Here is a 57,671-nt window from a genome sequence, read left to right on the forward strand (position 1 = left end):
ACGGGCTCGCCTCGGTGCGGCTGGTGAACCAGACCTCCTATCTCTAGCCTTTTCAGCTGGAATGCAGGTGCAGCCGTTCACCGTGGACATCGAAGATCATGATGGCCTCGACCGGTCCGTCGACGGTGCCGAACCAATGCGGCGTCCATGTTGAAAATTCCACAGCCTCACCGGGTTTGATGATGAAATCGCGTTCTCCCAGGACCAGGCGCAGCTGCCCGGAGAGCACGTACATCCATTCCTGACCCTCGTGGACGGGAAGTTCGGCGGGCGGCGTGTTGCGTTTGGTGCTGACCCGCACCTTGAACGTGTGCCGTCCGCCGGTGGGGCCCTGGCGGGTCAGCGGCCAATAGGTCACGCCGTTGCGGGTGTGCGAGCTGCCGCGGACACGTGGGTCCTCGGACTCCGGCTCGCGCAGCAATTCGTCGGTGCTGACCGACAGCGCGAGGGCCAGCCGGGGCAGGTGATCCAGGGCCAGCCGGCGCTTACCGGATTCCAACCGGCTCAGCGTCGACACGTCGATGCTGGCGCGGGCGGCCACATCTTGCAGCGTCAGACCTTGCTGGGTGCGCAGATCCCGCAGCCGCTTGCGGACGGTGTCATCGACACTCTTTGCCTCCATGGCAAACGAGCTTGGCATTTTGTCCGGCGATCGGCAAGCTCGATGACATGGACAACCAATGGGACTGCATCATTGTCGGTGGCGGCGCGGCCGGTCTGAGCGCGGCGCTGGTACTCGGCCGCGCCCGGCGGCGCACCCTGATCCTGGACGACGGTGAGCAGAGCAATCTGGCTGCCCACGGTATCGGCGGGCTGCTGGGGCACGACGGCAGGCCGCCCGCCCAGCTGTACGAGGCGGGCCGCGCGGAGCTCACGGAATACCCGAACGTCACCTTTCGGTCGGCGCGGGTGACCGCCGCCAAAGCGGACGGGCCGGACTTCGTCGTCGAACTCGCCGACGGGGGCCACGAACACGCGCGCCGGATCCTGCTGGCGACCGGTATGCAGTACCGGCCGCCGCAGCTCCCCGGTCTGGAGGCACTGTGGGGCGGTTCGGCTTTCCACTGCCCGTTCTGCCATGGCTGGGAGGTTCGTGACCAGCCGCTGGCCGTGCTCGCCGACGGGGATCGGGCTGTGCACATGGCGTTGATGCTCAAGGGCTGGACCGACGATGTCGTCGTGCTCAGCAACGGCGCCGGCCTGGAGAGCGACCTGCTGGCGGCCGCCGGCATTGCGGTGGACGACCGCCAGGTCAGCGAATTCCATTCCGAGAGCGGTGTATTGACCGAAGTGCGGTTCACCGAGGGTGCACCGCTGCCGCGACGCGGTGTACTGGTCGCAGCGGTGCTGCATCAGCGTTCACACCTGGCCGCCCATCTCGGCGTGACATTCGCGCCGGCGAGTCCCGTTGCGGCAGATGCCATCGTCGTCGACCAGTTCCAGCGCACCACGGTGCCGGGAGTATTCGCGGCCGGTGACGTCAGTGTGCAGATGCCCCAGGTGGCGGCCGCGGTGGCCAGTGGGTCGCTCGCGGCGGCTGCCGTGGTGCAGAGCCTGCTGGCCGATGACGTCGGCCTGCCCGTCCCGCCGTGGCCGGCACCCGATGTCCAACAGCACTGGAACGAGCATTACGGGCAGCGCGATCGGGTGTGGAGCGGACGGGTGAACCTGCGGTTGTCCGAGGTTGCGGAGTCGCTGCCGGCCGGGCGTGCTCTCGACCTGGGATGCGGTGAGGGCGCAGACGCCGTCTGGCTGGCGTCACGGGGATGGTCGGTGGTCGCCACCGATGTCTCACAAGTGGCTCTGGACCGCGCCGCGGTCGACGCGGGGGAGTTGTTGAGCAAGATTGACTTTCAGCACCACGATCTTGAGGTGAGTTTCCCGGACGGCGAATTCGATCTGGTGTCCGCGCAGTTCCTGCATTCGAAAATTCCGCTGGACCGGGCGCGGGTGCTGAAGCGGGCGGCGGCCGCGGTGGCGCCCGGGGGGCTGCTGGTGATCGTGGACCACGGTGAGGCGCCACCCTGGTCGAACCACCGGCACGTCGAATTCCCCGGCGCGGAGGAAGTCGTCGGATCGCTCGACCTCGACGACAGCTGGGAACGCGTGCGGGTGGGCCCGGTCGAGCGCGAGGCCACCGGACCCGATGGGCAGCCGGGGCATCTGATCGACAACGTGATGGTGTTGCGGCGGAAGTGAAGTGACCCCGGACGGTCAGAACGTGTTGTCGGCCGTCCGGGGGTCGTCGAACGGAGGGTTGTTGCGGGCTCTCGGCTCCGGTGCGTGCAGGGCTGGTGAGATCTATCCACAGGTCGCGAAAACTATCTTCGACTCGTGTCACAGGCGCGGCGTAGTATCGCACATATGTTCGAAGTCTTGGATCGGGTCGCACTCGCCGGGTTGAGCGATGAGGCGCTCATCTCGGCGGTCACGGCCATGACCCAGACCGAGTCGATGGCTGCCGCGCAGCGTTTGGTTTTGATCGGTGAGGTGGTGGCCCGCCAGTGTGATGACGAGGACGACACGGTTGCTCATCAGGTGATTGATGGTTGGGCGTGGGCCCAGGCCGCGGTCGCGGCGGCCTGCAATGTGAATCCGTATGCGGCGTCCAAGCAGATGCGCATCGCCCAAGCCTTGCGTGACCGGCTACCCAGCACCGCGGCCTTGTTCGCCAAGGGTGCGGTGTCGGCGACGGTGATCGATGCGATCACCTGGCGCACGCATCTGGTCGTCGACGAGGACGCGATCGCCCTGATCGATGCGGCGATTTCCGGCGAAGCGGGCGCGTATGGGGCGCATTCGGAGAAACAGCTGATCGGCGCGGTTGATCTGTGGGTGGAGAAATTCGACCCCGACGCCGTGGTGCGGTCCCGGCGGGCCGCGAAGGACCTCTATGTGGAGTTCGACGACAAGGACGACCCCAACGGGGTGGCCTCCTTCTGGGGGCGCCTGCGGATTACCGACAAGAAGATCCTCGAACAACGGCTCGACGCCCTGGCCGACACCGTCTGCCCGAATGATCCGCGTAAGCGTGGGGAACTGCGTGCCGCGGCCCTGGCCGCCTTGGGTGCGGTCGGACCTGCCCTGGAACGGTTGGCCTGTGAGTGCGGGGACGTGAACTGTGCGGGCAGCGGGAAAGATCCGCGTGCGGGCGCGATCACCATCTATGCGCTCACCGACCAGGTGCCCGCCGCCGGTGAGGACATTCCGCCGCAGAGCGCCCCGGGTACTGCGGGCACCCCGGAGACCGAGCCAACCGCGACCGAGGCTGCGCCAGACAAAGAGGAGCAGACACCGGCCGCGTCGGGTGATGAAAAGGCGCCCGCGGCCTGCAACCCGAGCCCCGGGGTGATGCTCGATGGCGCCATCATCCCCGCCGCCATGCTCGCCGAACTCGTCGCCGCCGGCGCCACCGTCAAGCCGCTATCGGAGATCGCCGCCCTGCCCGCTGAACGCCAATACCGGCCCTCCACAGCCCTAACCGCGTTCGTCCGCATGCGCGCCTGACCTGCAGCTTCCCCGGCTGCAACCGGGCCGCCCACCGCTGCGACCTCGATCATCTGACCCCATGGCCGGCCGCGGCCACCCATCCGGGCAACCTGGCCCCGCTGTGCCGTCTGCATCATCTGCTCAAAACTTTCAGCGGCTGGACACCCAGCGCGAAACCTGATGGTCGAATCCAGTGGAATGCCCCTACCGGCCACAGCTACGAAAAGGCTCCGGGGGCGGCAATCCTGTTCCCGCACTGGAACATTGAAGCCCCCATCCCCCGAAAACGCGCGATCAGCCTCATCAACGACACCGACCGCGACACCACCGCGCCCCGCCGACAAGCGATGCCGGTCCGACAACGCACCCGCGCACAAGACCGCGCCCAACGCATCAACACCGAACGCGCCCGCAACCGAATAGAACTCGCCCTCGAACGCGCGGCCAGCGACAGCGATCCGCCACCGTTCTAAAGGGGTTGACGATCTAAAGGGGTGACTGCGATCAGCGATTGTCGGGCTGTCGTTACCTGCTCAGGGCGCCTAAGGGTACGGTGATCGGCGCGGACGAGTTGGCCGGGCGACCGCGGAGTTCAGGTTTCCACCTGGGCGTCGAGGAAAGTCCGGACTTCACAGAGCAGGGTGATTGTTAACGGCAATCCGGGGAAACCCGCGGGAAAGTGCCACAGAAAGTAGACCGCCTCCGCTGTCCTCGTGACAGCGAAGGTAAGGGTGAAACGGTGCGGTAAGAGCGCACCAGCATCCCGGGTGACCGGGGTGGCTAGGTAAACCCCACCCGAAGCAAGGCCAAGAAGGCCACAACCTGGTTGTGGCTGCGCAAGCGTCCGAGGGCTGCTCGCCCGAGCTTGCGGGTAGGCCGCTTGAGGCACCCGGCGACGGTGTGTCCAGATGGATGGTCGCCGCCTCGCCGGACACTCCGGAGAGGAACAGAATCCGGCTTACAGGCCAGCTCGTCCGCCCCCTACTTCTTGACGGCCTTCTTCAGGGCCTTCAGGGCGCCGTCGATCCCGTCCTCGGCCTGCAGCGCCACCTCGGCCTCCTTCTCGTAGAGCAGTCCGTAGGTGAAGGTGTCCTCACCGGCGGCGTGCGCGGCGTCGGCCTCCTCGAGCAGGTGTGTCCGGCTGACCACGCTGTCCTGGTGATCGCCGAGCAGGCTCTGGATGGTCTTGGCGCCATCGGCCACCGCGGAATCCCCGGTCGCCGCGGCGGTGTAGCGAAGGCGCTTGGCGCGCTTGCGGATTCGGTGCAGGGACTCGTCGGTGCCGTCCTCTTCGGCCTTCTTTGCGGCCTTGTGGACCTTCTTGTAGGCCGCGGCCACACTCGCCGCAGCGGATTCCTCGCCGGATTTCTCCGCAGTCGCCGACGGTGCGGCCACCAGCTCATCCAGGGCGTCGAGCAACCGGAAGTAGCGCTCCGAGCGCATCGCCAGCAGCGATCGTCGCCACCCGCCGGCATAGCGCTGCTTGGCGCCCTCGACCAGCCGCTCGCGTACCGGGCCGCGCACCAACTCCGGCGCCAGCCCGTCCAGTGCTTCCTCGTACTTCTCGGCCAGCACCTCGGCATCGCGGGCCACCCCGAGAATGCCGGCCAGCAGCTTCAGTTCATCGAGCACCCAGGCGTCATCGGCGAGACCGAACGACTCGTCGGCGATGAGACTGCGGATCTTGCGGGTGGTGACCCGCATCTGGTGCACGGAATCGTAGACATCGGCGCGCACGGCCCGATCCCACGCGACCAGTTCCTCGACGTTTGCCGCGACGGCCCGCCGCACCGGGTCGGCTGATTCGACCGTCGGTGCCTCCGGCTCGGCGGTGGCGAGCACCCTGGCCAGTTTGGAGCCGTGCCCGGCCGGTACCGCGCCCGCGTCGAGCAGCCGGTTCGACAGCCGGTCCAGGATGTCGGTGGAGCCGGCGCCCTCGGCCAGTTCCAGCTCCCATTCCCGCCAGGCCTGCGGTTCGCTGTCCGGGCGCAGCGCGGCCGCGGTTACCTGGTCATCGCAGAACTCCGCGATCGGGGCGTCGTCGGCACCGAACAGCAATGACACGGCGCGCTGCGTGGTGATGCGGGCGACGGCACCCAGCGGCCGGTCCCGCACGATCGCCGCCACCACATCCCGGATCTCCTCGGGAACCGAGTCGGCCAGCGGTGCGCGCACCTCGGTGCGGGCGTCCGGGCCCGCGGGCAGCTTCACGTGCCAGCCGGCGTCGCCCCCTCCGGTACGCCTGCGCAGGGTGATGCGCTTGGCGGCCAGGTCGTAGTTGGGTGTGTCGAAGTACACCGCTTCCAGCGTCTGGGTGGGTGCGTGTTGCACCCTCGACACCACGGCCAGGCCGTCGAAAGACGGCGAGACGGTGGTCTCGACCACGTCAAACTTCCGCTCAACCTCGGTGTGGCGCGACGCTTTTGGCTTATCAGCAGGCATGTTCACCCTTGTTCGGTACCGCATCTGTCAGACGTTGTGAACAGCGTGCCACATCCAGGTGAACAACCTCCGGGCGTAGCAGGCGCCCGAATCCGGGGGCGCGTGTTACACACGATGGCCCTGCCGTAATACGGTGAGCGCCATGACCGCATTCGAGACGCTGAAGTTCACCCGGGCCGGATCCGTCGTCAACATCGTCCTGGACCGGCCCGACGCCGCCAACGGGATGAACGCGGCGATGACGCGCGACCTCGCCGACGCGGCAACCTTGTGCGACACAGCGGAGACGAAGGTGGTCACCCTGACCGGAGCGGGCCGGTTCTTCTGCGCGGGCGGTGACCTCAAGGCGATGGCCGCGGCCGATGACCCGGGCGTCTTCGTCAAGGGCATCGCCACCGATCTGCACCGCGCCATGTCGACCTTCGCCCGGATGGACGCCGTCCTGATCACCGCGGTCAACGGTGTGGCCGCCGGCGCGGGATTCTCCCTCGGCGTCTCGGGTGACCTGGTGCTCGCCGCGGAGTCGGCGTCGTTCACGATGGCGTACACCAAGGCGGGCCTGAGCCCCGACGGCGGCGCCTCCTATGTGCTGCCGCGGCTGGTGGGCCTGCGGCGCACCCAGGAACTGATGATCACCAACCGGGTGCTCAAGGCCCCGCAGGCACTGGAATGGGGCCTGGTGACCATCGTGGTTCCCGACGCCGACCTGCCTGCCAAGCTCGAGGAGCTCGCGGCCGAGGTCGCTGCCGGCGCAAAGGGTTCCAACTCGGCGGTCAAGCAGCTGCTGCTGAACACCTACGGCGCCGACTACGAAGCGCAGCTCGAACTGGAAGGCCGGTTCATCGCCCGCAACGCCGCCGGCGCCGACGGCAAGGAAGGCATCGCCGCATTCCTGGGCAAGCGCGCCCCGGAGTTCGGTTAGATCCGACGGGCAGGAGCGAAGCGACCCGGGGAGAGGGTCAGTAGGAGTGCTCCTCGGCGGGGAAGACCCCGCTGGCCACCTCATCGGCGTACTGCGCTGCGGCGCGCCGCAACTCGGCGCCGACATCGGCGAACCGCTTCACGAACTTCGCGGTCTTGCCCGATGTCAGCCCGGCCATGTCCTGCCACACCAGCACCTGGGCATCGCAGTTCGGGCCGGCGCCGATACCGACGGTCGGGATGGTCAGCTTGCCGGTGATTTGGGTGGCCAGCTCGGCGGGGACCATCTCCAGCACGACGGCGACCGCGCCCGCCTCGGCCACCGCGATGGCATCGTGGATGGTCTGATCGCCGGCGTCGCCACGTCCCTGCACCCGGAATCCACCGAGGCCGTTCACGCTCTGCGGGGTGAAGCCGATGTGCGCGATCACCGGGATACCGGCCTGGGTCAGCGCCGCGATCTGGGCGGCCACCCGCTCGCCGCCCTCCAGCTTGACCGCGTGCGCGCCGGTCTCCTTCATGAAGCGCGTGGCGGTCTCCAGCGCCTGGTCGGCGCTGCGCTCGTAGCTGCCGAACGGCAGATCGGCGACCACCAGGGCGTGCTCGGCGCCGCGGACGACGGCCCGGACCAGCGGGATGAGTTCGTCGACGGTGACCTGCACGGTGGTGTCGTAGCCATACACGACGTTGGCGGCGGAATCGCCGACCAACAGCACCGGGATGCCGGCGTCATCGAAAATTCGGGCGGTGGAGAAGTCGTATGCGGTGAGCATCGACCACTTGTGGCCTTCGGACTTCCACTTCTGCAGGTGGTGGGTGCGGACCTTCACGGGCGCTTTGGTGGCACCATAAACGGACTGCTCAGACATCATTGTCCCTCGATGTGTGGTTGTCGGGTTGATCCTCGTGGCCCATCCGGGTCCCCGGGTCATCTGACGACGTCCAGTGTGCCACCCCTGGGCGTGAAGGTGAACGACCGGTTAAGTGGATTTCCTCACATCGACACCGCGCGGTCCTACCATCGGCACCATGCAACGTCTGAGCGGGCTCGACGCCAGCTTCCTGTATCTCGAAACCGCGGCCCAGCCCCTGCACGTCTGCTCGATCCTGGAGTTGGACACCTCGACGATGCCCGGCGGCTACACCTTCGACCGGCTGCGTGACGAACTGACCATGCGGATCAAGGCGATGCCGGAATTCCGGGAGAAGCTCGCCGACAGCCGACTGAACCTGGATCACCCGGTCTGGGTGGAGGACACCGACTTCGACGTACAGCGCCATCTGCACCGCATCGGGCTGCCGTCGCCGGGCGGGCGCACCGAACTGTCCGAGATCTGCGGGCACATCGCATCGCTGCCGCTGGACCGCAGCCGGCCGCTGTGGGAGATGTGGGTCATCGAGAACGTCGCGGGCACCGACGCACACGCCGGCGGGCGGCTGGCGTTGCTGACGAAGGTGCACCACGCGGCCGTCGACGGCGTCACCGGCGCCAACCTGATGTCCACACTGTGCACCACCGAGCCCGACGCCCCGCCCCCGACGCCGTCGACGGCGTCGGGGAGCGTCCGAACTGGAGATCGCCGTGGGCGGCGCGGTCAAGTTCGTCACCCGGCCGCTGAAGCTGGTCAACATGCTGCCCGCGACGGTGTCCACGGTCGTCGACACGGCGCGCCGGGCCACCAAGGGCCTGACCATGGCGGCGCCCTTCGCCGCACCCAAGACGGCGTTCAACGCCAACGTCACCGGGCACCGCAACATCTCCTTCGCCGAGCTCGACCTGGCCGACATCAAGACGGTGAAGGACCACTTCGGGGTCAAGGTCAACGATGTCGTGCTGGCCCTCGTCTCCGGAGTGCTGCGGCGTTTCCTGCTCGACCGCGACGAGCTGCCGGAATCGTCTCTGGTGGCCATGATCCCGGTCTCGGTGCACGACAAGTCCGATCGGCCCGGACGCAACCAGGTGTCGGGCATGTTCTCCGCACTGCACACCAACATCGAAGACCCCGCCGAACGGTTGATGGCCATAGCGTCGGCCAACTCGGTTGCCAAACAACATAGTTCGGCGATCGGCGCGACCCTGCTGCAGGATTGGACCCAGTTCGCCGCGCCCGCGGTGTTCGGGGTCGCCATGCGGGTCTATGCCCGCAGCAAGCTCTCGGCGGCCGCGCCGGTGCACAACCTGGTGGTCTCCAATGTGCCGGGCCCGCAGGTGCCGCTGTACCTGCTCGGGTGTGAGGTCAGGGCCATGTATCCGCTGGGCCCGATCTTCCACGGCTCCGGGCTCAACATCACCGTCATGTCGCTGACGGGCAAGCTCGACGTCGGGCTCATCTCCTGCCCCGAACTGCTGCCTGACCTGTGGGAGATGGCCGATGACTTCGCCGTCGAACTGGCCGAGCTGGTGGCGGTCAGCGGCTAGCCTCACCTGCTCCGATGTCGGCACATGGCAGCATGGTCAGCCATGAACCTCACGCGCGGGGTCCCCGCGGCCGCCATGGTGCTGCTTCTGGTCGCCGGATGCAGCAACGCAGTCGACGGCCGCGCCGTGATTTCGGCCCCCCGGCCGGGCACCCCGGTGCAGTGGGCGCCGTGTGAGGCCGCGTCGGGGGAGTCGCGGATTCCCTCCGGCGCGGAATGCGGGTTGCTGTCGGTGCCGGTCAACTACGACAACCCCGACGGGGACGTGGCGCAGATCGCGATGATCCGGATCAAGGCGACCGGCGAGAAGATCGGCTCGCTGTTCGTCAACCCCGGCGGTCCCGGCGAATCGGGTGTGGAGGCCGCGGTCAACATCGTCGGCACCATGCCGCAGTCGGTGCGGGCACGATTCGACCTGGTCGGTTTCGATCCGCGCGGGGTCGGCCTGTCCAAACCCGCGCTGTGGTGCAACTCGGACGAGGACAACGACAGGTTGCGTGCGGATCCGACGGTGGAATACACCGACGAAGGCGTCGACCACATCGAGACCCAGACCAAGGAGTTCATCGACCGCTGCGTCGAGAAGATGGGCGAGGAGTTCCTCGCCAATGTCGGAACCCAAAGCGTGGCAAAAGATCTCGATGCCATGCGGGAGGCTGTCGGTGACGAGAAGCTGACCTACCTCGGCTACTCCTACGGCACCCGGATCGGCGCCACCTACGCCGAGCTCTTCGGTGACAAGGTGCGCGCGATGATCCTCGACGGGGCGGTGGATCCCAATGCCGACCCGGTGGAGGCCGATATCCGGCAGGCCGAGGCCTTCCAGACCGCCTTCAACGACTACGCCGCGGACTGCGCGCAGGATCCGAACTGCCCGCTGGGCACCGACCCCGCGAAGGCCACCGAGGTGTATCACGACCTGGTCTACCCGCTGGTCGACGACCCGGCGCCGACCAGCGATCCGCGCGGCCTCGGCTACAGCGATGCGATCGTCGGCACCATCCTGCCGCTGTACTCACCCAACCTGTGGCGCCACCTCACCGACGGCCTGACCGAGCTGCGCGACGGCCGCGGCGACACCATGCTGGCGCTGGCCGATCTGTACATGGGCCGGGATGCCAACGGGCACTACAACAATTCGACCGATGTGCGGGTCGCCGTCAACTGTGTCGACGAGCCACCCATCACCGACCGGGAGACCGTCATCGAACAGGACCGGAGGGCCCGCGAAGTGGCCCCGTTCCTGAGCTACGGCGAGTTCACCGGCAACGCCCCGATGGGCACCTGCTCGTTCTGGCCGGTGCCGCCCACCTCGGAACCACACGAACTGAACGTGCCCGGGCTGCCGCCGACCCTGGTGGTGTCCACCACGAACGACCCGGCCACCCCGTATCAGGCGGGTGTCGACCTGGCCGAACAACTCGGCGGCACGTTGCTGACGTTCGAGGGCACCCAGCACACCGTGGTGTTCCAGGGCAACGCCTGCGTGGACGACATCTCGGCGAAGTACGTCATCGACGGAGTCGTTCCCCCCGAGGGCACCCGCTGCAGATAACGGCGCTGTCACCGTCTGGTTCCCGGGTGGTCTCTGCCTGGATCCGCCGGCGATGTCGCCCCGTCCCGCGTGCAAACATGAGGGCCATGTGGCTGGCGGGCAGGATCTTCGCGGTGCTGCTGGCCCTGCTCACCACGGCCGGCATGCTGTCCGCACCGGTGCAGGCAGCACCGCCGTCCTGGGGTGGCTGCGCGCAATTCCTCGGCGACGCCCCGGTCATCACCACCGCGCAGTGCACCACCATCGCGGTTCCGGTCGACCGGGCCAATCCCGAAGGCGCACAGGCGCAACTGGCCGTCATCCGGATTCCCGCAGCGGGCAACCGGATCGGCACGCTGATGGTCAACCCCGGCGGCCCGGGTGCGTCGGCGGTGGACACCGTCGCCTCGATGGGCACCGCCCTGGCCGCCTCCCCGATCGGGCAGCAGTTCGACCTGGTGGGCTTCGATCCGCGCGGTGTCGGCTACTCGACCCCGCAGCTGCGCTGCCGCACCGACGCCGAATTCGACTCCTACCGCAGCGATCCGATGGCCGACTACAGCCCGGCCGGAGTGGCCCATATCGAAGGCAGGTACCGGTCGTTCGCGCAATCCTGCCTGGACAACGTGGGGCGGGAGTTCCTGGCCAGTGTCGGCACCGACTCGGCCGCTCAGGACATGGACGCGGTACGCGCGGCCCTCGGTGAGGAACAGCTGAGCTATCTCGGGTTCTCCTACGGCACCGAACTCGGCACGGCCTACGCACACCGCTACCCGGAGCGGGTCCGGGCCATGGTGCTCGACGGTGCGCTGGATCCCGGCTCGGATCCGATCAGCGAGAGCGTCTGGCAGCTGACCGGCTTCCAGCGAGCGTTCGACGACTACGCCGCGGACTGTGCGCAATCGGCCGACTGCCCGCTGGGCACCGACCCCGCCCAGGCCGTCGCGCGGTACCACCAACTCGTCGACCCGTTGGTGCAGCGGCCCGCGGCGACCCCGGGTCCGCGCGGACTCGGCTACGCCGACGCCATCACCGGAACCGCCAACGCGCTCTACAGCAAGCGCTACTGGCCGTACCTGACCAGCGGGCTGCTCGGCCTGCAGCGCGGGACCGATCCCAGCGACCTGCTGCAGCTCGCCGACGACTACTGGCGTCGCGATGCGTCGGGGCACTACCGCACCCAGCAGGACGCGTTCACCGCGATCCGCTGCGTCGACGCGCCGTACCCGACGGACCCGGCGGCCTGGGTGGATGCCGACCGGCGCACCCGCGCGGCCGCGCCGTTCATGGAGTACGGCACCTTCACCGGCTATGCGCCGCGCGACACCTGCGCGCTGTGGCCGGTGCCGTCCACGTCGGCACCGGCGGCCGCGACCTCGCCCGGCCCGGGGAAGGTGATCGTGGTGTCGACCACGCGCGATCCCGCCACACCGTACGAGGCCGGCGTGGAACTGGCCCGCCAGCTCGACGCGCCGCTGGTGACCTTTGAGGGCACCCAGCACACCGTGGTGTTCAACGGTGACGAGTGCGTGGACACCACGGTGCTGGCGTTCCTGCAGGACCTGGTTCAGCCGCCGCCCGGGCTGCGCTGCTGAGCCTTCTTCTGGGCCTATTTCCCGGGTCGCTGCGCTCTCCCCCGCAAGCGGGAGGTACCCCCAGCCCTCCGGAACGGGATCATCTCGCGGGACAGCAACGCCCGCACCCGGGGATCGCGGCTGCAGGCCACCGCGAACACCGTCAGCAACACCCAGCTGCTCAGCGCGCTGGCGAGCACCAGCCCGAAGGCGGCCCAATCGCCGCCGACGAGTTCGCGGGCCGCGTACTGCCGGGACCAGAGCCGCCAGTAGATCATCAGGTTGACCGTCAGCCCGACCCCGTAGGACAGCGCGAACGAGAACAGGAAAGGCTTCCAGGTGCCGTCGTGCAGGCGCGCCGAAACCGGTTCGTGGCGAAGCGGATACAGCACCGACAGCACGTTCGCCACGCCCAGCCAGATGAACACCATCGTCACCAGCTGGTCGATCATTGCGACGGGATTACCGTCCCCGATCGCGGTGAGGGCGCCGATCACCGGCAGGCCCGCCCCGATCACCAGCACCGCGATGGTGATGTTCTTGACCACCAGAATGCGCCAGATGCGCTCGCCGGCGGCCAGCGCCTGGCGCACCCGTTCGGCCTCGAAACACAGCGCGTTGGTGCAGATCACGCTGCCCACGATCGCCGCGAACAGGTAGAGGGTCAGTCGGCCGGCGTCATAGCGGACCAGGCCGGAGAAGTGATAGAAGCCGACCAGTGACAGCGCGATGCCCAGGGTGATGGCGGTGCGGACCAGGATCGCCCGCGGTCTGTGGAACAGGACGTGGCGCAGTTCGGCGCCGACCCGGCGTGTCAGACCGGGCAGCAGCGGCCGGACACCGCGCATCACCGCGGCCCGGGTCGGCTCGGGTGCCACCTGCCGGGCCAGGGCGACCTGGGTGACCGCCTCGGCGACCGCCGCCCGGGCCAGGCCCACCGCCACCACCACGTTGGCCGCGGCCTGCTGCGGGGTCTGCGGCAGCAGATCCCGGGTCGAGTCCACCGCGTCGGCGTGCCCGGTCGCGCGGGCCAGCCACTGTTCGGACGCCCCGGCCGCCCCGACATCCGCGCCGACGACACGCCCGAGCTCGACGCGGGCTCGCCGGGCCTCCTCGGCGAGGGCGGCGTCGTCACCCCATTCGGCGGCCGCGGCCGCCGCTTCGGCGGCCCGCAAGGCGCCGGTCAGGGCGCGTAATTCCTGGATGGCCGCGAGCGACTGGGACTCCCGGTCGGCATCTTCGATCACCGCAACACTGAATCACGTCGAGGTCGCCGGAACCGCGACGCGTGTGTAACACAGATTTAACAGCCGGTACCTAGGCTTCCAGCATGGACCGCCAGAAGGAATTTGTGCTGCGCACGCTGGAGGAACGCGATATCCGCTTCGTCCGGTTGTGGTTCACCGACGTGCTCGGATACCTGAAGTCGGTGGCTATCGCACCCGCCGAACTCGAAGGCGCCTTCGAGGAGGGCATCGGCTTCGATGGTTCCTCCATCGAGGGTTTCGCCCGGGTCTCGGAGGCGGATATGGTCGCCCGACCCGATCCGTCCACCTTCCAGGTGCTGCCGTGGTCGGACAGTGCCGGCAAGCACCACTCCGCGCGGATGTTCTGCGATATCACCATGCCTGACGGCTCCCCGTCCTGGGCGGACTCCCGCCATGTGCTGCGCCGCCAGCTCGCCAAGGCCAGCGACCTCGGGTTCTCCTGCTACGTGCACCCGGAGATCGAGTTCTTCCTGCTCAAGCCGGGTGGTGAAGGGGACATGCCGGTGCCCGCGGACAACGGCGGTTATTTCGACCAGGCCGTCCACGACTCGGCGCCCAACTTCCGCCGCCATGCCATCGATGCGCTGGAGCAGATGGGCATCTCGGTGGAGTTCAGCCACCACGAGGGCGCGCCCGGCCAGCAGGAGATCGACCTGCGCTACGCCGATGCGCTGTCGATGGCCGACAACGTGATGACCTTCCGCTACCTCGTCAAGGAGGTCGCGCTGGCCGACGGCGTGCGGGCCTCGTTCATGCCCAAGCCCTTCGGTGAGTACCCGGGCTCGGCCATGCACACCCACATGAGCCTGTTCGAGGGCGACACCAATGCCTTCCACAGCGCCGATGACCCACTGCAGCTCTCGGATGTGGCCAAGTCGTTCATCGCGGGCATTCTCGAGCACGCCAGCGAGATCAGCGCCGTCACCAACCAGTGGGTGAACTCCTACAAGCGGCTGGTGCACGGCGGCGAAGCGCCGACCGCGGCTTCCTGGGGTGCGGCCAACCGCTCGGCCCTGGTCCGGGTGCCGATGTACACCCCGCGCAAGGCCTCCTCGCGCCGCATCGAGGTGCGCAGCCCGGACTCGGCGTGCAACCCGTACCTGACCTACGCGGTGCTGCTGGCCGCCGGTCTGCGCGGTGTCGAGAAGAACTACGTGCTGGGCCCGCAGGCCGAGGACAACGTGTGGAGCCTGACCTCCGAGGAGCGTCGCGCGATGGGCTACAAGGAGCTGCCGGGCAGCCTCGGGGTGGCGCTGACCGAGATGGAGACCTCCGAACTCGTCGCGGAAGCGTTGGGGGAGCACGTGTTCGACTACTTCCTGCGCAACAAGCGCACGGAGTGGGAGAGCTACCGCAGCACGGTCACCCCGTTCGAGTTGAAGAACTACCTGTCGCTGTAGTTTGGGTGGGTGGCCAAACCCGCGACGCAGCGCCCCAAACTGCCCGGTGTGGGCCGGCTCGGACTTGTTGAGCTCACCGCGCGGGAGGACCTGAACCGGCTCGGCTGGACCACCGATGACCACGTCGAATTGCTGTGGTCACTGTCCAGGGCGCCCGACGCCGATGTGGCATTGCGGGCCATGGTGCGCCTCGCCGACGCGCTGGAGTCCGACTGGACGGAACTCAACCAGGCGCTGCTGAAGGACAAGGCACTGCGCGGACGGCTGTTCTCGATCCTGGGCGGGTCGCTGGCCCTCGGCGATCACCTGATCGCCCGGCCGCAGTCCTGGCATCTGCTGGCGGGTGCGGTCACGCTGCCGCCCGTCGAGGACTTGCGGCAGGCGTTCGTCGCCGAAGCGGAGAGCATCGCCGACCCGCGCACGGCGAGCCTGCCGCTGCAGACCCTCTACCGGGACCGGCTGTTGGTGCTCGCCGCGCTCGATATGGCGCCGACGGTCGAGAACGAACCGGTGCTGCAGTTCAGCACCGTCGGCGAACACCTCTCGGATCTGGCCGATGCCGCGCTGGCCGCGGCGCTGACCATCGCCGTCAAGACGGTGTGCGGCGACGCTCCCGCGCCGGCGATCTCGGTGATCGCGATGGGCAAATGCGGTGCCCGCGAGCTGAATTACGTCAGCGACGTGGACATCATCTTCGTGGTGGAGAAAGCGGATGCGATCACCACCCGGGTGGCGGGCGAGATGATGCGCTTCGCCGGCGACACCTTCTTCGAGGTGGATGCGGCACTGCGGCCCGAGGGCAAACAGGGCCAGTTGGTGCGCACCCTGGAATCACATATCGCCTACTACGAGCGGTGGGCCAAGACCTGGGAGTTCCAGGCGTTGCTGAAGGCACGACCGGCCGCCGGCGACCCCGAACTCGGTGCCCGCTATATCGAGGCGCTCATGCCGATGGTGTGGACCGCCTGCGAGCGCGAGGATTTCGTGGTCGAGGTGCAGGCGATGCGCCGCCGCGTCGAGGAACTGGTCCCCGCCGGGGTGCGGGCGCGCGAGCTCAAACTGGGCACCGGTGGTCTGCGCGATGTCGAATTCGCGGTTCAACTCCTGCAATTGGTGCACGGCCGCAATGACGACGCGCTGCACGTGGCCTCGACGGTGGACGCGCTGGCCGCCCTGAGCGCGGGCGGTTACGTCGGCCGTGACGATGCCGCCAACCTCACCGCGTCCTACGAGTTCCTGCGGCTGCTCGAACACCGGTTGCAGCTGCAGCGTCTCAAGCGCACCCACATGTTGCCCGAGTCCGATGACGAGGAGGGGATGCGCTGGTTGGCGCGCGCCGCGCACATGCGCCCCGATGGTCAGCACGACGCGCTCGGGGTGCTGCGCCAGGAACTCAAACGGCAGAGCATGCGGGTATCGCGCCTGCACGCCAAGTTGTTCTACCAGCCGCTGCTGGAATCGGTGGGCAAACCCGGCTTCGCGGAGGGGATGTCGACCGAGGCCGCCGAGCGCCAGCTTGCCGCGCTCGGCTATGAGGGGCCGCAGAGCGCGCTGACCCACCTGGCCGCGCTGGCCGGCGAGGGCGGCAGGCGTGGCCGGGTGCAGCAGGTACTGCTACCCACGCTGCTGGACTGGTTGTCCGACACCCCCGACCCGGACGCCGGACTGCTGTCCTACCGGCGGATCAGCGAGGAACTGGGGGACCTGCGCTGGTATCTGGCCACGCTGCGCGACGAGGGTGCGGTCGCCAAACGACTGATGCGGGTGCTCGGCATCTCGGCCTACGTGCCGGATCTGCTGATGAAGGCCCCCGAGGTCATCCAGCTCTACGCCGACGGCCCGCAGGGGCCCAAGCTGCTCGACGTCGACCCCGACACCGTGGGCCGGGCCCTGGTCGCATCGGCGGGGCGCCACCAGGATCCGGCGCGGGCGATCGCGGCGGCGCGCACCCTGCGGCGTCAGGAACTGGCCCGCGTCGCCTCGGCGGATCTGCTCGGCATGCTCGAGGTCTCCGATGTGTGCCGCGCCCTGACATCCATCTGGGTCGCGGTGTTGCAGGCCGCGCTGGAGGTGGTGGTCCGGGACAGGTCACCGGAGAGCGGCCCACCGGCGCGCATCGCGGTGATCGGGATGGGCCGGCTCGGCGGCCGTGAACTGGGGTACGGATCCGACGCCGATGTGATGTTCGTCTGCGAGCCCGCCGACGGAGTCGAGGAAGCCGTGGCGGTGAAGTGGTCGGTGACCGTCGCCGAACAGGTGCGGGCACTGCTCGGAACCCCCAGCGCCGACCCGCCTCTGGAGGTGGACATCGGCCTGCGCCCGGAGGGCCGCAACGGCCCGCTGGTGCGGACGCTGTCCTCGTATGAGGCCTATTACGCGCAGTGGGCACAGCCCTGGGAGATCCAGGCCCTGCTGCGGGCGCACCGGGTGGCCGGCGATGCCGACCTGGGCGAGCGGTTCCTGTTGATGGTCGACAAGACCCGCTATCCGGCGGGCGGGGTGTCGGCCGAGACCGTGCAGGAGATCCGTCGGGTCAAGGCCCGGGTGGACGCCGAGCGACTGCCCCGCGGTGCGGACCCGAACACCCACACCAAGCTGGGCCGCGGCGGCCTCGCCGATATCGAGTGGACGGTGCAGCTGCTGCAACTGCGCTACGGGCACAAGATCCCGGCGCTGCACAACACCTCGACGCTGGAGACGCTGGACGCCATCGGTGCCGCGGAACTGGTCGCCGAGGGCGACGTCGCGCTGCTGCGCGAGGCCTGGCTCACCGCGACCAGGGCCCGCAATGCGCTGGTACTGGTGCGCGGCAAGCCCACCGACCAGCTGCCCGGCCCGGGACGCCAGCTCAATGCCGTTGCGGCCGCAGCCGGTTGGGCAGGTGGTGACGGCGGGGAGTTCCTGGACAACTACCTGCGGGTGACACGGCGCGCGAAGGCCGTGGTGCTCAATGTCTTTGGGGGCTGAACCGGTCAGGTTAGCCGGTCGGCGACGATCCCCACGGAGTCGAAGGCCGTCTTGATGGCCTCGATCTGAGCGGCGCCGAAACCCTCGGCGCGTGCCGACGCGATGATCGCGTAGCGGGCGTCGACGAACTTCGCCGTCGAGGGCAGCCGGTACAGCGAGTCGTAGAACACCCGCGCCCACTGTTCGCCGGACACCTGATTCTTGGTGGCTTCCATCATCTTGTAGGCGGCGAAGTTCATGATGCCGCTGTTGCTGTGCACATAGTCGAAATCGTCGTCGGCGGTGCAGCCACACGGGTCGACAAGGCGGCCGCCGTAATGCTCGGGCTGCCGGTAGTCCGACGGATCGGCCATGTCGCGGTACGGGTAGCCCGCGGCATCCTCGGCGAAAAGCCAACGGGCAGAACCGGTCTTGTTCTCGATGAGAGCGCCCATGATGTCGGCATAGGACTCGTTCATGGCGCCCGACTCGCCCAGGTAGGCCAGCCCGTTGATGTACTGGATGACCGCGTGGGTGTATTCGTGGGCCACCAGATCCAGGGCCGCCTGGGTGTTGCCGGCATCCCCGAACACCATCACCGATCCGGTCCAGGCGGCATTGCGCCAGCCGCTCGCCGCCACGCCGCCGGGGTTGTAGTCGATGCTCATCATCAGCGCTGCGCCGTTGTCGTCGAACGAATCCCGGCCCAGCACGTCGGTGTAGTAGTCGAAGACCCGAATCATGTTCGCCTGTGCCGACACCGCGGACCGCAGCCAGCTCGTCGTATACCCCACCACCTCGCCGGGGATGCTGGGCAACCCCGACCACGTGCTCTGGTACCTGGTCGCGTAGGTGGTGATGTTGCGGCCGATATCGGTCAGCACGATCGAGGACCCGGTGTTGGCGGCGGTCACCGTGCGCACCTTGCCCAGCTGATCGGTGCCCGAGGAGCGCACCGGGGCCACAGCGTGCTGAGCGGTGGAGAATTCGGAGATGATGGCGCCGGGTTTGGCCCCGTTCGCGGCGATGATGTAGCGGGTGCCGATCGAGGGGTATCGGCTGTCGGCCGCGGAGGTCACGTCGACCCGCCAGGCCAGCCTGGGCTCGTTGTTCAGATCCTCGTGGTAGATCACCAATTCGGTGTCGTAGTGCAGTGTCGCGAAGAAGGCATCCCTGGTGGCCTGGCTGGGAGCGCCGCCGAGATCGGAGACCAGGTCGGTCTTGATCAGCTCGATGACCTTGGACGCCCGGTCCACCGTGCCGATCGGGACGGTGCTGACCCCGGTGATGTCCGTGTCGTAGTTGCTGATCAGGCTCGTCACCGTGCCGGTGCCGTCGGTGGTGAGCACCAGTTCGCCGCCCAGCACCCGCAGCCCGTTCACCGTCGGGTTCAGCCGGTAGGACTTCGTGCCGAAGTCGTTGGTGGCCATGGTGATCTCACCGGCCTTGGCGAACCCGGTGGGCACGCCGAGCAGGATGGAGATCCGGTTCAGCAGGGCCGCAGCCGACACCGCATCGGTGACGGTGTCGACGGTGAAGGTGCCGTCGATGCTGCGTACCTTGCCCGCCGCGTTCCGGCCGACATCCAGGTAGCCGGTCGCCGCCAGGTTCCGCAGCTCGGCAAGTGTGAGCGTGCCGTCGACATCGGGGTGCACCGCCGCGATCGGGATGTTGAGGTCGACCGGTATCCCGTGCGCGCCGTCGAGCGCCGACACGGTGACGTTCAGTGCATCGGGACCGGGTGTGAACCAGGCGCGGTAGCGCGCAACGGTATTCGGCGTGAAGGTGAATGCGCCCGTGTTCTGGTTGATGGTCAGCGTGCCGTCGGTGGGCGTCGCCGAGGCGAGCAGGTAGCTCAACGGGGACGAGTCGGTCACCTGGATCTGACCGCTCACCGCGCCGGTCACCGCGTTCACCGTGTACACGACGGTGCCCGCCACCGGCAGGTCGTTGCCGGGTGTCGATCCCGCCACGGTGACCGACACCGTGAGTGTCTGTGTCGCACCGTGTCCGTCATCGACCCGCACGGTGAACGAATCGGTGCTGTTGCCGGCGGCGCGGGCGGCGGTGGTGGGGGTGTACCCGAAGCTGCCGTCGGCGTTGACGACGACGGTGCCGCGCGCCGGAACGGTGGGCACCACGAACGTCAGCGGATCGTGGTCGGCATCGGTGACGCCGATCTTTCCGGTGACCCGCCCGGTCGCCGGGTCGGCGGACAGCCCGCTGATCGACGCGGCGGTCGGTGCGGTGTTGCGGGGACTGATGGTCACGGTCACCGGCACCGTCAGGAGACCGCCGTGCCCGTCATCGACGGTGACGGTGAAGGTCTCGGTTTTCGCCGACGGGTCCGCGGTGGCCGCGGCATGCCGGGCGGTGACGGTCGGGGTGTAGGTGAACTTGCCGTCGGCGGCGACGACCAGGGTGCCCTTCAGCGTGGCGGTGGTGCCGTCGTAGTAGATGCGGTCGCGATTGGCGTCAGTTCCCTTCACGGTGCCGGTGATCACGCCGGTCGTCGAATTGGGCTTGCCCACTGTCACTTTCACCACGGGGGCGGTGTTCGCCGGGACCACCGCGACGGTGATGGTCTGCTGGACCACCCCGCGCCGTCCGTCGTCGACGGTGATGGTGATCGTGTCGGTCAGTGCGGACAGTGGCGCGGTGTCGGCGGCCGCGGCATGCCGGGCGCTCGCGGTGGGGGTATAGGTGAAGGTGCCGTCGGCGCCGAACGTGATGGTGCCCTTGGTGGGTTTGGCCAGGACGGTGATCGTCAGGGCATCGCCGTCACCGTCGGTGACACCGGTCGTACCGATCACCTGACCGGTGACCGCATTGCCGGTGCCGGTCGCCGCCGCCACCGTGGGCCGCTGATTGGCGGGCACCAGCGAGACCACCCGCAGGGCACCGGCGGCGGTATCGGTCAGGTACAGCTGCATACCGTCCGGGCTTGCGGCCAGGCCACCGATGCCGATGCCGGTGTCCACGGTGGTCTGCAGGGTCCGGCTCGTGGTGTCGTAGACCGCCACGTCGCCGTCGGCGGCGGCCAGGAACAACAGTGATCCGTCCTTGCCGACGGTGGCGCTCAGGGTGGGCTTGGCGGCGGTGAACTCGCCGAGGACGCCGAAGTTGGCCGCGCTGAGCACCCTGATGGTGGTGCCGCCGGTCACCGTGTAGAGGGCCGTGGAATCTCGGCCCACCGCGAGCACCGTGGAATCGACCGTCCCGGCAAGCAGTTTCGCCGAGTTCGACCACGACGAGGTGCTGTAGGCGGCGATGCCCGCAGGTGTGGTCGCGTACACCCGCTTGCCGTCGGGGCTGACCACCAGCGCCGTGGCACCGGTGGTGTTGCCGATCCAGGCGGAGATGCGATTTGTCGACGTGCTGAGTTTGGCCATCTTGCCGGTGGCATTGCCGATGTACACCGCGCCACCGGACGGGCTGATCGCCAGCGTCGTGGGGGTGAAGCGCAGCGCGATCTGGCGCCTCACGGTGTTGGTGGCGGTGTCGATCACCGCGATCGAGCGGCCGGCGGCGTCGGCCACATAGACCGCCTTGCCGTCGGCCTTGACCACGATCGAGACGGGATCGGTGCCAACCGGGATCGTCGAGATCACGGCGCCGTTGAGGGTGTCGACCACCGTCACGGTGCCGGTGCTCGCATCGACCAGGTAGGCGCGGGTGTCGGTGGCCGCCACCGCGCCCGGGCGGCCGGTGGTGGGCACCGGGTCGAGCACGTGGATCGGGACCGGATCGATCGGGACGGCGGCCGCCAGGGCTGCCGGGGCGGAAGCCGCCGCGGCGGTGGGGGTGACACCGAGTTGGCGGCGTGCCGCGGCCAGCAGCACCCACAGGCCGGGAAACTCGACCGTCGGGCCGGGCCGGCTGCCCTGGAACGGTGCCGCCAGCGCGGACAGCAGGGTGTTGATCACCTTCGCCGGTGTCGGCAATGTCGGCTTCGGAACGGACTGGGGGACAGTGCTACTCGCGATGGCGGCGGCGATCACCGGGGTCGCGGCGGCGACCGGTTCTGGGGTCACGGGGTGCGCCAGGGCCGGTGCCGCAGGCTCGATGGTCTGCCGCGGCGCCGGTGCCGCCGCGGTCTTGGTGGTGCGCCGCTGCGTGAGGGCGGTGCGGGGTTTCTTCTTCGGCGACGCCGTCCGGAGCGAGGGACGCTCGGATGCGGTGGCCGCCGGTCCGGGTTCGGCGCTGAGCTGCGCGGTGCCGGTCTCCGACCCGGCGGTCTCCGGTGTCGTCTCGGGCGCTGTCGGGTCGGTCGATGTCGGTTCGGACGCGGAGGTCGCGCTGTCGGACTGGCTGGTCTCCGAGCCGCCGGTGCCGGGATCGGCCCAGGCCGGTGCCGGGACCGCGATCGCGCTACCGATTCCCAAGGCCACCGCGAGCGCGCCGACGCGGCCCACGTGACGGGCACAACCCGCTGCCGTCGAGTCCCTCACGATCACGCCCCCGCCTTGTGGCCGAACAATTGACGGCAACGACAACACTGCCTGGAAGTAGACCACAAAAACGCCCCGACCGGAGACGATGGCGCGTTTGAGTGCCGGCCCGGCTACTGATAGACCGGCTAATGATAGAACCATCTGATGAGCCAGCCGTTTTCCGAGATCAGCGCCGATGAGCACGACCGCCAGCAGGCGCTACACGGGCCGCTGGCCGCCGCGGTGCGCAGGCTGGTGGCGGCCGGCATCACCACCGGGGCCGACAGCGAGACGATCCGCCGGGCGCAGGTCACCCTGGACGCTGTCGCCGACACCTTGGAGCAGCAGCGCCACGACGGTCCGCGGACCATGCTGCATGCCGATACCGGCAGGCCCATCACCTGGGCCGACCCGGTGATCGGTCTGCGCAATGCGATTGCGCCGCCGCTGCTCATCGAGCACACCGAATCAGGGCGCTGCTGGGCCGAATTCGAGCTCGGGGCGCCCTACGAGGGCCCGCCGGGGCGGGTGCACGGCGGCATCTGCGCGCTGGTGCTCGACCACATTCTCGGGGAGGTGGCCAGCGAGGGTCTGCGCAAGCCGCGCTTCACCGGCACGCTGACGCTGAGGTATGTGCGCGGCACCCCGCTCGGGCCATTGCGTGCCGAGGCCTGGGTGGATCGGACCGAGGGGATCAAAGCCTTTGCGCGCGGGCAGATCCTGGACGCCGAGGGCGTGACGGTCGAGGCCGAGGGCATCTTCATCATGCCCGCGTGGGCGCGCGAAGCGGTTTAGCGCTTCCTTCGGATGAAGGTGTCCAGGGCGATCGAACCGCCGCCGAGGAACACCAGCAGCAGGAACCCGAAGCAGAACAGCACCGCGGGTTCGCCGCCATTGTCGATGGGCCAGAACGCCGTCGGCAGGTGCGCGCTGAAGTACGCGTAGGCCATCTCGCCGGAGGCGATGAACGCCGCGATGCGGGTGAACAGTCCCGTCAGGATGAGCAGGCCGAGCACGAGTTCCAGGACCCCGGCGTACCAGTACGGCCAGGTGCCCATCGGGACGGTGCCGGTTTCCATCGCGGTCGGGAATCCCAGCAGCTTCTGGGTGCCGTGCAGCGTGAAGAGCAATCCGAACACGATCCGGAAGATCGAGAGGACCACGGGCGCGAACTGCGTCAGCTTGGTGTCGATAGTGGGCGAGGCCATGCGCCAATAATAGGACTACGGTCCGCTTATTTCCTAGTGCTCGGGTGTCCGGGTCCGCAACCTGTCCACGGAATACGGGCCCGGGCCGGTGAACACCAGCAGAAAGAAGACGAAACAGAACAGGATCGGGGACAGGCCGCCGTTTCCGCCGTACTCCGGCGGGACGATCGGCCAGAGGCCCATCGGCTGATGCTGCCAGAAGTAGGCCACGGCCATGGTGCCGGAGGCGACGAACGCCGCGGCGCGGGTGAACAGGCCGAACATGATGAGCAGCCCGGCGACCAGTTCGATCAGCCCCGCGTACCAGCCGGGCCAGGACCCCGTCGGCATCGTCATCGCTATGGGCCAACCGAACATCTTGGAGGTGCCGAACGCGGTGAACAGGAATCCGAAGACGATCCGGACGAGACTCAGTATCGACGGTGCCAGCGCGTCCAGTCGGGCGGACAGATTGATCATGTATTCGGACACTACCCATTGCGGGCGAGAGGTTCAGGGGCACAGACGAAACCACCCGCCCCACGATCGGTTGGCGATCGCGGCGCGGGTGGCGTCGTCTGGTGCAGCTCCCGGTGGGATTTACACGTCGTAGTACAGCGAGAACTCGTACGGGTGCGGGCGGATCTGGATCGGCATGATCTCGTTCTCCCGCTTGTAGGAGATCCAGGTCTCGATCAGGTCGTCGGTGAACACGCCACCCTCGGTGAGATATTCGTGATCCTCTTCGAGCCTGTCGATCACCGCAGCCAGTGACGTCGGGGCCTGCGGGATGTTGGCGGCCTCGTCCGGCGGCAGCTCGTAGAGATCCTTGTCGACCGGTGCGAGCGGCTCGATCTTCTTCTTGATGCCGTCGATACCGGCCATCAGCATGGCCGCGAACGCCAGGTACGGGTTGCCCGAGCTGTCCGGGCAACGGAATTCGAGGCGCTTGGCCTTCGGGTTGTTGCCGGTGATCGGGATGCGGACACAGGCCGAGCGGTTGCGCTGGCTGTACACCAGGTTGATCGGCGCCTCGTAACCCGGCACCAGACGCTTGTAGGAGTTCACCGTGGGGTTGGTGAACGCCAGCAGCGACGGTGCGTGGTGCAAGATGCCGCCGATGTAGTGGCGCGCCATGTCCGACAGACCCGCGTAACCCGACTCGTCGTGGAACAGCGGCTTGCCGTCCTTCCACAGCGACTGGTGGGCGTGCATACCCGAGCCGTTGTCACCGAACAGCGGCTTGGGCATGAAGGTGACGGTCTTGCCGTTCTGCCACGCGGTGTTCTTGATGATGTACTTGAACAGCAGCACATCGTCGGCCGCGGCCAGCAGCGTGTCGAACTTGTAGTTGATCTCGGCCTGGCCGGCGGTGCCGACCTCGTGGTGGCCGCGCTCCAGGGTGAAGCCCGCGTTCTGCAGGTTGGTGGCCATCTCGTCGCGCAGGTCCACATAGTGGTCGTACGGAGCGACGGGGAAGTAGCCACCCTTGGGGCGCACCTTGTAACCGCGGTTGGGGGATCCGTCGGCCTCATAGGGTTCGCCGCTGTTCCACCAGCCCGACTCGGAGTCGACCTCGTAGAAGGTGCCGTTGATCTTCGAGTCGAAGCTCACCGAGTCGAAGATGTAGAACTCGGCCTCGGCACCGAAGTAGCAGGTGTCGGCGATGCCGGTGCTGGTGAGGTAGTTCTCCGCCTTGCGGGCGACGTTGCGCGGGTCGCGCGAGTACGCCTCACGGGTGAAGGGATCGTGCACGAAGAAGCTGAGGTTCAGCGTCTTGGCCGCCCGGAACGGGTCGATGCGTGCCGTGTTGGGATCGGGCAGCAACATCATGTCGGACTCGTGGATCGACTGGAAGCCACGCACCGAGGAGCCGTCGAAGGCCAGCCCGTCCTCGAACACGCTCTCGTCGAATGCCGCTGCCGGGATCGAGAAGTGCTGGACGACACCGGGCAGATCGCAGAACCGAATGTCGACGTACTCGACATTCTCGTCCTTGATCAGCTTGAAGATGTCATCGGAGGTCTTTTCTGCCACTACAAGTTCTCCTTTTCTGGTGACCCGCGCGTTGACGCTAAGGACACGATGTTGCACGGTCATCAACCATATGTTGCGTGGACGTTACGCAATGCCTTCCGCTCTATGCTTGGTCGTATGGCCCGTGAGCTCTCATCCTGGTTGTCCGGACCGGAACCTTCAAGGTCGGGCAACCCCGCCGACGGGCCCGACGAGTACCCCGGGCACCGGCTGGGCCTGCCGCAGCACGGGTCGGGGTCGATCGCCGGATTCGGGCGACGCACCGCGGCGCTGCTGGTCGACTGGATGATCGCGTACGGCCTGGCGGCGCTGGCGATGAGTCTGGGGCTGCTGTCGCTGCAGACGTTGTCCACCGCGGTCCTGGTCATCTGGCTGCTGCTGGGCGCGGCATCGGTGCGGCTGTTCGGTTTCACTCCGGGCCAGATGGCCCTCGGGTTGATGGTGGTGTCGGTGGACAATCGCCAACATGTCGGGATCGGTCGTGCGCTGGCCCGCGGTGTGCTGGTGGCGCTGGTGATCCCGCCGCTGTTCACCGACAGCGACCAGCGCAGCCTGTCCGATCTGGCCACCAAGACCGCCGTGGTCAGGCGCTGACCGTTCATACCTCGTGGCGGACCTTGCCGTCCATCATCGTCATGGTGATGGTGGTGCCGTGGATGTCGTGGGGGTCGATCTCCAGGATGTTGCGGTCCAGCACGATCAGGTCGGCGCGCTTACCCGCCTCCAGCGAGCCCACCTTGTCCTCCAGCCGGATCTGATACGCCGCGCCCAGCGTGTTGGCGTGCACCGCCTGCTGCACGCTCAGGCGTTGATCGGCCGGCGCGAGCACCTCGGCGCCCGGATCGCCGATCAGCTGGCGGGTCACCCCGATCTGGATCGAGTCCAGCGGTTTGTACGTGGAGAAGTACCCGGCGGCCGGCCAATCGGTGCCCAGCGACACCCGCCCGCCGGATCGCAGTACATCCTGGATCCGGTAGAAGTTGTCCTTGCGCGGCGCCCCGTAGCGCGCGGCCATGTTCAGCACGGTGTCCGGGTCCGCTGAGCACCAGTTCGCCGAGAACTGCGCGAGGATTCCGGTCGTGCCGAACCGGGCGCTGTCGGGGTCTTCGACGTACACCAGGTGTGCGACGGTGTGGCGGCGGTCGCGCGGCGGGTTGGCGGCGATGGCCTGCTCCAGGGCGTCCAGCGCCACCCGGGCGGTCCGTTCACCGCAGGCGTGCACATGCACGTCGATCCCGGCGGCGTCGATCCGGCCGATCATCTGGTGCCACTGGTCCTCGGTGAACGGCGACCCGCCGGTCGAATCCGGTTTGTCCGCATAGGGTTCCAGCAGCCAGGCGGTGTACCCGCCCTGGGTGCCGTCACCGACGATCTTGACGAAGCCGACGCTGACCAGATCGGTGCCGATGCGCTGCCGGAGCGAGTTGAACTGTGTGACGGCGTCGTCGAACGGCGGCGATTTGACGCTGTAGGACGCGACCACGCGCAACGGCAGCGCGCCGCTGTCCTCGATGGCGGCGTACAACTCGATGATGGCCGCCTGATCCCCGCCGACCGGGGGTACGCCGGCGTCGAACACCGAGGTGATGCCCGCGGCGGAGGCCTTGGGTAGCCACTCCACGAGCATGCTCTGCATACCCTCGGGTGAGATCGGGTCGATGGCGTCGACCAGGCTGAGCACCGCATCCACTTCGAGCACATAGCCGGTGGGGTCACCGTCGGCATCCCGCTGGTAGTAGCTGAAGCCGGGCACCGGGTCGGGGGAGTCGCGGTTCACCCCGGCGAGCTCGAGGGCCTTGCTGTTGGCCCACATGCTGTGTGCGTCGATGGCGAAGAAGAAGCCCGCGCGGTCGGGTAGTACCTCGTCGAGTTCGGCGCGGGTCGGGCCGTCGGGGCCGAACATGTCCACCCGCCAACCGAATCCGCGCACGGGGCCGTCCGGATTGTCCTGGGCGTACTGCGCGATCGCGGCCAGCGCGTCGTCCTTGGTGGGGACCTGCAGGTCGACGCCGTGACTGAGGAAGGCGCCCAGGAACGGGTGGATGTGGCCCTCGACGAACCCGGGCATCAGCAGCTTGCCGCCGAGATCCACGACGCGGGTGGCCGGGCCCGCCAGCGCCATCGCGCCGGCTTCGTCACCCACATAGGAGATGCTGTTGCCGGTGACGGCCAAACCCTGCGCCCAGGGGTCGGTGCCGGCGACGGTGTAGATCGGGCCGTTGCGGAACACGAAGTCCGCGCCCGGATCGGCGCCGGGCGCGGGTGTCGTCGCGGGGACAGGTGCCGAACCGTCGGCGCACGCCGCGATCGTGCCGACGGTCGTCGCCGCCATCACCACGGTGGCGGCGCGTAGCACCGTCCGGCGGCTCGAAGTCAGGTTCAGTGCGGCGAAATGCGGTGCCCAGTCACATGCGGTGCACATGCACCCGCCCAGATGTCATGCGAGACATCTAAGCAATCCGGCGACGCCCGTGACGGGGACTCGCCGAATATTTGCGTGTGCGACTATTTGCGGCGCACGGTGCGCTGCACACCGCGCATCTTGGCATTGCCGGGCATCGGGCCCTTCGGCATGGCGGCCGGGCCGATCTTGGAACCCAGTGCGACCAGACGGGACTCCAGCGAATCCATCTGCTTGACGGTGATGTTGGCCGGCAGCTTGTTCAGGTGACGCTCCAGCTTGGCCAGCGGGATCTCGCCCTCGCCGTTGCCGACGACGATGTCATAGATCGGGACATCGCCGACCAGCCGGGCGGTGCGCTTCTTCTCCTGGGCCAGTAGCGGTTTCACACGGGAGGCCGCGCCTTCGCCGACGAGCAGCACCCCGGGGCGGCCGATCACCCGGTGCACCGCGTCGAAGTGCCCGGTCGCCGCGACTCCGGGCGTGACCCGCCACTTGCCGCGCAGGTTGTCCAGCGCCCAGGCCGCCGCGCCGGTCTGGCCCTCGGCCTTCTTGTACACCGACTTCTGCGCGCGACGGCCGAAGATGATGAACGCGACCAGTGCGCCGAGGATCACGCCGAGCGGGATCAGCATGTAGGTGGTGAAGCCACCGGCGACGATGCCCAACGCGACCGACGCCGCGACGATGACGACGAAAGCACCCACCATGTACGGCAGCAGGCGCTTGTCCTCTTTGCGCTGGATCTGGAATGCCTGCCAGAGCTGACTGCGCCGCTGCTTCGAGGCCGCCTTGCGGGCGGCCTTCGCCTCAGCCTTGGCGGCCTTGGTCTGGGCGGGGTTACGCGATTTCGCCATTGGATCAGGATACGGGTGGTGTGGCGGATGCCCGAACCCGTGCCGCCTGCTCGTAGAGCCGGCCGGCGCGGTAGGACGACCGGACCAGCGGACCGGCCAGCACGCCGGCGAATCCGACGCCCTCGGCGAACGCGGTGAAATCGACGAACTCGTCGGGATGCACCCACCGGTCCACCGGGTGGTGCCGCGGCGACGGGCGCAGGTACTGGGTGATGGTGACGATGTCGCAGCCGGCCTCGTGCAGGTCGACCAGCGCGGTGCGCACCTCATCGGGGGTCTCGCCCATCCCCAGGATGAGGTTGCTCTTGGTGACCAGACCGAAGTCGCGGGCGGCGGTGATGACATCGAGGCTGCGCTGGTAGCGGAAGGCGGGCCGGATCCGCTTGAAGATGCGCGGCACCGTTTCGACGTTGTGCGCGAACACCTCCGGACGCGACTCGAAGACCTCTTCGAGCAACGCGGGCACCCCGTTGAAGTCCGGGGCCAGCAACTCGACACCGGTGTTCGGGTTCAGGGCGTGGATCTGGCGCACCGTCTCGGCGTAGAGCCAGGCGCCGCCGTCGGGCAGGTCGTCGCGGGCCACACCCGTGACCGTCGAGTAGCGCAGCCCCATGGCCTGCACGCTCTCGGCGACGCGGCGCGGTTCGTCGCGGTCCAGTTCGGCGGGCTTGCCGGTGTCGATCTGGCAGAAGTCGCAGCGCCGTGTGCACTGCTCGCCGCCGATGAGGAAGGTGGCCTCGCGGTCTTCCCAACATTCGTAGATGTTGGGGCAGCCGGCCTCTTCACACACGGTGTGCAGGCCCTCGCGCTTCACCAGCGATTTGAGTTCGGTGTACTCCGGGCCGGTGCGCAGCTTGGTCTTGATCCACGGCGGTTTGCGCTCGATCGGCGTCTCGGCGTTGCGCACCTCAAGGCGCAGTAGCTTACGGCCTTCGGGGACGACACTCACCGGGTCAATGCTACGCGGATCTGTCCGTCCAGAGCACCGGAGACGGCGTCGGCGACGGCGGTGGTGACATCTTTCACTCCGACCTGTCGGCCCAGTTCGGCGGTCAGCGAGGTCACCCCGGCATCGGCGATGCCGCACGGGATGATGCCGCCGAACGCGCCCAGGTCGCAGTCGCAGTTCAGGGCGAACCCGTGCAGGGTCACCCCGCGCGCCACCCGGATGCCGATCGCACCGACCTTGCGGGCCGGCCGCCCGTCGTCACCGGGCACCCAGACACCGGAGCGGCCCTCGACCCGGCCGGCGTCCACCCCGACATCCGCGCACACCGTGATGAGCGCCTCCTCGAGACGGCGGACGAAATTCACCACATCCAGCGGTTCGGTGAGCCCGACGATGGGATAGCCGACGAGCTGGCCGGGGCCATGCCAGGTGATCTTGCCGCCCCGATCGGTGTCCACCACCGGGACACCGTCGGCGGGTCGTTCCTCGGGCAGGGTGCGCTTGCCCGCGGTGTAGACGGGCGGGTGCTCCAGCAGCAGCAGGGTGTCCGGACCGCCGGCCACCCGCTCCTCGGCGATCTCGCGCTGCAGCTGCCAGGCCTCGCGGTAATCGACCGTGCCCAGCAGCTTGACCTGCAGGGGCACCGGGGATGAACGGATGGAATCCATGACCATCACGCTACGCGGGCGGCGCGCCCGCGGTGACATAGGCGAGCGCCTCGCCGACCGTCTTGTGGTGGAACACGAACCCGGCTTCCTCCAGCGCGGCCGGGATGGCCCGCTGCCCGCCGAGCAGACCCTCGTCGGCGAACTCGCCGAGCACGGCCCGCAAGGCGAAGCCGGGCACGGTCATCGGGGTCGGCCGGCCCAGCGCGCGACCGAGCGCGGAGGTGAACTCGCCGTTGGTGACCGGCGCCGGCCCGGTGACGTTGACCGGCCCGGACAGCCCGGTGTGCGAGATGGCGAACAGCATCGCCCGCACCTGGTCCTCCAGGCTGATCCACGGGAAGTACTGCCGTCCATTCCCGAGCCGGGCCCCCAGGCCCAACCCGAACAGCGGGCGCAGCCGGTTGAGCATGCCGCCGCTGGGGGACAGCACCAGCCCGGTGCGCAGCAGCACCACCCGGGCACCGGCATCGGCGGCCGCCGCGGTGGCCGCCTCCCAGTCCACGCACAACTGGGCCAGGAATCCGGCGCCGTGCGGGGTGCTCTCGTCGACCACCCGGTTGCGGGTGTCACCGTAGAAGCCGACCGCGCTGGCGTTGACCAGAAGCGGCACACCGGCTTCGGCGACCGCGGCGGCGAGCACGTCGGTGGGCCCGATCCGGCTGTCGCGCAGGCTCTGCTTGAACGCACCCGACCACCTCTTGGCGCCCACATTGACCCCGCACAGGTTCACCACGACGTCGACGCCGGCCAATTCGCCGACATCGAACTCACCGGTGTCGGGATTCCAGAACACCTCGTCGGCGTTCGACGGGCGCCGACGCACCAGCCGGATCACCCGGTGATCGGCGGTGCGCAGCGCCGTGGTCAGTGCCGAGCCGATGAGACCCGAGGATCCTGCGATGGCGACGACCATGCCCGCCACCGGCTACAGCCCCAGGTCGGCCTCGAATGCGCCCTCTTCGAGACGGCGCTTGACGGTGGTGAGGAAGCGACCGGCGTCGGCCCCGTCGACCAGGCGGTGGTCGTAGGTCAGCGGCAGGTAGGCCACCGAACGCACACCGATCGACTCGTTGCCGTTGTCGTCGACGACGACGCGGGGACGCTTGACGATCGCGCCGGTGCCCAGCATCGCCGCCTGCGGCGGGACCAGGATCGGCGTGTCGAACAGCGCACCCTGACTGCCGATGTTGGTGATGGTGAAGGTGCCACCGGACAACTCGTCGGGCTTCAGGTTGCCCGACCGCGCGCGGGCCGCGATATCGGCTATCGCGCGGGCGAGCCCGCCCAGGGAGAGGTCGCCGGCGTTGTGCACGACGGGGGAGAGCAGGCCCTGCTCGGTGTCCACCGCGAAGCCGAGGTGCTCGGCGTCGTAGTAGGTGATCGCCTTGCTGTCCTCGTTGTAGCTGGCGTTGACGTTCGGGTGTGCCTTGAGTGCGTCGACAACCGCCACGGCGAAGAACGGCAGGAACGTCAGGTTGACGCCCTCACGTTCGGCAAAGCTGGCCTTGGCCTTGGCCCGCAGCGCCACGATCTTGGTCAGATCGACCTCGTGGGTCTGGGTCAGCTGGGCGGTGGTCTGCAGGCTCTCGCGGGTCTTCTTCGCGGTGATCTGCCGGATCCGGTTGGCCTTCTGCGTGGTACCGCGCAGGTGCGCCAGCGCGGGGGCCGCGGCGGGCTTGGCGGGGGCGGCAGCGGCGGGCGCGGACGCGGCAGGTGCGGCGGGTGCCGGCGCCTTCTTGTCCTCTGCCGCGGCGAGCACATCCTGCTTGCGGATCCGCCCGCCGACACCGGTGCCCTTGACCGCGTTGAGGTCGACACCGTTCTCGGTGGCCAGCTTGCGCACCAGCGGGGTGACATACGGCGACCCGTCACCCGACGGGGCGCTCTCGGCGGCCGGCGCGGGCTTGGATTCCGGCTTCGGCTGTTCCTTGGGCTCCGGCTCCGGTTCGGGCTTGGCTTCCTCGGCGGGCTTGGCCTTCGGCTCGGGCTTGGGCTCTTCCTTCGGTTCTTCCTCGGGAGCCGGCTCGGGCTCGGGCTCGCTCGCAGCCGGCGCGGCATCGGCCGAACCGATCTTGGCGAGTTCACCACCGACCGGGACGACATCGTCTTCCTCGGCGGTGATCGACAGCAGGGTGCCGGCAACCGGCGACGGGATCTCGGTATCGACCTTGTCGGTGGACACCTCGACCAGCGCCTCGTCGACGGCGACCTCGTCGCCGACCTTCTTCAGCCAGCGGGTCACGGTGCCCTCGGTGACGGACTCGCCGAGTTCGGGCATGGTGATCGAGGTGGCATCGCCGCCACCGGAGGCGGCGGGCTTCGCGGGCGCGGGCGCCGCGGCGGGCGCCTCTTCTTCGGCTTCTTCCTCGGGTTCCGGCTCGGGCTCGGCTTCTTCGGCGGGAGCGGAATCGCCCGAGTCGCTGCCGGTCGACTCCTCGGCCGAGGCCTCGTCGGAAGACTCGCCCTCTTCGCCGATCAGCGCGAGGTCGCCACCGACCTCGACGACGTCATCCTCGGCCGCGATGATCTTGGTGAGGACACCGGCGGCGGGCGACGGGATCTCGGTGTCGACCTTGTCGGTACTGACCTCAAGCAGGGGTTCGTCGACGGCGACGGTGTCGCCCTCCTGCTTAAGCCATCGCGTGACGGTCCCCTCGGTGACGCTCTCACCGAGTGCGGGCATCTGGACGGAGATTGCCATGGGTTTTGACTCCTCGAAAGTCATCGTCACGTGTCGTATGAAATGCCCTTCTATCCTGTCACGTCCGTCGCGTGCGGTCGTGACGGACCGCCCACTCGATGCTCTGGCACCATCGAAGGAGGCGTCCGAGAGGAGTAACCCCAGTTGGGACTGTTCGACAGGTGGCGGCGTCCGCGTGGCGGATCGCGATCACAGACCCGAAAACAGGCTTCTGCCGACCTGGCGTATCTGCGTGACTGGGTGGCCACACACATCGGGGTGGAGGCCTTCGTGGAGCCTCAGACCACCGTCACCGAGGTCACCGTCGTGCTGGTGGCCGCCGACGGTGAATGGACCCGACGGCGTACCGGCGGTGACGCCGGGGCCCGCAGATTGAGCACGCAACTCGACATCCCGGTCTACGACGTGCAGAAAGTGGGCTACCCGCAGCGCATGCGCGATTACGATGCGCGTCGCCGCATCGAGCGCGACCGTGCGATGCGCAAAGACCTCGAAGGGTAGGCCATGACCGACATCACCGAACGGTTCGTCGACAGTGCCGACGGGACCCGCATCGCGGTCTACGAACAGGGCAATCCGGACGGCCCGGCGGTGGTGCTGGTACACGGCTGGCCGGACTCCCACGTGCTGTGGGACAGCGTCGTGCCCTTGCTCTCTGGACGCTTCCGGGTGATCCGCTACGACAATCGCGGCGTCGGGCAATCGGCGGTGCCCAGCCATCATTCGAGCTACACCATGGCGCGTTTCGCCGACGATTTCGCCGCGGTGGCCGCGGCGGTCAGCCCGGCGGCGACGGTGCACGTGCTGGCGCACGACTGGGGTTCGGTCGGGGTGTGGGAATACCTGGCCCGGCCCGGCGCGGCGGATGTGGTGGCGTCGTTCACGTCGGTGTCTGGGCCCAGCAGCGACCATCTCAATCGCTTCGTGATCGACGGACTCACACAGCCCTACCGGCCACGCCGATTCGTCCGCGGCCTCAGCCAGCTCGCGCGGTTGTCCTACATGGCTGCGTTCTCCACCCCGGTGCTGGCGCCGGCGGCGGTCCGGATCGCCGTCGGGCGCGGCGGCATGCGGCGGCGGCTGCTCAAGGACGGCATCGCGCCGGAGGCCATCCACCATTCCCGGGGATTCGTCGGCGACGCGGTCAACGGCGTCAAGGTGTACCGGGCCAATTTCTTCCACGGGTTGCGCCACGCCCGCGCCGACCATCGTGTCGACATCCCGGTTCAGCTGATCGTGAACACCAAGGATCCCTATGTGCGGCCCTACGCCTTTGCCGATATCCCGGACCGGGTGCCGCGGTTGTGGCGGCGCGACCTGATCGCCGGGCACTGGGCGCCGCTGTCGCATCCCGGTGCGCTGGCCCGGGCCGTCACCGAGCTCGTCGATCACCTGGGCGGCGCCCCGGCCGGACGTGAGCTCGCACGGGCCGAGGTCGGTGTGGCGCGTGCGCCGTTCGGCGATCAGCTGGTGTCGGTGACCGGGGCGGGCAGCGGTATCGGGCGCGCCACCGCCCTGGCCTTCGCCGCCTTGGGCGCCGAGATCGTGGCGAGCGATATCGATGAGGGGGCGGCGGCCGCGACCGTCGCGGAGATCACGGCCGGCGGCGGAACCGCGCACGCCTACCGGCTGGACGTGGCCGACGCCGAGGCCGTCGGTCGGTTCGCCGAGCAGGTGTGCGCCGCGCACGGGGTGCCCGATGTGTTGGTCAACAACGCCGGTGTCGGGCACGCCGGGCTGTTCCTGGACACCCCGGCCGACCAGTTCGACCGGGTGCTGGCCATCAACTTCGGCGGGGTCGTCAACTGCTGCCGGGCATTCGGGGCGCGGATGGTCGAGCGCGGCACCGGCGGGCACATCGTCAACGTCGCGTCGATGGCCGCGTATTCACCGACGCAGGCGATGAATGCCTATGCCACCAGCAAGGCCGCGGTGTTCATGTTCTCCGACTGCCTGCGCGCCGAACTGGATTCGGCGGGGATCGGACTGACGACGGTGTGTCCCGGCGTCATCGACACGAACATCATCGACGCCACCCGCTTCGATGTGCCCACCCACAAGCGGGCCGACGTGGAACCGCTTCGGGCACAGCTCAAGAACGGATTTGCGCTGCGGCGCTACGGCCCGGAGAAGGTGGCCAAGGCCATCGTCTCGGCGGTGCAGAAGAACACGCCGATCCGCCCGGTCACCCCGGAGGCGTACCTGGTCTACGGGGTGGCGCACGCGCTGCCGCAGGTGATGCGCAGCACCGCGCGGGCCAACCTGGGCTGAGGATCAGCCGTTGGCGGCGATGTCCTCCAGCACCGCGAACATGGTCCGGGTCGGCACCCCGGTGCCGCCCTTGGGGGTGTAGCCCCACGGCCCGCCGGTGTTGTAGGCGGGCGCGGCGATGTCGATGTGCGCCCACTGCACGTCATCGGCGACGAACTCACGCAGGTACACCCCGGCCACGAGCATGCCGGCGAAGCGCGAGGAACTCACATTGGCCAGATCGGCGACCGTGGACTTCAGATCGTCCTTGAGCTCCTCGGGCAGCGGCATCGCCCAGCCGTTTTCGCCGACCGACTGCGACAGCGTGGCCACCCGGTCGCGGAACTCGTCGCTGCCCATCACGCCGGGGGTCCGGGAGCCCAGCGCCACGGTCTGCGCACCGGTCAGCGTCGAGGTCTCGATCAGGTAATCCGGGTCGTCCTCGCAGGCCCGCACGATGGCGTCGGCCAGGATCAGGCGGCCCTCGGCATCGGTGTTGAGCACCTCGACGGTGATGCCGCCGTACTGGGTCAACACATCGCCGGGACGCTGCGCGGTGGCAGAGGGCATGTTCTCGGCCATCGGGACGGTGGCGATCACATCGATGGGCAGCTTCTGCGTGGCGGCCAACACCACCGTGGCGATGACGGCGGCCGCGCCACCCATATCGGAGGTCATGTGGTGCATGTTGGCGGCGGGCTTGATGGAGATGCCGCCGGTGTCGAAGGTGACGCCCTTGCCGACCAGTGCGACCCGCTTGCCGCCGCGCTTGGCGCCCTTGTAGGTCAGGCGCACCAGCCGGGGCAGCCGTGACGAACCCTTGCCCACCCCGACGATGCCGCCGTAACCGGCCTTGGTCAGCGCCTTGTCGTCGAGCACCTCGACGACCAGACCGACGGTCTCGCCCAATGCCTTTGCCTGCTTGGCGAATTCGGCCGGGAACAGGTGGCTCGGCGGGGTGTTCACGAAGTCGCGGGCGGTACCGACGGCGGAGGCCACATCGACGGCGCGGACGGCGGCGGCCTTGGTGGCGGCCTTCGCGTCGCCGGCGAGCGCGACGATCTTGGTCAGGCCGGTGTCCTTGGGCGCGGTCTTGTCGCTGCGGAAATCGGTGAACCGGTACCCGCCGAGGATCAGGCCCTCGATGGCGGCCTCCAGGTCCAGGGTGGACAGCGCGGTGACGACGGTGGCGACCTTGTCCAGCGAGCGCGCCGCAGACCCCGCGGCGCGGCGGATCGTGTCGGGCTGCCATTCGTCGCTCGGATCGCCCAGGCCGACGGTCAGCACGCTGGCCACCGGCAGCGCGGCGATCACCAGCCGGTGCAACTGACCTTCGCCGCCGGTCCCGTTGAGCGCCCGCAGGCCGGACTCGATGGCCCCGATGGTGTCGGCATCCAGCACGGAGTCGACGCCGATGACGGCCGGACCGGCGTCGCCGGTGACCGCCGGTACGACGAGCACGGCGTCGGCCATGCCCCTGCCGGGCAGGGACGAGCTGACGGTGACGGTGGGGGCCTGGTATCCGGGTGCGCTGCTCATCCGCACAACCCTAATCAGGTCAACGCGTACGCGTTGACCGGCTCGTCGAAGCCCTTCAGCCGCAGCGGTGCCGCGGCGGCGGTCTGGCGGCCGGGGGAGAGCTCGTGCACGGACTCCGAGACCAGGATCTGGCCGGGGGCCGCGGCGGCCACCAGTCGGGCGGCGCGGTTGACCGGGTTGCCGAAATAGTCCCCGCCGAAGGTCAGCACCGTGCCGTAGTCCAGGCCGGCCCGGATCAGCAGGCCGGCCTCTGCGGCGCGCGGATGTCCGACGATGTCCTCGGCGACCCGCACCAGTTGCTCGGGGCTCGGTGCCACCCACATCACCTCGTCGCCGATGAACTTGACCAGCCGTGCGCCCAGGCCATGGATGATATCGGCTGCGGCGGCGCTGAATTCGTTGAGCAGTGCCGTCAGTTCGGGGATGCCGAGAGTCTGGGTCAGCGAGGTGAAACCGGACAGGTCGGCGAACCCGACGCCGCACACCACCGTCGCCGGATCCTCGCGGGCTACCTGCTCGAAATACATCCGGGTGGTCCGCAGGTGATGACGGTGCACGGCGTCCATCAGTGCGCCGAGCCGCGGGACGAACTCCGCGGCGACCCGATAGGCCCTGGCCGTGCGGAATTCGTCATGGGACTGCTCGATCTGGATGTCCGGGGTGTTGGCACGGATCATCGAGGCCACCGCTTCGGACAGCCGCGCCATCCCGGCCCCCACCACCCGCAGCAGCGCGGTGGCGGCCTCGTCACCGAGCGGCCCACGCATATCGACCCAGGTGGCCAGGCCATCCACATCGGCCTGGCTGAGCACGAACTCGTCGGGACCGGCGACGGTGAGTCCGAGCGCGGCCCAGGCCTTCGCCACCTCGGCGACCGGGAGCCCCAGCGCGTGCGCCGCGGTGGTCAGGCTGTGGATCGGCGGACCGGTCAGCTGGACCGCGTCACCGGCCAGCCCGAACAGGCGTCCGCGCCGTTCGGCGTCGACCATCTCCTCGGGGCTGAAGCCGAGCCCGGCCAGGTATTCGATCAGGGCCGCCCGGCCGCGCGCGTCGGCGATCCCGGCGGCCTGGAGCGCGTCGAAATCCACCACCGGGCCAGTGTGACAGCAGGGAGGCTCGCACTAGGGTGAGTTCGTGAGTGAGAACCTGCTGCACGGCCCGCTGGAAGAACAACACCGCGCACTGGGCGCCAGTTTCGCCGAGTTCGGTGGCTGGCTGATGCCGGTGTCGTACGCGGGCACCGTCGCCGAGCACACCGCCACCCGCACCACCGTCGGCCTGTTCGACGTGAGCCATCTGGGCAAGGCGCTCGTGAAGGGCCCGGGTGCGGCCGACTACGTCAACCGCGCGCTCACCAACGACCTCAATCGCATCGGACCGGGGAAGGCGCAGTACACGTTGTGCTGCAACGAGACCGGTGGCGTGATCGACGATCTGATCGCCTACTACGTCGCGGACGACGAGATCTTCCTGGTGCCCAATGCCGCCAACACGGCCGCCGTCGTCGCCGAGTTGGTGCGCCACGCCCCGGACGGCCTGACCATCACCGATGAGCACCGCTCCTATGCGGTGCTGGCGGTGCAGGGACCCAAGGCCGCCGAGATCGTCGCGGGACTGGGGCTGCCGACGACGATGGATTACATGGGCTACGCGGACGGCGAGGTGGCCGGTGTGCCCACCCGGGTGTGCCGCACCGGCTACACCGGGGAGCACGGATTCGAGTTGCTACCGGAATGGGATCGCGCCGGGGCGGTGTTCGACGTTCTGGTCGAGGCCGTGCGTGTCGCGGGCGGCGAGCCTGCGGGCCTGGGCGCCCGCGACACCCTGCGCACCGAGATGGGATACCCGTTGCACGGGCACGAACTGTCGTTGGACATTTCCCCGTTGCAGGCCCGCACCGGCTGGGCGGTGGGCTGGAAGAAGGACGCGTTCTGGGGCCGCGACGCGTTGCTGGCCGAGAAACAGGCCGGACCGACCCGGCTGCTGCGCGGCCTGAAGGCGCTGGGCAGGGGCGTGCTGCGGGCCGATATGACGGTGCTCGACGGAGATACCCCGGTGGGCGTCACGACATCGGGAACGTTCTCTCCCACACTGAAGGTCGGCATCGCGCTGGCCTTGATCGACACCGCCGCCGGGATCGAGGACGGCGCGACCGTGACCGTCGATGTGCGCGGGCGGGCCCTGGAATGCGAAGTGGTAAGCCCGCCCTTTGTCCAGGCGAAAACCCGTTAGCCTTGGGTTATACAATCGGTTCATGACTGACCGCCCCCTCGAATTCACGCTTGCCCGCAACACCTCCCCGGCAAGCGATGAAGTACGAGCGGGCATCCTGGCCGATCCCGGCTTCGGGCGGTTCCACACCGACCACATGGTGTCGCTGAGCTACACCACCGCCAACGGCTGGCACGACGCGCAGGTGCTGCCGTACGGCCCCATCGAACTGGATCCGTCGGCGATCGTGCTGCACTACGCGCAGGAGATCTTCGAGGGACTGAAGGCCTACCGCTGGGCCGACGGTTCCATCGTGTCGTTCCGGCCGGAGGCCAATGCCGCCCGGCTGCAGACCTCGGCGCACCGACTGGCCATCCCCGAACTGCCCACCGAGCTGTTCCTGGAATCGCTGCGCCAGCTCATCGCGGTCGACGAGCAGTGGGTGCCGGCCGCGGGCGGCGAGGAATCGCTGTACCTGCGTCCGTTCGTGATCGCCACCGAACCCGGACTGGGCGTGCGGCCCTCCGACGAGTACCGCTACCTGGTCATCGGTTCGCCGGCCGGGGCGTACTTCAAGGGCGGCATCAAGCCGGTCAGCGTGTGGCTGTCCAACGAGTACGTGCGGGCTTCCCCGGGCGGCACCGGTGCGGCGAAGTTCGGTGGCAACTACGCGGCCTCGCTGCTGGCCCAGGCCCAGGCCTCCGAGCAGGGCTGCGATCAGGTGGTGTGGCTGGATGCGATCGAACGCCGCTACGTCGAAGAGATGGGCGGGATGAACCTGTTCTTCGTGTTCGGCAGCGGCGGATCGGCGCGCCTGGTCACCCCGGAGCTGTCCGGCTCGTTGTTGCCCGGCATCACCCGGAACTCGTTGCTGCAGTTGGCCACCGACGCCGGCTTCGCCATCGAGGAACGCAAGATCGATGTCGACGAATGGCAGAAGAAGGCAATCGCCGGCGAGATCACCGAGGTGTTCGCGTGCGGGACCGCCGCCGTGATCACCCCGGTGTCGCACGTCAAGCATCGCGAGGGTGAGTTCACCATCGCCGACGGGCAGCCCGGGGAGATCACCATGGCGCTGCGCGACACCCTGACCGGGATCCAGCGCGGCACCTTCGCCGACACGCACGGCTGGATGGCCCGGCTGAACTGAGTCAGGTGCCGCAGAAGGTGCGGTAGCCGGCGGCGAAATCCTCCGATGCGGGCAGCGCGTAGCGCTGCAGGCCGGGGCGTTCGGTGAACGGATCCCCGATCGCGTCCAGCAGCGTGCGTGCCGGTCCGACATCTCCGGCGGTGGCTGCCGCCAGCGCCTCCTCGACCAGGTGGTTGCGCGGGATGTAGACCGGGTTCGCCGCATCCATCGCCGCGGTGTCCGGGGAGTGTGTGCGCCAGCGTTTCACCCAAGCCATGAATCCCAGCGGCATGTCACCGTGCGCCAACGCGCGGAAGAACGAGGTGTGATCGGTGCGGTGCTCCGCCATGAGCGCCGGCAGCTCATCGATCAGGGCATCGTCGGTAAAGCCCTGAGCCAGGCCGAGTTTGGCGCGCATTCCCGCACGCCACGCCGTCTGGTAGCGCGGGGCGAACGCGCCGAGCGCGGCGGTGGCCAGTTCGATGGCGGTATCGGCATCGTCGTCGATCAAGGGCAGCAGCGTCTCGGCGAAGCGGGCCAGGTTCCATCCGGTGATCGCCGGCTGATTGCCGTAGGCGTAGCGGCCCCAGCTGTCGATCGAGCTGAACACGGTGGCCGGATCGAAGGTGTCCATGAACGCGCATGGCCCGTAGTCGATGGTCTCACCGGAGATGGTCACGTTGTCGGTGTTCATCACGCCGTGGATGAACCCCACCAGCATCCACCGGGCCACCAGTTCGGCCTGCACCGAGATCACCGCGTCGAACAACGCCAGGTACGGGTTGTCGGCCTGCGCGCAGCCGGGATGATGGCGGGCGATCGCGTGGTCGGCGAGGCGGCGCAGCAGTGCTTTGTCCCCGGTACCCGCGGCGTACTGGAAACTGCCGACCCGCAGGTGACTGGCGGCGACCCGGGCCAGCACCGCGCCCGGCAGCGGGGTCTCCCGATGCACCGTCGCACCGGTGGCCACCACCGCCAGCGATCGGGTGGTGGGGATCCCCAGGGCGTGCATCGCCTCACTGATCACGTACTCACGCACCATCGGGCCGATCGCGGCCAGGCCATCACCGCCGCGGGCCAGCGGGGTTCGGCCCGAGCCCTTGAGGTGCAGGTCGCGGCCGTCCTCGAACTCGCCGAGCAGCAGCGCCCGGCCGTCACCGAGGCGCGGCTGCAGCCCACCGAACTGATGACCGGCATAGACCTGGGCGACCGGCGTCGCCGAGGCGGGCAGGGTCGTCCCGGTGAGCAGACCGATACCGGCCGGGCTGCGCAGCCAGTCGGGGTCCAGTCCCAGCTCGTGGGCCAGCGGTTCGTTGAGCAGCAGCAGGCTGGGTTGCGGCGGGTTCTGCGCCTGCCAGCTGATCGCCAGCTCGGGAAACTCGGTGGCGAAGCGGTTGCCCAGCGAGAGGGTCGAGGTGGTCATCTTCTCGACGCTAGTTGATGGCCAGTCCCAGTGCGGTCAGCGTCGTCGTGACCTCCACGGATGCCCCGAGCACATCGCCGGTGATCCCACCGAACCGGCGCACACAATGGGCGACCAGCGCCGCGCACAGCCCCAGCGCCAGCAGCACCACCAGCGGACCCTGCCACGGCCGCGGGGTGGCGAAGGCGGCGGCCGCGGCCAGCGCGACCGTCCAGGCCGCCACCACCGGCAGCGGTTGGGAGCCCGCGACCATCGTGCCCAGCGTGCTGCCCGGCGCGGCCGGCACCGAGCGGCGACACGTCAGCACCACCGCGACCCGGCCCGCCAGCACCGCCACCACGATCCCGGCCGGCGCCAGCGTGCCGAAGGTCAAGCCCTGCACCGCGATGGCGATGACGACGGCGGCGACCCCGAACGGCCCGGCGGTCCCGTCACGCATCACCGCGAGCGCCCGCTCGGGCGGGCCGTAGCAGCCCAGTCCGTCGACGGTGTCGGACAGGCCGTCGATGTGCAGGCCGCGGGTGAGCAGCAGCAGCGCCGTGACCGCCAGCACGCCGGCCAGCGCATCCGGCCCGAACAGCTGTCCGCCCGCCCAGACCAGCCCGGCGGCCACCGCCCCCAGCGCGGCGCCGACCACCGGTAGCGCGGTCAGCGCGCCGCGCCCGAACGGCGTCGCCGATCGCACCGGCAGCACCGTGCCGAATGCGAAAGCCGAAGCAAGCGAACCGATCATCGTGCTCTGATCACGCCGGGGCGGTGGAGATGCCGGCCACATCGAAGGTCGCCATGGAGGCCAGGGTGGCCACCGCGGCGCGCAGCACCGGGAGCGCCACCGCCGCACCACTGCCCTCGCCGAGGTGCATCCCGAGGTCCAGGATCGGCTCCAGGTCCAGGTGCTGCAATGCCAAGGTGTGCGCCGGTTCGGTGGACCGGTGCCCGGCCCGCCACCAGGCCCGCGCGCCGGGGGCCAGCTGATCGGCGACCAGGGCGGCGGCGGTGACCACGACACCGTCGAGCAGCACGGGGGTGCGCCGCACCGCGGCCTGGGCCAGAAAACCGGCCATCGCGGCCAGGTCGGCGCCGCCGCACACCCGCAGCAGACCGACCGGATCGGCGACCACACTGCGGGCCCGGTACAGCGCATCGCGGATCGCCGAGGCCTTCCTGGCCCAGCCCTCGTCGTCGATGCCGGTACCGCGACCGACCACCGCGACGGGTTCCGAGCCGGTCAGTGCGGCGATCAATGTCGTTGCGGGCGTGGTATTCCCGATGCCCATATCGCCGGCGATCAGCAGGTCGGCCCCGCCGTCGACCTCCTCGTCGGCGATGGCGCGCCCGGCCTGCACGGCGGCCTGCGCCTCCTGGGCGCTCAACGCGTCCTCGACGGCGATGTTGCCGCTGCCGCGGCGCACCTTGTGCGCGCCGATCCCGGTGCCGGCGGATTCGGCGTCCACCGCGATATCGGCCACCCGCACGCCGGCGCCGGCCAGGTCGGCCAGCACGTTGATGGCCGCACCCCCGGCACCGAAGTTGGCGACCATCTGCGCGGTCACCTCGGACGGGAACGCCGAAACCCCCGAGGCGGTCACGCCGTGGTCGCCGGCGAACACCACGACCCGGGCGCGGGCGAACTGCCGCGGCGGGCAGACGCCCTGGCAGGCCGCCACCCAGACCGACAGTTCCTCCAGGCGGCCCAGCGATCCGGGGGGCTTGGTCAGGGTCTGCTGGCGGGACCGGGCGGCGCGCTCGGCCTCGGGGTCCGGGCCGACCACCGCGGGGAACGCACTCACCTGATCTCCTTCACGGCCAGTGGTTGCCCGGCGATGACCAGCACCACCCGGTCGCACAGTGTGGCCAATCGCTGGTTCACCGTGCCCAGTTCGTCGGCGAACCGCCGGCCTGCCGCGGTCGCGGGCACAACCGTCAGCCCGACCTCCGGGCTGACCAGCACCAGCGGGCCGGAGAAGCCGTCGACCGCGCGGCACAGTGCCTCGACGTCGGCCGTCACCGAACCCCCGGTCCATGCGTCCCGGCGGTCCATGGCCGCGGTGAGCCAGCCGCCGATATCGTCGACCATCGTGGGTGCCATGGGGTCGGCGTGCAATTGCGTTGCGACATCCGAGGTTTCGACGGTCGACCAATGCGGCGGGCGCCGGTTGCGGTGCGCGTCGACGCGCACCGACCAGCTGTCGTCACCGTCGGGGGAGGGTCCGGTGGCCAGGTAACGCACGGCGCCGGCCTCGGCGAGCATGCCCTCCGCATGGTGCGATTTGCCCGAGCGGATACCGCCGAGAACCAGCACGCGCACCCCAGGGCGAGCGGAGCGATCGGGCATCTACCGGGTTCAGACGTCGGCGCCGCGGTTGACCATCGGGCGGGGTGCGCGCATCCGGCGCAGCTGCGATGCCCGGCTGCCCGCGTAGAAGCCGAGCTTCCAGCCGGTTTCGGTGTTGTCCGGGAAACGCTCGTCGACGCGACGGTTCACGTGGCGGCCCAGGATGACGCCGTCGATGGCCATCACGATCAGCAGCACCGGCATCGCGAACGACAGCGGTTGCTGCACCGCCGGGGTCGGGACGGACAGCGTGACCAGGATGAGGGCCAGCGCGATCGGCATGAAGAGCCCGAGCAGGTTGCGGCGGGAATCGACGAGATCGCGCGCGTAGCGGCGGACCGGACCTTTGTCGCGGGGCAGCAGGTAGGCGTCCTCGCCGGCCATCATCCGCTCGCGGCGATCGGCCATATCGGCGCGCCGGGTCAGCTTCTCGGCCTTGCGCTCTTCCTTGGTGAGCTTGCGGCCACCGACCTCTTTGCGACGCTTGCGCGCCTCGGCGGTGGTCATCGGCGCCGGCGCCACCGGGCCGCGCCTGCGCGCCGCCTCGCTGCGCTTGGGGGTCGGCCGGCCCTTCGGGGCGGTCGCCCGGGCGTCGCCGGTGTCCACCGGTGTGCCTGCGGAATCGTCATCCTCCGGGGGCGGGTTGTCCTTCTTGCGGCCGAGCAGATTCACACCGACCAGATTACTTCCCGGGCGGCCGTCGCCCGCCATGCACCTCGGAAAGTGAGGCTCTACGCTGCTGGAATGACGGGCCTTGCAGTGCTGATAGCGCCGGATTGCTACGGAGACAGCCTCACTGCGGTGCAGGCCGCCGGCGCCATCGCCGACGGCTGGCGGCAGGCGCGCGGCGAGGACCGGTTGACGCTGGCCCCGCAATCCGACGGTGGGCCCGGGTTCGTCGACGTGCTGGCCAGCAGGCTGGGCGGCCTGCGGACCGCCACCGTCAGCGGCCCGCTGGACACCCGGGTGACCGCGCAGTGGGTGTTGCACGGGCAGACCGCATATATCGAGTGCGCGCAGGCATGTGGGCTGACGCTGCTCGGCGGACCACCGACGGTGCACACCGCGGTCGCAGCGCACAGCGGGGGAGTCGGAGAGCTCATCGCCGCCGCAGTGCACGCCGGTGCCCGGCGCGTCGTGGTCGGGCTCGGCGGCAGTTCCTGTACCGACGGTGGGCGCGGACTGGTGCAGGCACTGGGCGGACTCGAGGCGGGCCGGGCCCGGCTGGCCGGGGTCGAACTGATCGCCGCCAGTGATGTCGAGCACCCGCTGCTGGGGGCGATGGGTGCCGCCGCTGTCTTCGGGCCGCAGAAGGGGGCCGACCCGGCCACCGTGGAGCTGCTCGAAGCCCGGCTGACCGCATGGGCGGCCGAACTGGGTGACGATATCGCCGACCAGCCGGGAGCCGGGGCCGCCGGCGGGATCGGCGCGGCCCTGCTCGCACTGGGCGGACGCCGTGAACCGGGGGCGGCCGTCATCGCCGAGCACACCGATCTGGCCGCCGACGTGGCACGGGCGGACCTCATCATCACCGGTGAGGGCCGTTTCGACGATCAGTCGCTGCACGGAAAGGTGGTCAGCGCGCTGGCCGGCGGGGCGCGGGAGCGTGGGACCCCGGTGCTGGTGCTTGCCGGGCAGGTCACGCTGTCACCGGCCGCTCTCGCACCGGCGGGAATCACCGCGGCCTACTCGATCACCGACTTTGCCGGGTCCGTGCAGCGGGCCATGGACGATGCCGAGGTTCAACTCACCGGGCTGTCCCGGCGGACGGCCGGTGATTGGCCAGGACACAACTCGGGAATAGCGCCCGAGCAAGGTACCGTTGAGTAGATCGCGAATGCACTAGCAGTTCCGGGTACGTCAGGGAGAAATGCAATGACTGTTCAGGACACCACCACCGAAACCCATGGTGCGGTGCTGACCGACGCGGCCGCCAGCAAGGCCAAGGCACTGCTCGACCAGGAGGGCCGCGATGATCTGGCCCTGCGTATCGCCGTGCAGCCCGGTGGCTGCGCCGGCCTGCGCTACAACCTGTTCTTCGATGACCGCACCCTCGACGGCGACCTGACCTCCGACTTCGGTGGCGTCGCGCTGACCGTCGACCGGATGAGCGCGCCCTACATCCAGGGCGCCACCATCGACTTCGTGGACACCATCGAGAAGCAGGGCTTCACCATCGACAACCCCAACGCCACCGGCTCCTGCGCCTGCGGCGATTCGTTCAACTGATCGTCACAGCTCAGCTGCTGCGCTGCACGTAGGAGCAGACGAGGATCTCGTCGTCGGACTGCAGCAGCTGGGCCACCACCTGTATCTCGCTACCGGCATCGGCGGATCCGCGTCCGCTACCGGGTGCGATCACCGTCATGGTGAACAGTGCCTGGGCCTGATTCGTCGACCACGGCACCACCTTGTCCACCGAGGTCACCTCGACCTCGGTGAACTGCTTTCGGAATGCGTCCGAACTCAGGTCGGCCAGCGCGAGATCCGAATTGCGGTCGTCCACCGCGTCGTACAGCCCGCACAGCGCGTGCCGGGCGATCGCCTCGTCGTCACCGTCGGTCAGCGCGTCCAGAAAGCCCTGGATGGCGGGCCGCACATTCTCGGTGTCCATCGCCACCGGCGCGTCGTCATCCCCGTCGGCGAAGACCAGCACGGCACCGGTGGCGGCGGCGACGACCGCCACTGCGGCACCGACGGCCGCGATCGCTTTCCAGGGTGTGCGTTTCGGGTACTGCACCGGCGGCGGCAGTGCGCCGGGGTACGCGCCGGGAAATGGCGGAAACCCCTGTGGGGGAGTTGATTCGGGATACGGCACGGGACCGGACATCGGTGCTTTCTCAGGTGATGGGGCGGCTGACGGACTCGCATGCAGGCTATCGCACGCCGGTCAGCACCCCCGCGGACCGAAGCATCGGCCCCGACGCGTCTGTAGTGTTCGCCTAGCTATGTACATGAACTGAAGGGCTGTATTCGTGACCATCGCCGTGACCGGCTCCATTGCGACCGACCATCTGATGAAGTTCCCCGGCAAGTTCTCCGAGCAGTTGCTGCCGGACCACCTGCAGAAGGTGTCGCTGAGTTTCCTGGTCGATGACCTGGTCATCCACCGCGGTGGCGTGGCCGGCAACATGGCCTTCGCCATCGGGGTGCTCGGCGGCGACGCCGCGCTCGTCGGGGCGGTCGGCAAGGATTTCGACGACTACCGGGGCTGGCTCACCCATCACGGCGTGAACTGCGACAACGTGCTGGTCTCGGAGAGCGCCTACACGGCACGGTTCGTCTGCACCACCGATGAGGCAATGGCCCAGATCGCGTCGTTCTACCCCGGGGCCATGTCCGAGGCCCGCAACATCGATCTCGCCGATGTGGTGAAGCGCAGCGGCACACCGGAACTGGTGATCGTCGGCGCCAACGACCCGGACGCCATGTTCCGCCACACCGAGGAATGCCGTTCGCTGGGCCTGGCGTTCGCCGCGGACCCGTCCCAACAGCTGGCCCGGCTCTCCGGCGAGGAGATCCGCCGCCTGATCGACGGCGCGACGTACCTGTTCACCAACGACTACGAATGGGACCTGCTGCTGCAGAAGTCCGGGTTGTCCGAGGCACAGGTCATGAGCCAGATCGAGCTGCGCATCACCACGTTGGGCGAGAAGGGTGTCGACATCGTGGGCCGCGACGGCACGTTCGTGCACGTCGGCATCGTCCCGGAAACCCATCAGGAGGACCCGACCGGCATCGGCGACGCCTTCCGCGCCGGCTTCCTGACCGGGCGCGCCGCCGGCTTGAGCCTGGAACGCTCCGCGCAGCTGGCCTCGATGGTCGCCACGCTGGTGCTGGAGGCCCCCGGGCCGCAGGAATGGACCTGGGACCGTGACGCGGCCGTCAAGCGACTGACCGACGCCTACGGCGCGGAGGCCGGCACCGAAATCGGCGCCGCCATCTGATGCGGCATCGCCGGATCTAGATCTGCACCGGATAGGTCGGTTCGCTGATCTGAGGGGTCACGCTGCCCTCGATGAAGATGGCGTGCCACAGCATGAAGATCAGCACCGTCCACAACCGGCGGCTGTGATCGCTGTCGCCGGCCCGGTGCTCGTCGAGCATGGTGCGCACCGCGTTCAGGTCGATGAGATCGCCGGTCTGCGACGCCGCGACCATGGCGTGCGCCCAGTCGAGCAGCTCGCCGGCCTTGAGCCAGTGCCGGATGGGCACCGGGAAGCCGAGCTTGGGCCGGTTGAGCACATGCGCGGGCACGATGGGTTCCAGCGCGCGGCGCAGTGCGTATTTGGTGGTGGTGCGGGTGATCTTCTGGTCATGGGGCAGCCGCGAGGCCACCGCGAACACCTCGGGGTCCAGGAACGGCACCCGTAGTTCCAGCGAGTTGGCCATCGTCATCTTGTCGGCCTTGACCAGGATGTCGCCGCGCAGCCAGGTGAACAGGTCCACATGCTGCATGCGGGCCACCGGATCCCAGCCCTGCGATGCCGCGTACAGCGGGGCGGTGACATCGGTGTGCGTCCAGTCCGGGCGGAACCCGGGCAGCACCGCCCGCAGTTGCGCATCGGAGAAGCTGCGGGCGTTGCCGTAGTAGCGCTCCTGCAGCGTCAGCGAACCGCGATGCAGCAGGCTCTTGCCGCGCATCCCGTCGGGCAGCGGCTGCGATGCCTTGCCCAGCGAACGTCGCACCGGCTTGGGCAGGTAGTCGAAAGGCTTCAGCGACAACGGTTCCCGGTAGATGGTGTAGCCGCCGAACAGCTCGTCGGCGCCCTCGCCGGAGAGCACCACCTTGACGTGCTTGCGCGCCTCGCGGGCGATGAAGAACAGCGGCACCAACGCGGGATCGGCGACAGGTTCGTCGAGATACCAGACGATCTCGGGAAGCGCGGCGACGAACTCGGCCGCACTCACCACCTTGGTGACATGCCGGGCGCCGATCGCCTTCGCCGATTCCACGGCGACGTCGACCTCGGAGAAGCCTTCCCGCTCGAAGCCGGTCGTGAACGTGATGAGGCGGGGGTTGTGCCGCATGGCCAGCGCCGCGATGGCCGTGGAATCGATACCCCCGGACAGGAACGCGCCCACGGTGACATCGGCGCGCATGTGCTTGGCGACGGAGTCCTCCAGCACCGCGGTGATCTCGTCATAGCGGGCCTGCTCGCCACCTGCTTTGAACGGGACAGCGGCGAACTTCGGCTCGAAGTAGCGCGTCAGCACCGGTGCCTGCCCCGGACGGACCAGGGCATAACTGCCCGACTCCAGTCGGCGGATGCCGCGCTGCAGGGTTTCGGGTTCGGGCACGTACTGCAGCACGGTGTAGTGCTGCACGGCGCGCTCGTCGATACCCAGGTCGATCCCGGCGGTCGCGGCGAGGTCGAGGAGGCACTTCTTCTCGCTGCCCACCACGGTGCCGCCCGGGCCGGTGGCCAGATAGAGCGGCTTGATGCCGAACGGATCCCGCGCGCACAACAGTTCCGCGGTCTGGGTGTCCCACAGCGCGAAGGCGAACATGCCGCGCAGCCGGGTCAGGACATCGCTGCCCCAGTAGTGGAAGCCGGCGACGATCGCCTCGCCGTCACCGTCGGTGTGAAACACCGCACCGTGCTCGGAATGCAACGCGGCACGCAGTTCCAGATAGTTGTAGATCTCACCGTTGAACACCAGCGCGTAGCGTTCCGGCGACTCCGGCGGGCCCCAGCGCAGCGGTTGATGACTGTGCGCGATATCGATGATCGAGAGCCGGTTGAAACCGAGCACGATATCGGCATCGGTCCAGGTCCCGGGCTCGTCAGGACCTCGATGACGCATCAGATGCGAGGCTCCCGAAACCGCTTCGACCAGCGCAGGGGAGGTCTCCACGGACGGGTCGGTCAGATACGCCAGCAGTCCGCACACCGGGCCAGTATGCCGAATCGTCCAGTCGCTTCGCTCGACCCGGCGGGCGTGGTCTACGCTGCGTAGTATTCGCCAAGTTTCACCGACCGCCCTGCGGTTCACCGACTTCATTTAGGAGGCGCCAACGTGACCGCTCGCGGGTACCGTTTGGTGGCGTTGTCAGTGGTTCTGGGTGGCTCGGCCATCCTGCTCAGCGGTTGCAGCTACCAGGAGATCTTCGGCCTGGGCTGGCCGGAGGGCATCACCCCGGAGGCCCGGCTGAACCGTGACCTGTGGGTCTGGTCGGTCATCGCGTCGTTCGTCGTCGGTGGCATCGTGTGGGCGCTGATCTTCTGGACCAGCGCGTTCCACCGCAAGAAGGACACCGACACCGAGCTGCCGCGTCAGTTCGGCTACAACATGCCGCTGGAACTGGTGCTCACCGTGGTGCCGTTCCTGATCATCTCGGTGCTCTTCTACTTCACCGTCGTCGTGCAGGAGCGGATGCTGCACAAGGACCCCAACCCCGAGGTCGTCATCGACGTCACCGCCTTCCAGTGGAACTGGAAGTTCGGTTACCAGAAGATCGAATTCGGTGACGGCACGCTGTCCTACGACGGTGTCGACAACGAGCGCAAAGAGGCCATGGCCTCGGCGCCCGAGGGCGTCGACGAGCACGGCAACGAGCTCGTCGGCCCGATCGCGGGCAAGAACGAGACCGACCGGACCTACCTGAACTTCGACAAGATCGAGACGATCGGTACCTCGACCGAGATCCCGATCCTGGTGCTGCCCAAGGGCAAGCGCATCGAGTTCCAGATCGCCTCGGCCGATGTCATCCACGGTTTCTGGGTTCCGGAGTTCCTGTTCAAGCGGGACGTGCTGCCCAACCCCAAGGAGAACAACTCCGACAACATCTTCCAGGTCAGCGAGATCGAGCAGACCGGCGCCTTCGTCGGCCGCTGCACCGAGATGTGCGGCACGTACCACTCGATGATGAACTTCGAGGTCCGTGTCGTGGAGCCCAACGATTTCAAGGCCTACCTGGACGCCCGGACCGGCGGCATGACCAACGCGCAGGCGCTGGAGGCCATCAACCAGGCTCCGCTGGCCACCACCACGGCGCCGTTCGACACCCGTCGCGGCGAGCAGGTCGGCGTTCCCGCACAGGCGAGCAAGTAAGGACGACTCATGCATATCGAAGCCCGGTTGTTCGAGTTCCTGACCGCGTTCTTCCTGCTGTCATCGATCGTGTACGGCGTGCTGACCGCGATGTTCGCCACCGGCGGCATCGAGTGGGCGGGCACCACCGCCCTCGTGCTCACCACCGGCCTGACGCTGATCACCGGTACGTTCTTCCGGTTCGTGGCGCGACGTCTGGACACCCGGCCCGAGGACTACGAAGACGCCGAGATCAGTGACGGCGCCGGCGAGCTGGGCTTCTACAGCCCGCACAGCTGGTGGCCGATCCTGATCGCGCTGTCCTTCTCCACCGCGGCCGTCGGTGCCGCGCTGTGGCTGCCCTGGCTGATCGTCGCGGGTGTCTGCTTCGTGCTGGCCTCGGCCGCCGGCCTGGTCTTCGAGTACTACGTCGGCCCCGAGAAGCACTGAGGTCTTCCGCCAGGTCACAACCGTGCGTCAGTTCGCTGACGTGGTGTCGTGGCGTGGTCCCCACCGTCGCCTGGTTGGGTAGTGTTGCCGAGGCAGCAGTCGAGAAGGATAGGCCGAGGTTTAGTTGCAGATGAGCGGGCCGTCAGGACCGGAGCAGTCGGGTGCGGACAAGGATCGCAGATCCCGCGCCGATGAGACCGACATCCAATCCCGGGCGTACTCCGCCCCGGAATCCGAGCAGTTCACCAGCGCTCCGTACGTGCCGCCGGATCCGGCGCTCTACGACTACGACAACTACGCGCCCGCTGATCCCGATCAGGACGCACCCCCGAGATGGCCATGGGTCGTCGGCGTGGTGGCCATCGTCGCCGCCGTGGCCCTCGTCGCATCCGTGGCACTACTGGTGACCCGCACCGACAACACCGGACTGGCCAACCCCGAGACGTCGACCACGACGGCGCCGCCCGTGCAGGACGCGATCACCACGACACCGCCGCCGCCGCCGCCCAGCAGCGAGCCGCCGCCTCCGCCGCCTCCCACCGAGGAGCCGCCGCCCCCGCCCCCGGAGACCGTCACCGTGACGCAGGAGCCGCCACCACCCCCGCCACCCAGTGCGGAGGCGCCGCCGCCGCCTGCCACCACCGAGGCCCCGCCGCCCCCGCCGACGACGACGCGGCCCGCGGGACCCCGGCAGGTGACCTATTCGGTCACCGGCACCAAGGCACCCGGCGACATCATCACCGTCACCTATATCGACGCGTCCGGGCGCAGCCGCACCCAGCGCAACGTCTACATCCCGTGGTCGCTCACCGTCACCCCGATCTCGCAGTCTGAGGTCGGGTCGGTACAGGCGTCGAGTTTGTTCTTGGTCAGCCGGCTGAACTGCTCGATCACCACAAGCGATGGCACCGTGCTGTCGTCCAACACCGGCAACGCCGCACAGACAAGTTGCTGATGCTCAAAGACACTGAACTCACCCCGTCACCCCGACGCACCCTGTCCGGTCCGGAGAACCTGGAGCGGATCCTGATGGGCGCCTGCGCCGTCATCTGGCTGGCAGCGCTCGGCGCCGCGGTCGCCGCCACCGTGTCCCTGGTGGACATGGCGAGCGGCCGGGGTACCGTCCGCGCCGAACTGTCCGAGGCCTCCGGCTCGGACACCCCCTGGGTGCTCTACACCGTGATCGGCATATCGGCCGCGGTGATCGTCGTGGCGATCCCGCTGTTGGTGCGGGCCCGTCGGCAGAGCTCGCACCGGCCGATCCGGGACACCCCGGCCGGAGGGTCGGTGGTCGAGGACATCGCCGCCGTGTCACCGCGCGAGTCCCGGCGCAGGCTTGCCGAACCGGGCCCGGAGGCCACCACGCGTGCCGCCGCGCTCCCGGGTGTGATCGATCAGGTATGCGCGCGGTTCGGGCTGTCGATCGCGTGCGCGGTCGGGCTGGGCACCCTCGCCGTCGGTCTGGCCACCTACCTGACGGCCAATGACAGCGGCAGTGCCGCCGTGGCGTTCTTCATCATCGCCGGGATCGTCACCGTGGCCATGCCGGTGCTGCTCTGGTTCTATCTGCGCGAGCTGCGCGGCGTGCTCGGGCCGGCCGACAAGCCCGCCGCCTGACTCAGCCTGCTCCCGGGCGCCAATCGGGTGGCGGGTCTTCACCGACGCGTCCGTCGAGTGCCTCGCGCAGCAGATCGGCGTGGCCGGTGTGGCGGCCGTACTCCTCGATCAGGTCACACACGCTGCGGCGCAGGCTCGCCCGGCTGCCGTCCGGCCAGGCGATGCACACCAGCTGATCGAGGCCACCATCGGCCAGCGCCGCTGCGAGCCTGGCCCGGGACTGCACGACGGACCGGTCCCACAACGCGTAGAGCTCGGCGGGGCTGTCCTGCGCAGCGGAAGTGAAATCCCAGTCCGGGTCGGAGTCCCAGTCGGCGGCATCCCACGGCGCACCCATGGGTGCGTCATCGAGATCGGGGCCGAAACGCTGCGCCTCGGCGCGCGCGAGGTGCTTGAGCAGACCTCCGAGGGTCAGCGATGACGCCCCGATTGCGCTTCCCAGTGCCGCCGGGTCGAGCCCATCGGCCTTCCACCGGAACGTCATTCGCAGCCGCTCCAGCGCGCCGACGAGGTGCTGCTCCTCGGTGCCTGCCAGCGGTGGCTCCCATGGCGGATCGGCGACCATGCGGCTCAGCGTACTGCCGGCGGGGTAGGGGAGAGGCGCCGAACGACAGAAGGCTCGCGCAGCGTGCTGCGCGAGCCTTCTGTCGTCGTGAACTACTAGTGGTGCCCGTTGGATCCGTTCGACCCATGGGACCCGTTGCCGTTGCCGTTGCCGTTGCTGCCCTGGTGCTCGGCCAGCACGGCCAGCGCCCGGTGCTCGGAGGCGTGGGCGGCCTCGGTGAGCGCATCGTGCTCTTCGACGGGATCGGCGAACAGGAAGCTGCCGCTACCCGGTGCGCCTGCGGACCCGAGCTTGTTCATCCGCTTGGGCAGAGGCGCGCCCTGGTACTCCAGCGGAACCGGGTGCCCGTGATCGTCGACCGGGCCGAGCGGCTGGTGCAGCTCGATGTAGGCACCGTGCGGCAGGCGCGTGATGATGCCCGTCTCGATACCGTGCTCCAGCACCGCGCGGTCGCTGCGCTGCAGGCTGATCGCCCACCGGTAGGTGATGTAGTAGACGATCATCGGCAGCACCACCATGCCGATGCGGCCGATCCAGGTGGTCGCGTTCAGCGAGATGTGGAACTTCAGCGCGATGATGTCGTTCATGCACATGAACGTCAGCAGGATGTAGAACGAGATCGCCGCGGCGCCCACAGCGGTACGCGTCGGGGCGTCACGCGGACGCTGCAACAGGTTGTGGTGTGCGGTGTCGCCGGTGAGCTTGCGCTCCAGGAACGGGTAGACCGACAGCAGCACGAACACCAGGCCCATGCCGACCGCCACCCACACCGACTGCGGAATCGTGTAGTTGCCGATGTAGAACTCCCAGGCCGGCCAGGTGCGGGCCAGGCCGTCGGTCCACATCATGTAGAAGTCCGGCTGGCTACCCGCCGAGATCTGCGAGGGCTTGTACGGGCCGAGCACCCAGATCGGGTTGATCTGCAGCAGGCCGCCCATCAGGCCGAGCAGGCCGGTGATCATGGCGAAGAAGGCACCCGACTTCACCGCGAAGACCGGCATGACGCGCACGCCGACGACGTTCTTCTCGGTGCGGCCGGGACCGGGGAACTGAGTGTGCTTCTGGAACCACACCAACGCCATGTGAGCGCCGATGAGCGCCAACATGATTCCGGGGATCAGCAGAATGTGCAGGGCGTACAACCGCGGGATGATGATCTCGCCGGGGAAGTCGCCGCCGAACAGCGCCCAGTGCAGCCAGGTGCCGATGACCGGCATGCCCAGGGTGATCGAGGAGAACGCGGCGCGCAGGCCGGTGCCCGAGAGCAGATCGTCGGGCAGCGAGTAGCCGAAGTAACCCTCGAACATCGCCAGGATCAGCAGCAGCGAGCCGATGACCCAGTTGGCCTCGCGTGGACGCCGGAACGCGCCGGTGAAGAAGATGCGCGCCAGGTGGACCATGATCGACGCCGCGAAGAGCAGCGCCGCCCAGTGGTGGATCTGGCGGACGAACAGACCGCCACGGACTTCGAAGCTGATCTCCAGGGCCGATTCATAGGCCCGCGACATCTGCACACCGCGCAGAGGCTGGTACACACCTTCGTAGGTCACGTGCGCCATCGACGGATCGAAGAACAGCGTCAGCCACACACCCGTGATCAACAGGATGATGAAGCTGTACAGCGCGATCTCACCCAGCAGGAACGACCAGTGCGTGGGGAAGACCTTGTTCAGGATGCCGCGACGTACCGCCTCGGAGGGGTGGTACCGGGAATCGATCGCATCGCCTTGTGCGGCCGCGATATCTCCGAGCTTGGGACTCATGATTTGCGCTCCCAGAATGCCGGTCCGACGGGTTCGATGAAGTCGCCGTTCGCGACCAGATAGCCGTCCTTGTCGATGGTAATGGGCAATTGCGCCAGCGCACGTGCGGCCGGACCGAAGATCGGCCGGGCGAAGTGCAGCGCATCGAACTGCGACTGGTGGCACGGGCACAGAATGCGGTAGGTCTGCTGCTCGTAGAGCGAGGACGGGCAGCCCAGGTGCGAGCAGACCTTCGTGTACGCGAACAGTTCGCCGAAGTTGAAGCTCTCCTGGCCCTGGCGCTTGACGACCTTCTTCATGTCCTGGGGCTTGATGCGGATGAGCATGACCGGGTTGCGGACACCCATCGCGACCTCGAACAGGTGGTGGCTGGATTCCACCGTGACGCCGTCACCGTCGGACTCACGCCACGGGAAGACCGTCTCCATACCGCCGGCGTCGATGTCCTCGGGACGCATCTTCACGAAGGGCGATTCCCCGGGGATGCCGGTGGCTCGGGCCAGGTAGATGGTCTCGCCCTCGAAGCGCGGGGTCCATCCCGAGGTCCACAGCACGGCCTTCTTGCCCTCGGCGGTCTGCACGACCGGCTTCCACGGATTCTTGATCAGACCACCCATGAAGGCCACCAGGGTACCGAGACCGAACGCCCCGAGACCGATGCCCATCGACAGCCCGATCAGCTTGCGCCGCTTGATGGTCGAACCCTCAAGGGCGTCGCTCAGGTTCGCCACGATGGTCTTGCGGTGGATCTCCGCGGAGGCGCCGTCGTGGCGGTCCTGGATGGTGATCTCTTCGGGGATGAACTTCTTCTGGAAGAGCACCGCACCGATACCGATGCACAGGATCGACGCGCCGAACGTCAGGCCGTACAGCGGGGTGGCCAGCGTGTAGATCCGCTCGCCCTCGGCGCCGTAAGGGACGTGCTCCCACGGCCAGAACAGGAAGACCAGGACCAGTGCGAGGCCGAAGAAACCGCCGAGCAGCAGCCAGTAGGAAACGGTGCGCGAGGCACGCTTCTCGGCCTTGGTGCCCTCGACCGGCCAGCGAGGTTCCTTGAAGACGACCTCGACACCGTCGAGCTTGCCGCCGAGCGCGAGTAGTTCCTCGCGCGACATCTCGGCCAGTTCGGCGTCGGTGGGCTGACCCGGAACCGGACGTCCCGAGGTGTCGCCGCCCTGGATATCCCCGCTCATGCGCGCGCTCCGATCCACAACGTCATGCCGACGGCAGCCACGATCCCGATGATCCAGATGGCCATACCTTCGGTGGTCGGGCCGAATCCACCGAGGCCGTAGCCGCCGGGATCCGGAGTGTTCGACGCCTGCCGCACGTAGGTGACGATGTCGGCCTTCTCCTCGGGGGAGAGCTGGCGATCGGAGAACTTGGGCATGTTCTGCGGGCCGGTGAGCATGGCGGTGTACACCTGCGCGGGCACCTTCGAGGCCTCGCCGAGATCCGGTGCGTACTTGCCGGAGGACAGGGCTCCGCCCTTGCCGGTGAAGTTGTGGCAGGAGGCGCAGTTCAGCCGGAACAGGTCGCCACCGCGGGCGACGTCACCGGACAGCAGGGACTCGTCGGCGATCTGTCCGTTGGCTTCCCGGGGCACGACGGGGCCGCCGCCGTTGGCCTGGACGAAGGCGCCGAGCGCGTCGATCTGGTGTTCGTCGAAGACCGGCTCCTTGCGGGGCGCCTGGGCCTCACCGCGCATCGCGGGCATCCGGCCGGTGGAGACCTGGAAGTACACGGCCGCCTCACCGGTGCCGATCAGGCTGGGGCCGCGGTCGGGCACACCCTGCAGGTTCGCGCCGTGGCAGCTGATGCAGGAGGTGTCGAACAGTTGCTCGCCGGTGCGCAGCAGCGCCGACTGGGATTCGTCGGCGACGGCGACCTGGGGGGTCGGGGTCAAGGTGGCGGCGGTGACGCCCGCCACCGACAGCCCGAGCAGCAGCAGCACGGCCGCCGACGCGCGCCGGCGCAAGCGACGTTGCTTGATCGTCTTCCCGGCTGCGCCGGACTTGCTGGTCATCGAACCCCTTCTCATCGTCGAGAGCATCGGACGCATCGGCTTGCCGATCATCGGACGAAGTAGATGACGGCGAACAGGGCGATCCACACGATGTCGACGAAGT

At 68.6% G+C, this 57,671-nt stretch carries 51 protein-coding genes, 1 other RNA gene and 2 pseudogenes (2 of these 54 running past the window's edge); 26 read left to right on the forward strand and 28 right to left on the reverse strand.

Annotated elements, in window-relative coordinates:
• Positions 1–47, forward strand: the end of a protein-coding gene (locus tag EXE63_RS26540; protein ID WP_168144402.1) for a bifunctional RNase H/acid phosphatase. The gene continues 1,012 nt to the left of window position 1, outside the view; 47 of the gene's 1,059 nt are visible here — the last part of the coding sequence; the start codon falls outside the window, past its left edge; the stop codon is at positions 45–47.
• Positions 48–52: 5 nt separating this feature from the next.
• On the opposite strand, the gene EXE63_RS26545 is transcribed toward EXE63_RS26540, so the two are convergent.
• Positions 53–622: a helix-turn-helix domain-containing protein gene (locus tag EXE63_RS26545; protein WP_168144403.1), complete on the reverse strand. Its 570-nt coding sequence runs from the start codon at positions 620–622 to the stop codon at positions 53–55.
• Between the two features lie 47 nt (positions 623–669).
• Between EXE63_RS26545 and EXE63_RS33640 the strand changes: the two are divergent.
• From EXE63_RS33640 to rnpB, 4 genes and pseudogenes are all read left to right on the forward strand, one after another.
• Positions 670–1,464 (forward strand): annotated as a pseudogene (locus EXE63_RS33640) (NAD(P)/FAD-dependent oxidoreductase); the annotation flags it as partial.
• A 111-nt stretch (positions 1,465–1,575) separates the two neighbouring features.
• Complete coding sequence (locus EXE63_RS33645) at positions 1,576–2,199, forward strand: class I SAM-dependent methyltransferase (protein WP_436277760.1); 624 nt, start codon at positions 1,576–1,578, stop codon at positions 2,197–2,199.
• 165 nt (positions 2,200–2,364) lie between these two features.
• A complete protein-coding gene (locus EXE63_RS26555) occupies positions 2,365–3,507 on the forward strand; it encodes a DUF222 domain-containing protein (protein ID WP_234904282.1) in 1,143 nt (380 codons plus the stop codon).
• A 549-nt stretch (positions 3,508–4,056) separates the two neighbouring features.
• An RNA gene (rnpB, locus tag EXE63_RS26560) (RNase P RNA component class A) lies at positions 4,057–4,466 on the forward strand.
• A 4-nt stretch (positions 4,467–4,470) separates the two neighbouring features.
• Here rnpB and EXE63_RS26565 read toward each other — a convergent pair.
• The gene (locus EXE63_RS26565) at positions 4,471–5,931 is read right to left on the reverse strand and encodes a CYTH and CHAD domain-containing protein (RefSeq protein ID WP_168144405.1); all 1,461 of its coding nucleotides are present in this window, start codon (positions 5,929–5,931) and stop codon (positions 4,471–4,473) included.
• A 142-nt stretch (positions 5,932–6,073) separates the two neighbouring features.
• On the opposite strand from EXE63_RS26565, the gene EXE63_RS26570 reads away from it, so the two are divergent.
• Positions 6,074–6,853 carry an enoyl-CoA hydratase/isomerase family protein gene (locus EXE63_RS26570; RefSeq protein WP_168144406.1) on the forward strand — a complete coding sequence of 260 codons (780 nt, stop codon included), beginning with the start codon at positions 6,074–6,076 and terminating at the stop codon, positions 6,851–6,853.
• A gap of 37 nt (positions 6,854–6,890) precedes the next feature.
• Here EXE63_RS26570 and panB read toward each other — a convergent pair whose 3' ends face one another.
• On the reverse strand, positions 6,891–7,721 hold the full coding sequence (gene panB / locus EXE63_RS26575; protein WP_168144407.1) for a 3-methyl-2-oxobutanoate hydroxymethyltransferase: 831 nt from the start codon (positions 7,719–7,721) through the stop codon (positions 6,891–6,893).
• 160 nt (positions 7,722–7,881) lie between these two features.
• Here panB and EXE63_RS33135 point away from each other — a divergent pair.
• The 4 genes and pseudogenes from EXE63_RS33135 to EXE63_RS26590 form a co-directional block, all read left to right on the forward strand.
• Positions 7,882–8,626, forward strand: a pseudogene (locus tag EXE63_RS33135) (wax ester/triacylglycerol synthase family O-acyltransferase); the annotation flags it as partial.
• 195 nt (positions 8,627–8,821) lie between these two features.
• Positions 8,822–9,271 carry a WS/DGAT domain-containing protein gene (locus tag EXE63_RS33140; protein WP_234904650.1) on the forward strand — a complete coding sequence of 150 codons (450 nt, stop codon included), beginning with the start codon at positions 8,822–8,824 and terminating at the stop codon, positions 9,269–9,271.
• Between the two features lie 42 nt (positions 9,272–9,313).
• The gene (locus EXE63_RS26585; RefSeq protein ID WP_210000020.1) at positions 9,314–10,825 is read left to right on the forward strand and encodes an alpha/beta hydrolase; all 1,512 of its coding nucleotides are present in this window, start codon (positions 9,314–9,316) and stop codon (positions 10,823–10,825) included.
• 77 nt (positions 10,826–10,902) lie between these two features.
• On the forward strand, positions 10,903–12,399 hold the full coding sequence (locus EXE63_RS26590; protein ID WP_168144409.1) for an alpha/beta hydrolase: 1,497 nt from the start codon (positions 10,903–10,905) through the stop codon (positions 12,397–12,399).
• A 14-nt stretch (positions 12,400–12,413) separates the two neighbouring features.
• Here the strand turns inward: EXE63_RS26590 and EXE63_RS26595 are convergent, their stop codons facing one another.
• Entirely contained in the window at positions 12,414–13,625 is a 1,212-nt protein-coding gene (locus tag EXE63_RS26595; protein WP_168144410.1) for an ABC transporter permease, read from the reverse strand.
• Positions 13,626–13,708: 83 nt separating this feature from the next.
• Here EXE63_RS26595 and EXE63_RS26600 point away from each other — a divergent pair, with 83 nt between their 5' ends.
• Entirely contained in the window at positions 13,709–15,046 is a 1,338-nt protein-coding gene (locus EXE63_RS26600) for a glutamine synthetase family protein (protein WP_168144411.1), read from the forward strand.
• 9 nt (positions 15,047–15,055) lie between these two features.
• A complete protein-coding gene (locus EXE63_RS26605) occupies positions 15,056–18,013 on the forward strand; it encodes a bifunctional [glutamine synthetase] adenylyltransferase/[glutamine synthetase]-adenylyl-L-tyrosine phosphorylase (protein WP_168144412.1) in 2,958 nt (985 codons plus the stop codon).
• A gap of 5 nt (positions 18,014–18,018) precedes the next feature.
• On the opposite strand, the gene EXE63_RS26610 is transcribed toward EXE63_RS26605, so the two are convergent.
• Positions 18,019–21,918: a cadherin-like domain-containing protein gene (locus EXE63_RS26610; protein WP_168144413.1), complete on the reverse strand. Its 3,900-nt coding sequence runs from the start codon at positions 21,916–21,918 to the stop codon at positions 18,019–18,021.
• Here EXE63_RS26610 and EXE63_RS26615 point away from each other — a divergent pair.
• Both EXE63_RS26615 and EXE63_RS26620 read left to right on the forward strand, forming a co-directional pair.
• Positions 21,908–22,411, forward strand: coding sequence for a hypothetical protein (locus tag EXE63_RS26615; protein WP_168144414.1), 504 nt, complete (start codon positions 21,908–21,910; stop codon positions 22,409–22,411). The genes EXE63_RS26610 and EXE63_RS26615 overlap by 11 nt on opposite strands.
• 179 nt (positions 22,412–22,590) lie before the next feature.
• Complete coding sequence (locus tag EXE63_RS26620) at positions 22,591–23,220, forward strand: PaaI family thioesterase (protein ID WP_168144415.1); 630 nt, start codon at positions 22,591–22,593, stop codon at positions 23,218–23,220.
• Here EXE63_RS26620 and EXE63_RS26625 read toward each other — a convergent pair.
• The 3 genes from EXE63_RS26625 to glnA all read right to left on the reverse strand — a co-directional run bounded on the left by EXE63_RS26625 (position 23,217) and on the right by glnA (position 25,649).
• Positions 23,217–23,633, reverse strand: coding sequence for a DoxX family protein (locus tag EXE63_RS26625; protein ID WP_168144416.1), 417 nt, complete (start codon positions 23,631–23,633; stop codon positions 23,217–23,219). The genes EXE63_RS26620 and EXE63_RS26625 overlap by 4 nt on opposite strands.
• A 33-nt stretch (positions 23,634–23,666) precedes the next feature.
• Positions 23,667–24,092, reverse strand: a complete 426-nt coding sequence (locus EXE63_RS26630) for a DoxX family protein (RefSeq protein WP_168144417.1) — start codon at positions 24,090–24,092, stop codon at positions 23,667–23,669.
• Between the two features lie 120 nt (positions 24,093–24,212).
• Positions 24,213–25,649, reverse strand: a complete 1,437-nt coding sequence (gene glnA, locus EXE63_RS26635) for a type I glutamate--ammonia ligase (RefSeq protein WP_168144418.1) — start codon at positions 25,647–25,649, stop codon at positions 24,213–24,215.
• Between the two features lie 117 nt (positions 25,650–25,766).
• On the opposite strand from glnA, the gene EXE63_RS26640 reads away from it, so the two are divergent.
• Positions 25,767–26,243 (forward strand): RDD family protein, encoded by a 477-nt coding sequence (locus EXE63_RS26640; protein WP_168144419.1) that lies wholly within the window; start codon positions 25,767–25,769, stop codon positions 26,241–26,243.
• 4 nt (positions 26,244–26,247) lie between these two features.
• On the opposite strand, the gene EXE63_RS26645 is transcribed toward EXE63_RS26640, so the two are convergent.
• From EXE63_RS26645 to sucB, 6 genes are all read right to left on the reverse strand, one after another.
• A complete protein-coding gene (locus EXE63_RS26645; protein ID WP_168144420.1) occupies positions 26,248–28,071 on the reverse strand; it encodes an amidohydrolase in 1,824 nt (607 codons plus the stop codon).
• A gap of 83 nt (positions 28,072–28,154) precedes the next feature.
• Positions 28,155–28,907: a DUF4191 domain-containing protein gene (locus EXE63_RS26650; RefSeq protein ID WP_168144421.1), complete on the reverse strand. Its 753-nt coding sequence runs from the start codon at positions 28,905–28,907 to the stop codon at positions 28,155–28,157.
• Between the two features lie 4 nt (positions 28,908–28,911).
• The gene (lipA, locus tag EXE63_RS26655) at positions 28,912–29,856 is read right to left on the reverse strand and encodes a lipoyl synthase (protein WP_168144422.1); all 945 of its coding nucleotides are present in this window, start codon (positions 29,854–29,856) and stop codon (positions 28,912–28,914) included.
• A complete protein-coding gene (gene lipB, locus EXE63_RS26660; protein WP_168144423.1) occupies positions 29,853–30,524 on the reverse strand; it encodes a lipoyl(octanoyl) transferase LipB in 672 nt (223 codons plus the stop codon). The genes lipA and lipB overlap by 4 nt, the downstream gene beginning before the upstream one ends.
• 10 nt (positions 30,525–30,534) lie before the next feature.
• Positions 30,535–31,437, reverse strand: a complete 903-nt coding sequence (locus EXE63_RS26665; protein ID WP_168144424.1) for a TIGR01777 family oxidoreductase — start codon at positions 31,435–31,437, stop codon at positions 30,535–30,537.
• Between the two features lie 12 nt (positions 31,438–31,449).
• Entirely contained in the window at positions 31,450–33,225 is a 1,776-nt protein-coding gene (gene sucB / locus EXE63_RS26670; protein WP_168144425.1) for a 2-oxoglutarate dehydrogenase, E2 component, dihydrolipoamide succinyltransferase, read from the reverse strand.
• Positions 33,226–33,369: 144 nt separating this feature from the next.
• On the opposite strand from sucB, the gene EXE63_RS26675 reads away from it, so the two are divergent.
• Both EXE63_RS26675 and EXE63_RS26680 read left to right on the forward strand, forming a co-directional pair.
• Positions 33,370–33,726: an oxidoreductase gene (locus EXE63_RS26675; RefSeq protein WP_168144426.1), complete on the forward strand. Its 357-nt coding sequence runs from the start codon at positions 33,370–33,372 to the stop codon at positions 33,724–33,726.
• Between the two features lie 3 nt (positions 33,727–33,729).
• A complete protein-coding gene (locus EXE63_RS26680; protein ID WP_168144427.1) occupies positions 33,730–35,496 on the forward strand; it encodes an SDR family oxidoreductase in 1,767 nt (588 codons plus the stop codon).
• A gap of 3 nt (positions 35,497–35,499) precedes the next feature.
• Here EXE63_RS26680 and EXE63_RS26685 read toward each other — a convergent pair whose 3' ends face one another.
• Together EXE63_RS26685 and EXE63_RS26690 are read right to left on the reverse strand one after the other, a co-directional pair.
• The gene (locus tag EXE63_RS26685; RefSeq protein ID WP_168144428.1) at positions 35,500–37,014 is read right to left on the reverse strand and encodes a leucyl aminopeptidase; all 1,515 of its coding nucleotides are present in this window, start codon (positions 37,012–37,014) and stop codon (positions 35,500–35,502) included.
• A 14-nt stretch (positions 37,015–37,028) separates the two neighbouring features.
• A complete protein-coding gene (locus EXE63_RS26690; protein WP_168144429.1) occupies positions 37,029–38,105 on the reverse strand; it encodes an adenylate/guanylate cyclase domain-containing protein in 1,077 nt (358 codons plus the stop codon).
• Positions 38,106–38,148: 43 nt separating this feature from the next.
• On the opposite strand from EXE63_RS26690, the gene gcvT reads away from it, so the two are divergent.
• Both gcvT and EXE63_RS26700 read left to right on the forward strand, forming a co-directional pair.
• Complete coding sequence (gene gcvT, locus EXE63_RS26695) at positions 38,149–39,246, forward strand: glycine cleavage system aminomethyltransferase GcvT (protein WP_168144430.1); 1,098 nt, start codon at positions 38,149–38,151, stop codon at positions 39,244–39,246.
• A 22-nt stretch (positions 39,247–39,268) separates the two neighbouring features.
• Entirely contained in the window at positions 39,269–40,375 is a 1,107-nt protein-coding gene (locus tag EXE63_RS26700; RefSeq protein ID WP_105362452.1) for a branched-chain amino acid aminotransferase, read from the forward strand.
• Between the two features lies 1 nt (position 40,376).
• Here the strand turns inward: EXE63_RS26700 and EXE63_RS26705 are convergent, their stop codons facing one another.
• The 5 genes from EXE63_RS26705 to EXE63_RS26725 are packed head-to-tail and all read right to left on the reverse strand — an operon-like array spanning position 40,377 to position 44,784.
• Positions 40,377–41,777 (reverse strand): protein adenylyltransferase SelO, encoded by a 1,401-nt coding sequence (locus tag EXE63_RS26705; RefSeq protein ID WP_168144431.1) that lies wholly within the window; start codon positions 41,775–41,777, stop codon positions 40,377–40,379.
• 10 nt (positions 41,778–41,787) lie between these two features.
• Entirely contained in the window at positions 41,788–42,510 is a 723-nt protein-coding gene (locus EXE63_RS26710) for an adenosylcobinamide-GDP ribazoletransferase (RefSeq protein WP_168144432.1), read from the reverse strand.
• A 10-nt stretch (positions 42,511–42,520) separates the two neighbouring features.
• The gene (gene cobT / locus EXE63_RS26715; protein WP_168144433.1) at positions 42,521–43,567 is read right to left on the reverse strand and encodes a nicotinate-nucleotide--dimethylbenzimidazole phosphoribosyltransferase; all 1,047 of its coding nucleotides are present in this window, start codon (positions 43,565–43,567) and stop codon (positions 42,521–42,523) included.
• A complete protein-coding gene (locus EXE63_RS26720) occupies positions 43,564–44,085 on the reverse strand; it encodes a bifunctional adenosylcobinamide kinase/adenosylcobinamide-phosphate guanylyltransferase (protein ID WP_168145793.1) in 522 nt (173 codons plus the stop codon). The genes cobT and EXE63_RS26720 overlap by 4 nt, the downstream gene beginning before the upstream one ends.
• A 36-nt stretch (positions 44,086–44,121) precedes the next feature.
• A complete protein-coding gene (locus EXE63_RS26725; protein ID WP_210000023.1) occupies positions 44,122–44,784 on the reverse strand; it encodes a DUF3043 domain-containing protein in 663 nt (220 codons plus the stop codon).
• Between the two features lie 72 nt (positions 44,785–44,856).
• Between EXE63_RS26725 and EXE63_RS26730 the strand changes: the two genes are divergently transcribed.
• Positions 44,857–45,942, forward strand: a complete 1,086-nt coding sequence (locus tag EXE63_RS26730) for a glycerate kinase family protein (protein WP_168144435.1) — start codon at positions 44,857–44,859, stop codon at positions 45,940–45,942.
• Positions 45,943–45,987: 45 nt separating this feature from the next.
• Entirely contained in the window at positions 45,988–46,341 is a 354-nt protein-coding gene (locus EXE63_RS26735; RefSeq protein ID WP_105362459.1) for a HesB/IscA family protein, read from the forward strand.
• Positions 46,342–46,351: 10 nt separating this feature from the next.
• Here the strand turns inward: EXE63_RS26735 and EXE63_RS26740 are convergent, their stop codons facing one another.
• Positions 46,352–46,942: an Rv0361 family membrane protein gene (locus EXE63_RS26740; protein WP_168144436.1), complete on the reverse strand. Its 591-nt coding sequence runs from the start codon at positions 46,940–46,942 to the stop codon at positions 46,352–46,354.
• A gap of 145 nt (positions 46,943–47,087) precedes the next feature.
• Between EXE63_RS26740 and EXE63_RS26745 the strand changes: the two genes are divergently transcribed.
• Entirely contained in the window at positions 47,088–48,059 is a 972-nt protein-coding gene (locus EXE63_RS26745; RefSeq protein WP_168144437.1) for a carbohydrate kinase family protein, read from the forward strand.
• Between the two features lie 16 nt (positions 48,060–48,075).
• On the opposite strand, the gene asnB is transcribed toward EXE63_RS26745, so the two are convergent.
• On the reverse strand, positions 48,076–50,007 hold the full coding sequence (asnB, locus tag EXE63_RS26750) for an asparagine synthase (glutamine-hydrolyzing) (protein ID WP_168144438.1): 1,932 nt from the start codon (positions 50,005–50,007) through the stop codon (positions 48,076–48,078).
• Positions 50,008–50,133: 126 nt separating this feature from the next.
• On the opposite strand from asnB, the gene ctaC reads away from it, so the two are divergent.
• The 4 genes from ctaC (at position 50,134) to EXE63_RS26770 (ending at position 53,214) form a co-directional block, all read left to right on the forward strand.
• Entirely contained in the window at positions 50,134–51,168 is a 1,035-nt protein-coding gene (ctaC, locus tag EXE63_RS26755) for an aa3-type cytochrome oxidase subunit II (protein ID WP_168144439.1), read from the forward strand.
• Between the two features lie 9 nt (positions 51,169–51,177).
• Positions 51,178–51,597: a cytochrome c oxidase subunit 4 gene (locus tag EXE63_RS26760; RefSeq protein ID WP_105362464.1), complete on the forward strand. Its 420-nt coding sequence runs from the start codon at positions 51,178–51,180 to the stop codon at positions 51,595–51,597.
• Positions 51,598–51,727: 130 nt separating this feature from the next.
• The gene (locus tag EXE63_RS26765; protein ID WP_168144440.1) at positions 51,728–52,552 is read left to right on the forward strand and encodes an MmpS family transport accessory protein; all 825 of its coding nucleotides are present in this window, start codon (positions 51,728–51,730) and stop codon (positions 52,550–52,552) included.
• On the forward strand, positions 52,552–53,214 hold the full coding sequence (locus EXE63_RS26770) for a DUF2561 family protein (RefSeq protein WP_168144441.1): 663 nt from the start codon (positions 52,552–52,554) through the stop codon (positions 53,212–53,214). The genes EXE63_RS26765 and EXE63_RS26770 overlap by 1 nt, the downstream gene beginning before the upstream one ends.
• Position 53,215: 1 nt before the next feature.
• Here the strand turns inward: EXE63_RS26770 and EXE63_RS26775 are convergent, their stop codons facing one another.
• The 5 genes from EXE63_RS26775 to ctaE all read right to left on the reverse strand — a co-directional run.
• The gene (locus EXE63_RS26775) at positions 53,216–53,779 is read right to left on the reverse strand and encodes a mycothiol transferase (protein WP_168144442.1); all 564 of its coding nucleotides are present in this window, start codon (positions 53,777–53,779) and stop codon (positions 53,216–53,218) included.
• A 95-nt stretch (positions 53,780–53,874) separates the two neighbouring features.
• Positions 53,875–55,542, reverse strand: a complete 1,668-nt coding sequence (gene qcrB, locus EXE63_RS26780; RefSeq protein ID WP_168144443.1) for a cytochrome bc1 complex cytochrome b subunit — start codon at positions 55,540–55,542, stop codon at positions 53,875–53,877.
• Positions 55,539–56,735: a cytochrome bc1 complex Rieske iron-sulfur subunit gene (qcrA, locus tag EXE63_RS26785; protein ID WP_168144444.1), complete on the reverse strand. Its 1,197-nt coding sequence runs from the start codon at positions 56,733–56,735 to the stop codon at positions 55,539–55,541. The genes qcrB and qcrA overlap by 4 nt, the downstream gene beginning before the upstream one ends.
• Positions 56,732–57,568, reverse strand: a complete 837-nt coding sequence (gene qcrC, locus EXE63_RS26790) for a cytochrome bc1 complex diheme cytochrome c subunit (protein ID WP_168144445.1) — start codon at positions 57,566–57,568, stop codon at positions 56,732–56,734. Before qcrC ends, qcrA begins: the two co-directional genes overlap by 4 nt.
• 47 nt (positions 57,569–57,615) lie before the next feature.
• On the reverse strand, positions 57,616–57,671 hold the 3' end of the coding sequence (gene ctaE / locus EXE63_RS26795; protein ID WP_168144446.1) for an aa3-type cytochrome oxidase subunit III. The gene runs 556 nt beyond the window's last position; 56 of the gene's 612 nt are visible here — the last part of the coding sequence; the start codon falls outside the window, past its right edge; its stop codon occupies positions 57,616–57,618.

It is taken from the genome of Mycolicibacterium frederiksbergense (assembly GCF_012223425.1).
In the GTDB taxonomy this organism is placed as follows: domain Bacteria; phylum Actinomycetota; class Actinomycetes; order Mycobacteriales; family Mycobacteriaceae; genus Mycobacterium; species Mycobacterium frederiksbergense.

Bases quoted from the DNA above. Each gene is read 5' to 3' on its own strand.
- EXE63_RS26545 (WP_168144403.1), bottom strand. From the start codon at position 622: ATGGAGGCAAAGAGTGTCGATGACACCGTCCGCAAGCGGCTGCGGGAT.
- EXE63_RS26555 (WP_234904282.1), top strand. From the start codon at position 2,365: ATGTTCGAAGTCTTGGATCGGGTCGCACTCGCCGGGTTGAGCGATGAG.
- EXE63_RS26565 (WP_168144405.1), bottom strand. From the start codon at position 5,931: ATGCCTGCTGATAAGCCAAAAGCGTCGCGCCACACCGAGGTTGAGCGG.
- EXE63_RS26570 (WP_168144406.1), top strand. From the start codon at position 6,074: ATGACCGCATTCGAGACGCTGAAGTTCACCCGGGCCGGATCCGTCGTC.
- panB (WP_168144407.1), bottom strand. From the start codon at position 7,721: ATGTCTGAGCAGTCCGTTTATGGTGCCACCAAAGCGCCCGTGAAGGTC.
- EXE63_RS33140 (WP_234904650.1), top strand. From the start codon at position 8,822: ATGTTCTCCGCACTGCACACCAACATCGAAGACCCCGCCGAACGGTTG.
- EXE63_RS26585 (WP_210000020.1), top strand. From the start codon at position 9,314: ATGAACCTCACGCGCGGGGTCCCCGCGGCCGCCATGGTGCTGCTTCTG.
- EXE63_RS26590 (WP_168144409.1), top strand. From the start codon at position 10,903: ATGAGGGCCATGTGGCTGGCGGGCAGGATCTTCGCGGTGCTGCTGGCC.
- EXE63_RS26600 (WP_168144411.1), top strand. From the start codon at position 13,709: ATGGACCGCCAGAAGGAATTTGTGCTGCGCACGCTGGAGGAACGCGAT.
- EXE63_RS26620 (WP_168144415.1), top strand. From the start codon at position 22,591: ATGAGCCAGCCGTTTTCCGAGATCAGCGCCGATGAGCACGACCGCCAG.
- EXE63_RS26625 (WP_168144416.1), bottom strand. From the start codon at position 23,633: ATGGCCTCGCCCACTATCGACACCAAGCTGACGCAGTTCGCGCCCGTG.
- EXE63_RS26630 (WP_168144417.1), bottom strand. From the start codon at position 24,092: ATGATCAATCTGTCCGCCCGACTGGACGCGCTGGCACCGTCGATACTG.
- EXE63_RS26640 (WP_168144419.1), top strand. From the start codon at position 25,767: ATGGCCCGTGAGCTCTCATCCTGGTTGTCCGGACCGGAACCTTCAAGG.
- EXE63_RS26645 (WP_168144420.1), bottom strand. From the start codon at position 28,071: ATGTGCACCGCATGTGACTGGGCACCGCATTTCGCCGCACTGAACCTG.
- EXE63_RS26650 (WP_168144421.1), bottom strand. From the start codon at position 28,907: ATGGCGAAATCGCGTAACCCCGCCCAGACCAAGGCCGCCAAGGCTGAG.
- lipB (WP_168144423.1), bottom strand. From the start codon at position 30,524: ATGGATTCCATCCGTTCATCCCCGGTGCCCCTGCAGGTCAAGCTGCTG.
- EXE63_RS26665 (WP_168144424.1), bottom strand. From the start codon at position 31,437: ATGGTCGTCGCCATCGCAGGATCCTCGGGTCTCATCGGCTCGGCACTG.
- sucB (WP_168144425.1), bottom strand. From the start codon at position 33,225: ATGGCAATCTCCGTCCAGATGCCCGCACTCGGTGAGAGCGTCACCGAG.
- EXE63_RS26680 (WP_168144427.1), top strand. From the start codon at position 33,730: ATGACCGACATCACCGAACGGTTCGTCGACAGTGCCGACGGGACCCGC.
- EXE63_RS26685 (WP_168144428.1), bottom strand. From the start codon at position 37,014: ATGAGCAGCGCACCCGGATACCAGGCCCCCACCGTCACCGTCAGCTCG.
- EXE63_RS26700 (WP_105362452.1), top strand. From the start codon at position 39,269: ATGACTGACCGCCCCCTCGAATTCACGCTTGCCCGCAACACCTCCCCG.
- EXE63_RS26705 (WP_168144431.1), bottom strand. From the start codon at position 41,777: ATGACCACCTCGACCCTCTCGCTGGGCAACCGCTTCGCCACCGAGTTT.
- EXE63_RS26710 (WP_168144432.1), bottom strand. From the start codon at position 42,510: ATGATCGGTTCGCTTGCTTCGGCTTTCGCATTCGGCACGGTGCTGCCG.
- EXE63_RS26730 (WP_168144435.1), top strand. From the start codon at position 44,857: ATGACGGGCCTTGCAGTGCTGATAGCGCCGGATTGCTACGGAGACAGC.
- EXE63_RS26735 (WP_105362459.1), top strand. From the start codon at position 45,988: ATGACTGTTCAGGACACCACCACCGAAACCCATGGTGCGGTGCTGACC.
- EXE63_RS26740 (WP_168144436.1), bottom strand. From the start codon at position 46,942: ATGTCCGGTCCCGTGCCGTATCCCGAATCAACTCCCCCACAGGGGTTT.
- EXE63_RS26760 (WP_105362464.1), top strand. From the start codon at position 51,178: ATGCATATCGAAGCCCGGTTGTTCGAGTTCCTGACCGCGTTCTTCCTG.
- EXE63_RS26765 (WP_168144440.1), top strand. From the start codon at position 51,728: ATGAGCGGGCCGTCAGGACCGGAGCAGTCGGGTGCGGACAAGGATCGC.
- EXE63_RS26770 (WP_168144441.1), top strand. From the start codon at position 52,552: ATGCTCAAAGACACTGAACTCACCCCGTCACCCCGACGCACCCTGTCC.
- EXE63_RS26775 (WP_168144442.1), bottom strand. From the start codon at position 53,779: ATGGTCGCCGATCCGCCATGGGAGCCACCGCTGGCAGGCACCGAGGAG.
- qcrB (WP_168144443.1), bottom strand. From the start codon at position 55,542: ATGAGTCCCAAGCTCGGAGATATCGCGGCCGCACAAGGCGATGCGATC.
- qcrA (WP_168144444.1), bottom strand. From the start codon at position 56,735: ATGAGCGGGGATATCCAGGGCGGCGACACCTCGGGACGTCCGGTTCCG.
- qcrC (WP_168144445.1), bottom strand. From the start codon at position 57,568: ATGACCAGCAAGTCCGGCGCAGCCGGGAAGACGATCAAGCAACGTCGC.